Here is a 56,883-nt window from a genome sequence, read left to right as displayed (position 1 = left end):
GAAAAGAGTCAATGCGAAACCTGCTTTCGCGTTCGTAGGTGTTGAGGTATTTGAAGTACAGCTCTTCAGAGAGAATGGCATCGGTCATCGTGTATTCCCTGTCTGGCCCCGTGGAGGGTGATTTGCGGCAGAGTGTTGCGTTGCGAAAACTGCCAGGTTGTCGGAGCCATTACACCACGGGTCATACAGGTCACGAAGGGGGTTACTTACCAGCCAGCGCTTTCTCTTCCCTGGTAGCCAGGCGCATTTGCCCGAAACCTTCACGGATCAGCAACGGCTTTTCTTTCTTCCAGCCCTTAACGACGGACTCACCGAAACGACGCGGGGCGTTACCATTCCAGGTGGCTATGACGTGGTTATCATGGACTTCGACAATCACGACCGGGTGGACGACAACTGTTTTAAGTGTGGTGTTGCCCATATTTACCCGGCTAACCGACCAGACACTCATCCCGACTTCCAGCTGGCTTATTTTCATCTTCATTTCCTTCTAAACGAACGTAGTGCGCCACGGCGTAATGTCGTGACGCACATTACCATGCCCGGGGCTTATCAGAACATAAGCCAGGTGGCGTTACCGGCAGTATTTCTGGACTGGTAGGCTTTTGCCTGCGCGTGAAGCAGCTTCCACAGCTGACGAAGTGTAGCAGCATGATTTTCACCACCAGCATTAACCCGCAGTTCGCCGATCTCGCGGGTAACAGTGAAACAATTCCGGCTCTCATCCCAGCCTGAATGTTCACGCGCTTCCACCACCAGATCATTAGACGTATCAGGGCCGGTCTTTGCTGCATTCAGCACGAACTCCGTTTTAACAGTAATACGGCTGGCGTTATCCGGCGCATCCAGAAAGACGGTGAACCCCTCAGTTCGGCGGTCAGTTATACGACGGCTCCCCCAGGAGGTGATCCCCCTCTGGACACGCATCATTGAAAGAGCGTGGGACTCGGTTGCCTGCACTGTGCGATACAGGTCGGTCAGGGAAGAAAGGCTGAAGCTTTCAGGGGCAGTCTGGATAGCGTCGGTCATGGTAGATCCTCGGTTATATGGTGTGTTTTCTGGCTTCAGTAGCTGTCGTTTGCCACGTAATAGGACGTGCCTGGATAGAAGTAGCGGTAATCCGGCTGCATGTCATTGGTGATGACGGATGCTTCTTCCCAGACCCCGCTGGTGGACATAAACTCATCTGTCGTTTCATTCTCCAGCCGCATATAGCGTTCAGGAGCGCATTCCGCCCAGGCGCGTTTCACCGTATCCCAGTTAGCGTACTGGCTGATTTCAATATTCAGGGGCGCATTCTTCTCAGGCTGGTTACGGCGGGAACTCAGCACGAAATTCAGCTTCAGGACGATACGACTGTCGTTGTCAGGAGTATCCATCCAGATCTGGTATTCAGCCGTAGGCCGGGATGACTGGTTTTTGCGGCCCCACGAGGTGACACCGGTTTTAACCTGGACTATCGAGACTTTATGCGCATCAGTCTTGCCAACGCTGGTCATCAATTCAGACAGACTTTTAAACATGGTGCATCCCCAGTGATTATTGGTATGTTCGTTTTGTTTACTTATTAAATCACTGGTTACCCGGGTGACGAAGTCAGAGCCGGGTAAAAAAAGGACAAAATTTGCGGATTAGTGGCTGGTGGTGGTATTGGCCTGCGGGACAGGGCCATCGAACAATTTGTCAAAAAATTCCACGCCACGCTGGTACACATCGCGCAGCTCCATATCTTCACGCTCGGTCAGGCCCATCTTATTGAGCACGGCAAGGCCGGTACGAAGGCGAGGAATCAATACGGTTTCCAGATAGATCCTGCGGCCCGCAATAATTTCCGGGGATGCTTCATTGATGTAAAAATCAACGGTTTTCGTGATGCTGAAGTGCTTTACTTCGCTCATCGTCTGGTACTCCTCAGAATGATGTCATGATACTCGGTTTGATTCAGGGGAGGGGAGCAACCCGGGCAAACAAGCCCGGGCGCAGGCAGCAGTTATTCGAGACCCAGTGCAACGTGATCGCCATCATCAGAAAGGCGAATGAATAGCATCTGCGTACCGCCGCTCAAGCCGAACTGGAGATCCCAGCCTGGGACAGAAGATGTCTCGCATTCACGCACATCGATGACCTGGTCACGGTAGAGCAAGAAGCGTGTATCAGACTTGTCATCTTCAGCGACGTGGGCCATCTGATCAGCAAATTTGTCTTCGAGGTCGAACCAGCTTTCCAGCCAGACCTTATCAGAGACCAGGCTGATACCGCAGGCGGATTCCGCCGTGCCGGTCACAGCCTCAGCGACTGGTTCTACAGAAGTCATATTAAATACCGCATCAACTACCAGTGCCTGCTCTGAGGTCGCCGGGTAGATACCTTGCAGATAAACGCTATTGCCGTTCACTTCGAAGCCGTCTTCAAGACTGATGTCGTCATGATCAACGTCATAAACATCCGCGAGGTTGCGAAGACAGATCAGGTTGGCTTCATCTTCGTTCTCCGCTTCAATGCGCATCAGTGGCAGTTCGCCACCACTGGAGTCGGATTCATAGTAGTGAACGTAGAATACATTTTTCTCTTTGCTGGTGGTCATGGCGTTGCCCCGTGTTGTTCGTTTTGTTTACTTATAGTCTCACGGGGTATTCAGGTGACGAAGGAAATCGGGCATAAAAAAGCGGGGATTTAACCCCGCCAGTTTTGATATTTATAATTATGCCAACATGTAGTTCCAGCGCAGTTATTACTTAGGCCTTGGGCCTTTTCGTGTATTACTTTTTTCTGGCTCTTCCACCGACTCTTCTGCTGGTTTTTCCACCGACTCTTGTGTTGGCGTTGTAGTGGCTGCGGCTGCTGCTGCGGCAGTAGCGGTTGAATCGTCATAATCAGTGGTAGCAGTAACATCACCCGATTCAGTCATATGGAGAGTGACAGTGACAGGTTTGCCATCAACAGCAAAATTGAGACTAACTGAACCTTTCATCTTCAGTAAGAGTGCGGCCCGGGTATATCCATCGGAAAGTTTTAAACCAACAGAAGCTAAAGCATCAGCAATTTTGTTATGAATATCGTTGCTCATTTTCATTCCTTAATGTGTGTGTATTAGCGGAATATCAAATCATAAGACTTCAACTGAAAAAGGGTCAGAAGTGAAAAGTTATTTTCTATACGTATGATGGCACAGGAAGGTGGGGTGACGAAGAAGAATAAGCAAAAAAAAAGCGGGGTATTATCCCCGCAAAACTACACACAGCAATTCAATAAAACAACTTCCAGGGGGGCGATGCACACATCACAACTTCGGTCTGTCAGACGGGAACCGGCCTTGGGCGCTTGTATCCCATTTGACGAAAATTTGGTTTTAAAACCGGTAAATCGTTACTCTTTCTTCCTGCTACCCCGGTCTATCACCGGGGTAGCGGAGTCCGCCATTCTCGGCAGCGCCAGCTGATCAGATTACATAGACTCAGATTTAAAGTTACGCGTTCGCATATAACCTCCTTAGTGTGGGCCGGTTCACTGGATTGTGAATTGTCAGTAACGCTAAATTTGTAGACTTCAGGTCTACAGCCTGGCTTATATAGGCAGGCGCGGCAGTTTTTTAAGAGTTTGAACGTAACGAGAGCATTTACATAAATCCTCCTTTCTGTAGCTGACCAGATTTAACGTCTTTGTCTATTCAGTGAACCATACCCTATTCATGTGACGAAGGTTTCTGAGTGTAAAAATACGTAATAAGCAACGCTATTATCGCTAATTCTAAAAATAGGGCGAATTAAAATACCGGCAAAACGCGGACGTTTATACCGGTATTATTTCTGAGCTGCTGGTGCAATATCGCGAGGTAAGCTGTAGTCAGCGCGGCAGGTACTTAACGGCTAGGCTTGCTGGTGGTTAAGGCCTCATCCTGCGCCAGCAACGTGATCACATCCCCGGCAATCTCCGGGCGGATACCAGGCGATTTATGCGCGGCATGGGCCGCGACAGCCAGCGGTCTCCAGTTGAGTGATGCTGCAATACGTCTGATCTCTTCAATAACCCGGAATGTATCGCTCTCCAGCGCCAGACCCGCACGGGCGGTATCGAAAGATACGCGCTGCGCCGAAGTGAGCGGCGAGTGCTTCTTCAGTTCTGCGGTGATGATACGCTGCGCTTCAGCACCGATTGACGCGCCACCTTCGACGACCCCGGTTAAACCGACGAGCTTACCTCCATCACTGCGGCTATTATCGTCTTTAACCCTGGGTGGCGGGGCCAGGGCGGTCAGATCCACGTCCTGCTGTAAGAGCTCCAGCAGGTCAGCCAGCATATCGGGTTTAATCACACCTTTTAAACCCGCTGCGCGTTTCGCTAGGCTGACAGGAGAACGGCCCAGGCGGGCGGACATCGCAATAAGGCAATTAGCCAGAACAAAGAGGTCATCAACCCCAATCAGTGGCGCACACTCTTGCCTGAACGTCTGATCATCCCGGAATGCAGGAGCTGGTGGGGCCGGTTTAGGCGTTTTGGCCTTTGCCTGCGGCTTGTCATAACCACGTAGGGCTTTTTCTGCACTGTCTGAAACCTTACGGATGCTTTGCGTCAGATCATCACCACCTGCCAGGCCTGCGGTCAACTGAAGCATATAATCGAGCCTGCCGAGCATGTCAGGGGAAGCAAGCCCGGTCGCTATCTTCTGGCTGATGTCGTTAAGGTTGCTGAGTATACCACCGGCGATTTTAGACGGAGGAGTAACAACCGCCTGGACATTATGGCTGGTATGAATTTCCCGCGACACCAGGGTGAGGACTTTGCGCCAGTCAGGTTGTACACCAGCATCAAGCGTCTCAAGGTGGCTTATTGCATTTCTCAGGCTATCCCATCTGGATAGCTGTAGAGGGTCACCGTTCTGCTTTCCTGATTTCAGCCACTGAACGAGGTAGACGAAGTCAGATGTAGCTGAGGCCACCAGCCCGGCAATAACGCGCTCTCTTGCTTGAGGCGTTGTAGGGTTAGATCTTCGCACCGGCAGACGGTCATTTTTATGTGCCGTTGGTCTTTTCATTTCGAATATCTCAACTTGGTTCCATCAACGATAACTCCGCGCCCGGGAGCCAGACAGCATGAAACAATGTATTTACCATGTTTGATAAAAGCGCAACCGGCAGCGCCGTCAAAAAAATGCTATATGACAGCGCTGGTTAGAGCAGAAAGATTCAGGGAGGTTTTACATCTACTCTCGATCATCTGTGAGGAAGAGATGCAGTTGAGTCACAAAGGCATCGAGATAAGGGGTATTTCTGGCATTGTCTGCAAAGTTCATTTTGGCATTGGTGTCGTCGTATACATGCATCCAGCCGCTGTTTCTGGCAATACGACGTACATCAGTATTTGCCGGGTAGAGTTTCCCAATAGCTTCACGCAGACCTTCAATTTCTGAGATCAACTGCCGGGCATTCGCAGCAGGCTCAGGAGCCGATGGGACGAGAACCCGGAATTCAGCGGTTTCCGGCTGCATCTTAATCACTTCAATGACTTTGTCCCGGGCAACGGAATTCCATTCAGTAGTCATGCCGTTGTACTGGTTTCGGATGCGGAACTGGTAAACCGGCTGCTGTTCGTTAACAAGCAACCAGGCATCGGCAAGTGCAAGATAGAACGAGACAGGCCGGTTTATCATCTGGTGTTCCTGAAGGGCTTTTTTATAGCTATGGACATCTTCAGGAAGGACATCAGTGATACTGGAGGTGAATTTTAGCGGATCCAGTGGACAGACCGGGCCGATAACCCTAAGCACAGCAACAGGATTATTACCATCATCAGTAAACCAGAAGTCATTTTCTGGGCCGATATTGAGCCTTACATCTGCGGTCTGATTCTCTGCGAGAACGGCCTGCACCCGACGACCGTTCTGCCACCAGCGTGGTGTACCTTGCATACATACCTCGTACAGGAAATTAGCCCGAAGCCCACCTGCTGGTGGGCGGTCGGAACACAAGTCTACTGAAGGTACTGCTCTGCCTGAGCAATACGAGAAAGAGTACCGGCATTCGGTTCAATCATCTGGATACGTCGGCTGTCCTCCAGTAAACCGGCAATAAGGTGCTTGTCGGTATATGGGGCATCGTCATCCCCGAGCATACGGCGGATAGCAGATAAATCGCCGGATGGAACCGGGTATACCGACTCAATAAAGAGCTGGTCACCGTGAGGATTCTCCCACTCATATGGGGTTTGGGCGGAAGCAGCAAAACCCGAATCATTCAGACGTGCGAAATCTTCAAGCGCCTGGAGGCGGGCCGCAGATTCATCGGTAGCGTAGATTAGGATCATTCGCGCCGTCTCAGGCGATGAGCAGAACAGCAAAATGAGAAATGGCAGCATGTTATAGACTCCTTCAGTTTGCGACTTGTTGAGCTGGCGGTGTGGCTACGCTAGTGAGTTGCTTAAGGCGAATGTTCAGCTCATGAATTACATCATCGCGTTTGCGCCAGCTGGTGGATGGTAGAGCCAGGAGCGCTTCAGCTTCGGACACGGAGAGACCGGCCAGGTGAGCTTTCGATGAAATCTCTGCGTTATATAATTGCTTCAGCACAATCAATGAGTGCTGGGAGGATGCAGCCATCATCATGAAATGGCGAAGCACCGCACAATAGATTTGAGTAGACATATTAAGCCGCCTCGTTCAATGCGTGAGGTAATGATTAATGGCATGTTCAACATAGCCAACAGATTTACCCACCAGGTGTGCAAGCTGCTGCACATGATGATGGTGAACTTCACGGCACGGGCCAAATGAAGTGGTGTAGCGATACCAGAGGCTGCGGCCTACAGAAAAAAGTTCTTTCTCTGTCTGCGGGCGAACTGGATAACAAACAGGACGTGCAGATGTAGTGCGACGAACGTTATTTCGTACTTGATGAATTGCAGTATTCATAAATCACCCCGCGTATGTTTTTCGTTTTGTTTACTAACTTCAGTTAAACACACGCTGGGTGGCTGACGAATAGAAAATCCATAAATAAATGAGCTAAAGATTTAAGCTCTTTATGAAAGAATTATTCTGGGGTTGGAAACCAGATAATGTCCGAAATAGGCTTATTGCCCGTCAGTAAAGCGAGGCTGGAATGCAGTTCTTTAACGACCTGCTTATTATCCTGCGTTTGCTCAAGTGCGGTTATAGCCTTTAGCAGGGTATTTGCCACAGATGCTTTAGCATATGCCTGCGGTGAGCCGATTAGCACCTGACGCATTAGCTCCGCATTGTTAGAAGCCAAATAGCCTTGCTCCTCGGAAATTCTTTCTGCATCGGGTGCTGAAATAACCAATGCGGCAAGTTCGTGATCGTTTGCATAGTTGATAACATCAGATAGCATTTCGAGAGCTGTGGTATCTGTCATGATAAAGCCGTCAGCTACCCACTGAGGAGCAACATCGAAGCGAACTACCCAGGAATAAGGTTTAACGTTTGACATACAGAGACCTCATTAAAGAGAGATATAAGCGTCGGGATTTTCTTCAACAGAAAGAAACTCAATATCTTCGAGATGCATTCCTGCATTACGAATGCCTACCTCGGATAACCACGACAGTATTGTTTCATGATCCGGTTCACCAGAAAAATCAACAAAGGCTGGAAGAGCCCAGTCGGGTGTATAGCCAGCGCTATACATTACAGTGGCAGTAAAGCGCCCAATGTGGGGAATTTTGAAAAGGATGGATGCCTGCTCAGGGGTATTAATTACCATGCCGTGATGATAGACGACATCCCAGTTTACCCCATGCTCCCCTGTATTTCCTCGATAGAGATGGTGGCGGTCAACGGCCCAAAGGACACCTTCGCTATCCAACCAGCAGAAATAATTATTATCTGGGGATAACGTGATCCCAAGGTTCATTAACTCCGCCACCAGCAAGCAAGGGTTAATATCAGTTACAGTTTTAATAATCGTCAGCCCCATCTCGGTTCCGGTAGTAACTGTCAGTACCTTGGAGGCACTGATCCAGAATTGATAACCTGCTTCTTTAGCCTTCGCGATTAAATTAAACATTGTTGCTTCCCATTGAATGGCAGTTAGGTCAATAACAACATGAGGCTGGTGGGTGACAAACAGGGAATCTGACGATATTTCAAGAAAGAATTTAGCGATGAGAAATGCAGGGGGAACAATATGGTCTGTACTTGCCAGCGCTTCGCTCGGCCAACCCCTCGACAGCCCGAAAACAAGTTTCGGTCTGCCTCACGGTTATCTACTGACAAAGGCGGGGATTATTCGGGGTACTGTATGAACTACACAATTTCAATCGGAACAAAAGAAAGCAGCAACCCCTAAACAAATGATTGAGAGTAACCAGAAAAAGGCGAGTACTACTACAGCGCTTAAAGATAGTGGAACGGTTTTTGATAGCATAACGCCCATACCTACACCAAATGAACATAGTGCGATAGATCCTAATTTCAATTTGCTCTTATACGAAATTAACATTGGCTTCTCCTCAAAATAGGTGTGGTGCTTGCCAGCGCTTCGCTCGGCCAACCCCGAGACAACCCGAAAGCAAGTTTCGGTCTGTCCCGGGGTTCCGGGTAACGGCCAGACTTACCGCAGATCTTCTTTAGCGTTAATCATATGACATATGAATAAGAATTAATCACGATACAACTGGATAAAACTCTCCACACGGGTTCCATCACAATAGCTCGGCCAGGCGTTCATCACAGGTAGTTCTTCTGTTGTGAATCTTCCCAGTGCGAGAGCTACAGAATACCAGACCGGGAAAATCGTATTGGCTGATGTCATATTCCCATTGTTGATTAACTCATAGAGTCCGCGTCCATTAGCCCATGCACTTTCTGGTGTATCACCGGCAAGGTAGTTATCCACCCAGATGGATGGTGACAGAGCCTGACCTTTCGCCAGTCTCGCTAACAACTCGTACCACTTCAGATATTCCGTGGTTCGCAGTGAGAGAATCGGGATTCCGCCACGTCTTAACAGTGCTGCCGCAGAACGTGAGTCTACCGGTGCGGCAATTCTATCCAGGTGGTTACGGGCTTGCTTTATCCGTGCTGATATTCCCGCAGGGCTCACTCGGGAGATGTATTTCTCCACCGTCTCAGTAGCTTCAGCGATATCCGGGGCCAACGAACCATCAACATGGAGGGGACATAAAACAAGGCCGGTATCATCGTGAGTCACCCAGGCAGAATTGTCAGTCGGGTTCCTGACGATAGACAACGACTCACTTTGACCCAAGATCGTTAACCTGAATGACTTAAGCCTTTCGGCTATCCAGCTGCCTCCATCACCAAAAACCTCAATGCGCTCGTGACTCATACCGCATCACCTCTACAAGTGCTTTACATTCAGACCTAATCATAACGGCTTCCCCGTTCGGAACAAAATCAGGGCATAGCCAAACCATACTCAGGAAATTTACAGATATGTCGATCTACAAAACGCGCTCAAAACGCTCAGGCGCGTTTTAATCAATCCGATCGTGAAAATACCAGGGGGATAAGCTCAGAATCGTTCTGAGGCGATTCTGGCGTGGTTTTATCCCAATAACGGATCCTTTTGCGAATACAGATCGGTTTACAAGGGAATTTGGCTGGTATGAGACGGAGATGATCCACTTTGATAATCTGAGCGATAATTTGTTAATGGTTTCGTTTTGTTTACGCGTGTATCGGGAGGGAAGTTATTCCGAACGAGGGTATCGACTTCATATTGTCCGTTTCGATAGCCGATCACAATTTCTAAGCGGTACTCGCCGCGACAAAAACCCCCGGAGGAAAACCATGTTGGTTATTCACTTTTGGTTTTCCCCGGCGATTAAAACCAGGGCAACCTCCGGTTGCCCATAAAAACCCCCGGAGGAAATTCATCTTTCCTCCGACATCGTGCGGTTTGATTATTACCATGCTCAACCTCCCGATGTAAAAATAGAGAAAACCGACGCTATCGCTTCCGCTTTGTTTACCTTCCATATTCGCGCCCGCGAAATAGTCCGCTGCATTCCCACCCGATCATACCCGGGCGAAAACACTCGCGATCATATTGCGATCATCCTGATTCATTTCCGCCGCGATAAGTCCGCTATCGCCTGAAGGCTCACTAACAGATCGCCTGAAGGCTCACTAACAAAAATACCAGGTCATCGCCTGGTATTCATGTATATCCGTTATGTTTACTCCAGAGCGGTTTGTATTTCTAAAGCTGTTTTCTTAGGTGAGTTATTCGAAGTGAAAGTGCCTGCCGAATTGCACGGTTTTTTCGTAACTCATCACGCAACCAAATAAGCTGACCTTCATACAGTTCGATAAGCGCAAGTTCTCGCTGGCTTGCATCCTTAAATTTCGCTGGTGGATATGATTCGCCTTTGTTGAGAGGTAGGTATTTGGGAACGACACGATCAATGCCTCCACCAGCTTTGCGCAAAGGTGTCAATCTGGCCCAGCGGATCCTGATAGTTGTTCCTTGCCTGGTTACGTTAAAGCTGTACCGTGCCTTCTCGTCATCAGCAATAGCTTTGTCCCAGTATTCCTCCCGAAGACTATTGGCCTCGTTAAACAGAAGTTCTGCGGCTGAATCAACCGCATCACGAGCCTTTTCCAGATCATTGATGTACCCGACGAGTTGCATAAAACCACCTCGATGTTTTTTGATTAGGACTTAACCCCAAAAAAGAGAATCTCTATTATTACGCCAGAACTCTATGTTTCTGGAGAAAGAGAAAACTCCTTTTCAGGTTCGATTTTTAGTTTTCAGTTCCAAAACAGGAAAGATTGATTCTCCAGTTAAGTATCTTTCTGGGTGTTCTCATTTTTTGCATGTTTCTGGAGAATACAATGGCAATCTGGTGATTGAGCTATTAATATCTATCTGTACGGGTACTTTTATCAAGCCATTTTATTTTAATCAAGCAGTTTGCCAATCTCTATATGATATGGCAGAAAACTACGTTTCTGGGCATTTCTGATTTTTAATAGGTTTCTGGGGAATATAATGGAAACTTACTTCCCCTAATGTAGAGGCGATTAACGGGATGACGCCCACCGCTGCACAAACCTCTTAGTAAACGATTATGTAGAGTCGCTATATGATATGGCAGAAACTTATGTTTCTGGCTTTTCCACTTTTTGTTACCTTTCTGGAGAATACAATGGCAAACGCAGCTGAAACTTCCATCACCTCCCTCCGTCTTCAGGATCAATCCTAAATCACAGTAACTTCATAGTGATTTATGTCACATTTTGTAGGTATATATACTAGTTTGAGAGAGTTTTTTTGGGGGGGAAGTGAAGGGGAGATATGCATATTTAAGTGAAATTATAACTTGTGCTTAAGTAAAATTTTCACGAAGTGTACCCTTGAGTAATCGCCACAACATACCTTAATTCACCTCACCGAAGCATGTGTTTTTAGTATATATACTCCGCGAAATCCCCAGGCGGAAAGCCAATCTAAATGTGTTGCCCTCATACATTACCACCTAATTTCCTCAGTCTGATTTAGGTTAGGGGTTAAGGTTTTTAGGGCCGGATTTAGCCATATATGACGTCCAGTTTCATGCAGCATTTATGTACATATCTGACATTTTAAACGTCCGTATCTAGCCATTATTAATGTCAAAAATGGGGACGTTTTGCCGATAAAAAAAATGGTAATCGATGATCGTTTGAATACCATGTTACAACTTGTTAACGGTTAATTCCCGACGTTGACAGAGGGAGGCCACCTTTCTTTACGTTAGTGCGAACCCCTTTTTGGCGCTCAAATGTTATCGGAGTGGCAGTAATTCATTTTTAACTTGCAGGGTTAACGAATGAGCAATGACAAATTGGTTGTCTGCGGAATTGATATTGGATACAGCAATGTAAAAATTGCTGTAGGGGATTCAGCGGATGACAAACCCACAGTCAGTATTTATCCGGCCTACGCTACGAATGAGCCAGTAGATGATGTGCGGCTGGTAAAGCGTAGCTGCGAACATGAAGTGTTGGTGTACCCAGGAGGTAAAGAATGGCGGGCTTTTACCGAACGCCCCGATGCGCGTGAGCTGCATGACCGTTACCACATGACAGAAATGTACCTGGCACTATATCTGGCCTCACTGGATAAAATCACTGCTAAAGCAGGCAATGAAATCGACCTGGTAGTAACTGGTTTACCTGTCCGTCTTGCTAATGAAAGTGAACGCGCGAAACTGACTGCGAGGCTCACCGGTACGTTTACTATTGCGCCAGGAAAAACAGTGACTGTTAAAAAATGCCTCGTTCTTCAGCAGGGCGTTGGTGTCATCAATGACATCGTTAACAGACCGGGCCTTATCAGTCAGGAAGAATTAGAGAAGTCGACCATTCTCGTGGTTGACCCTGGCTTCTTCTCGATGGACTACATCGCCTTTAAGAGCGGAAGCAGGGTATCAGGCTCTTCAGGTTCATCATTAAAAGCAACCAGTGCAATTATCGAAAGCATTGTGAACCGCCTTAATGCCGATAACCCGGAAGAGCGAATTGATGATCTACCAGAAATTATTGAAATCGCTCTCCGTAACAATGAGCAGTCTTTCTTTAATGGGTTCCGCCACATTTCCCTACGTCCTCTGCTTGAAGAAGCTATTCCCTCCATCGCCAGTGATGTAGTCAAAGAGTTGCGAAAATCGACAAGGGTTCTCGGGCCAGTCCATATCATTGCAGCTGCCGGTGGTGGGACAAGGTTCTACGAACAGACCATACGAGAAGAATTCCCCCGAGCCAGGATCGTATCGAGCCCGTTGCCTGTTGCCAGTAATGCCATTGGTTTCTGGAACTATGGCGTTGACTTGATGCTTTACGGCGATGATTGAGCAAAGGGGGTTTCATGCAAGTTCGAGTGACGATTAATCCAATACTGTTTCCAGAGCTGATTAATTATCTGGAATCAAAACAGTCTGGCCAGCGCAGCAGTTCACTATTGGCGCTGGCAAACCGAGCATTGCTAGCAGGTGACAGTTTTATACCCGGTATCGTCCGTGAGACTTCAAAAAAACGTAAATCAGAACAGAAGAAATCAGTCCGTGGGCCGAATACAGAAAATGAGACTGGTCTGATGACTAGTCAGAGAGACGGCCACTTACCCAAAGTAAATGAGGACACTGAACCAAAATTTCGTCACGTGGTTAGCAACGATATAGTCAATACAGGCCCGCCATTTTGTGTGGGCAGTGATATTCAAGAGTTCGAAGTTAAAGATGACCAGTTATCGACGGCGAACCTTACCAGTAAGCCTGAGATTGCTGGAAAAATACCGGATCCCAATCCTGGAGATAAATCGGGCGTTGGGGAGACAGGCGACAATCAAGATAGCGGCGTTAATGAAAAGGTTACACCAAGGCGTGTTCGCATAAGTTGATGCCGTTGTAGGGTTTGTGGGGAGGGGAAATGCAGATAGCAACGAAGAGTTTGGTGCTCGCTTTACTATGTGCTGCTTACTGCACGAGTACGAACGCCAGGCTTGTAGATCTTCGTGGCACTTCTTGGGAAAAGCATTCCCAGAAAGAGTGTGGCCTCGATCCGTACCTTCTCTACGCGGTGGCACTCACCGAGAGTAAAAATAATGCAGGAACCAAGGGGTATGTTGTTCCCAGCCCCTGGGCATTGAACAACTATGTTTATGGGTCGTATTACCCGACAAGTTATGAAGATGCAAAGAGAGCGCTAGCCCGCTATCTCTCAGCCACTCCGGTAACAGATATTGGAATCGTTCAAATTAATTTTCGTTGGAACGGACAGTATGTTAACCATCCTGAAGAACTCCTGGATGTCGATACAAACATCCGAATCGGGGCAAAGACTTTGTGTGCAGCCATCAAAGCTAACCCTGGCGATATAGAACTGGCGATAGGTGGATACAACACTCAAAACCCTAAGTTGGAAGGCAAGGCTCGTGAATATGGTCAGCGCGTATTACGCGTATGGAAGAGGCTTATCGAAAATGATTAATCAAAATTTGTATTTTCTACAGACTGCCATCTCAATTATTACCCGTGCGCAATCGTTGTATAAAAGCCCTTTTGAGTTAGCAGAAGGAGACCGGGAATTTTTGATAGAGAAATCTAATCAGGCCAAGCTCGCTTTATCGATGGAGAAGTATGACTTGCCCATCTTTAATATCTGTCATGATCCCGAGCGCAAGATATCTACTGAGGTAGAAAAATTCGTTCGTCATGACTCATACATCCTACGGCTTGCCCTGCTGGTATTCAGTGTTCGTGTTTTCATTAATACGGGGACTGTTGCCCAAACGTTCTACTGGTTTGATAATGAAAAAACCGTACAGCTTGTCGAACGTATGGATGATGCACAAACAATCGATGCAATCATAACCGGCAAAATATATTTTAAACCTATTCGTCCATTTGCCGATTTAGTAGATTGTGACTTCAGTACAGTTATTGGAGCCCCCAACCCAACCTTAGAATTAACAGGTTACTTACAGTCGCGCTATTCTCATTGGAGTAATTGATTATGAAGGCTGCTCTTGTCCGGGATGAAGATAAATTTGCTTTAACACAGAAAATGGTAAAATTAGGATTTCGTAGAAAGATCATTGTGCATTCGCTTAATGCAAGTGACCGTGTTATTGATTTTTTGCGAAAAGAGTTCCATCTGAGTGATGTATCAATCGGACGACTTAAACATTCAGAGACGCTGCTCAATACGACACATAAAAAGGTTGAGGCAACCAATTTTATGAGCATCTATCTGCGTCGTTCGAAAGACCCAAACAACAGTGACAACATCGTTGATGTGGTGAGTGCGTTCGAAATCTACCGGGAACTAAACCTTAAATTCCGCCCGGAAGAAGCCTCGAAAATGATGATTGATGCCAACGAGGCCTGGACTCTTGCTCGTGATTTTCGAGCTGAAGAAATACGTATGGTAAGGTGTTACCGTTGCGATCTTTCATTTATTTCACCGCAGAGTTGTGACCGTCCACGGAAAAAACATATTTGTCCGTTCTGCTCTGATACAGAAGCTGAAAATGAAAGCTCGTAAGTGACTAAGTTAAATTTCATAAAAAAGCCCGTTTTAACGGGCTTTTTTATTGCCTGGATACTTCGTCACGTGAATGAGTCGGGTTAGTATTGAATAACAAACCTACTGGTGTCCCAAGGAAAATAAAATGAAGAAAATCTCTGGTCTTGCTTTGGTATCGCTGATGTTAGTTGGTTGCGCGGCTTCTCAACCACCAGCTATGCCGGTTGACAGCAATCCATCTGATGCTTTGAAATTTGCCCGAGCGATGGATTTACGTCAGATCACCGATGCTGGCGATCAATACCTTATCTATAACGGTTTCGCGTCCAATGGGCAGCTTGTCCCTCTCAAAACCCCGGTTAAGGCTGGTGAAAAAGGTGTAACCAACCTGGGAGGTAATGGAGTGGCCGATGTGGCTGCGGGCTTCGCGACACACACATCTTTCATCCCTGTGCTGTCTGTTTTAACGGCCCAACAGCCTACTGCTATTGTTGATGGCGTGGTGCGTGTCGCGTCATGGAACGGTAAATCTCAGGAAGATAATGAGCGTGAGGTCAATGCGATTTTCTGGAAAACACTAACCCGGATGGATGGATACAAAGTTGGTGGGATGTGTGAGGGGAAAGGCGGTGCTGTTGAAAATGCAGTTCGTCGGAAAGCGACGAACGGTGATTGGGTATCGTATGCTGATATAGCTCCAACGTTGCCGAAACCACCTATCAGCACCAGCGGTCAGGTGACATTCATTATCGGTAATGACTGCTTCAACCTCTATGCAACACGAGCCTCTAACGTAGGTCTGGTTAAAGAAATGAGTAAAGAACTGGGTGCTCAGCGGGCTCTGTTCTTACCAGGCTCTCCTGAACATGAACCAATGGTATTCAGTGACGGTAAGCAATACCTGTTCAGAAAGTAAAAAAAAAGCCCCGACATAAAGTCGGGGCTTCTTATCCTGCAAAGCTATTGAGTTTTCAAAACAGCCTCTGTGCTAGATTTCGCCGCATCAACATCGATACTGTCAACACCGCTCTGGAATCGCTCCAGGGAGTTCTGGCGAGATCCATCTATATTCAATACGTTTCCTTTACCGGTTATCTTATCCAGATTTATTTCCGACGCTTTAGGTAAAAGTTTCGCCTCGTAAAGTGAACCAATCCACTCTGACAAATCGAGTTTGTTAAAATCAATCCGTCCAAATTCTTCTAACGTCAGTGGTCGACAATCCGGGTTCTTTTTATCCCCCCAGCCGATACCTAACATTGGTCTCCCTTGTTCCTGAATGATGCGACCAATCTGAGAATCAAACGTGCAATAACTTGACCGTTTCTCGATACAGACACCCAGAAACTTTGTTTCACACCAGCTGGATATATGCACGGCCAATTTTGTTTCTTTCTTAACGGCAAGCTTAAATTCATCAGGAGTACAAGCCCAGATGATGTTGACCAGTATATTAGCAATCTGGTACGCCATGTAAGCATATCCAACCACGGATATTGCCGAAACAATAGTTGACGACAATTGAACAGATGTAGCCAGGCCAGACGATGTTACGGCTGCGCCACCGCCAGAGGCCGCACTTTCAAATATCAGATTCGTCGCAGCAGGGCCGAAGGTATCAAGAGTCCATTGAGCAACTTGTTTCGTCAGCGCTCCTATAGCCTGATTCATCAAACCGGACAAACCTGCTTCTGTAGCTTGCTGAGCCGCTTCAGTACCTGCCGACCCAACCAGACTGTTGAAAGCGGAAATAGCTGGTCGAGTTATTGTATCGATGGCATTAGTCATAAGTTCGGAACCCATGTCAAAAATACCTTTTCCCTGTTCGAACATACCGGCTTTTACAGAGACAGCATCAGCAATTTTTAGAGTGTAGTAGGACAACTGCAAATACTGAATCCAGCTGACATCTACGGGCTGATCACAACAATCCACCCATCCCCCCATCGCCGATTTACATTGTGCAGACTCACCTTTAAAAAGAGTGCAGGAACGGTTGGTTTCGTCAGTATCATCGCCACACTTCATTTCATTCAATGCGTAAGTTGCGGCCTGAAGAGTTGCAACTGCTTTGTTGAAATCGCCGCTTGGTTCAGCAGAAGGCTGTAGGCAAGACCCATTAAGGCATTGCACAGCGCCAGGACAAGTATAGGTATCGGTGGAGGAGGTATTGGGTACAACGACATCCGTTCCGCAATCCCATACCTCGGTTGCCTGCCAGCACCCATTTTTGTCACCCTCCGCACCTGTTATGCAAGTGGACTTAATGAATTTACATGCAGTGTTTGCATCGTACTGCTTGCAAGTATTGTTAACGCCACCGTCGGTTCCGCAGTTGGAAACTACCGTTGCAGACTTACAGAAAGGTGAGAGACCTCCGATCGGCGGCTTAGCAAGCTGGTTTTCGCAGATACGTGCGCCATTTATGGTTGCGCACCCATTTGCATCAGGAATGACTGTCTCGCGGCAGGTTACCGTGTAATTCTGGCAATACCCGGCGTTGATGGCCTTCAGCAACGTATCGAATTGTTCAGGTTTATCAACAGTCCAGGCGTTATCCGAGATAATTTTGTTTGGGTCAAAGTAAATATAAATGAGAGCATAACCTTCGCCGCTGCCAGTCACTGACACACGGTTTTTGAAATTAAGAACGCCATTTTGGGGGGTATTTCGGATTTGTGCTGTTACATCTACATTAATCGACTGATCCCAGCTTGTTTTTAATTCACAGGCTCCTGATGTCTCTGGCGGGAAGACGTTTAAACCTTTTGGCCCTGCCCAAACCAAACTACCCCTATCTGTACCACCGACATAAATCTGCATGTAATCATCCCATTTAGCCCTGATGATCTTGGCGCTGGTAACTGCCTGGGGATTGTAGACAGTGACGGCCATTGCCTGTTCAAATATTGTGCAGTTGCCGTCCCAGTAGTTATCACCGACAGTCCCGAGCCAGAGTTCGATGCAGTTAGTGCCGCAAGAACCGATGTTCGCCGCGCCACTATAATGCGAGAGCATACCGGCAACGTAAGGATGGTAGAGGGTGAATGTGCCGCTGACACTTGTGGTACGGGTACATTCGCGATAATCAGGGATATGGTTGACGGTGTCCTTATTCGTCATGGTCTTGGTCATAGAACAATCACCAAGATCTTGCATGTACTTATCCTGATTCTCCAGGAAGTCTTTATGGCCATCAAAGATGGAATCATCAGGTTTAATGTTTGCTGTAGTTTTCGTTGAGCCCACCAGCGTTCGGTAAGCTTCGCCGCGCAGTGAATTTTCGGTTTTCAGATTGGCGTTGGTTGTATTGCCCAGTTTTAGCGTGTTGCTGTCATCTCCGTAGGTTCCTTTCAGGCTATCCAGTGAAGTTGATGAACCTTGATTTGGATAAGCAGAGTTCAAATCAACGGCCTGGCCTTTTCCATACTGAACCGTACCATTTGACGTAGCTGAAACTTGCGGCAGTGTTTTATAGAAATTAGTGGCAGATGTAACGTTTTCCTGGGTCGTTGCTGAAAAGGCATACGGCACGTAGGATACAACACCAAGGTGACATAACATCGTTATTGTGCAGAGTGGTCTGTAAAACCATTTTTTGCGGAAAAGGTTTTTCATTCTATGATCACCTTTGTCGTGGTTACTGATTATGAAATCAGAGATCTCGGTAACTAAATTTCGTCAGCCAGCATTTCTATGCGAAGCTACTAAAATGAAGGATTAAGCAGGCAGCGTATTAAACAGACTGGTTTCAGACAATAAAGAAGGACGGCAAAACGAGGGTGTTTTCAGCGTCTTGAATATTACCGACTGGAGGTACTTATGGACATGTTTGGTATTACTGGCCTTATCCCATTATCGGGGCCAAGCGATTCAGATTATGGTGGTGGAAATGGTAAGAGGGGACGTGGAAAAAATGGCAGAACGTTCAAGAGCAAATGTGAGCGTATGTGGGAGTTTTATATTCTGCTCTATTCTTTACTGAGCCTTCCTGTCGTATACATGTTCGTGACCACATAAGAGCCCTGCAAGATTGCAGGGCTTTATTGCGAATCACTTACTCGATGAAATTATCATGTCGTCATTTCCACCACTATGACCTCCATTGTTCTCTTTATTACGTGGATGCACAGGTACATACTCCTGATGCGACTGGGTTGCACGTGCAGGTGGCGGATCACTGAACATTGTACCTCCGTTATTTGAATCACTATGACCACCAGCGCCTTGGGTATTAATGTTTGTTGTCTCAGACCCACCATAGTTTGAGTTCTGGTTTAAACCATTATGACCTTCAGCACCTTGGGCATTAACGGTCATTGTCTCAGCCTCGCCGTATCCCTGGTTGTGGGTTCCCATCGCGTAAGGGACGCCATCACCCACAGCAGAACCTCCATTTGATGCCTGATGCATCCCTCCAAGGTTGTTGGCCATGCCACCGGTGTTGTATTCGTGGGTTTGGCGATCGGTATTCAGTGCAGTAGTAGCCTGTTGAATAATGGAGCCATCATTGGCTGAACGGTCTAAACCGGCATTATCAATACGGGCTGCAATACCACGGGCAAGAGCAGTATTTCCGCCCATAACCGTTCCATTGTCATTTTCACCACCCGTCGCGAGTTGAATACGTGCCATCATGTCACTGCGGGCCTGGGAAAGTTGTTGCTCAGACGCTCCAGCTTTAGTCATGGCGTAGTAGTTCACAATAGAATCTCGCGCCGCTTCGCGGTTTGCATCTCCACCAAGCGGAATTTCCCCAGCGATGGTTCTGGCCTGATCATGTACCTGTTCATATACCGGGCTTTCTTTGAACGCATTACTGACATGAGAAACGAGTTTATTAAAATCGCCAGTAATACCGCCAAGATTATAGTGGTTGTTTTCGAAATCATTTGCGGCGGTGTTACCCGCTTTCGTCATGACTTCACCCTCATTTCCCTTGTGAATTTGCTCAACTGCACCGCTATTCTGTCCCCCGACAGTATTAACCTGGCCTTGCCCATAACCATCAGACGATGACGCATGTGCTTCACCAAGCGCTCCGTAAGATCGGCCTGTTACTGCATTAACGGAGTTGCCAACGTCCGCTGCACCAGCAACTGCGCGGCCACCAGCGCTTTCAGCTCCACCACTCACGCCACGGTATTGCTCAGATGCAGTTGTCGTCAGTACTGGGCTGGAATCAGCGTTAATGAACCCGGCTTTGGCAGCTACTGCACCGGCAACACCAAGTTCACTGGCTGCTTTGAATTGAGCAAAGGTATGCGCGTCTTCGTGAGTCATACCTAAAGAGGTCAGGCTCGCTGCATCACCGGCGATTTTGCTGGACAGTTCCGGGTGCGCCGCGAGGGTTTGAGTCAATGTTGCTTGTGCATCATGATTACGACCAATGGCTGTAGCAAGTTGCGCAGCATTCATTGTCTGGCCCATTGAGGTACTTGAAACGAAGGAGTTTGCTTCCTGGAAGTTCTTTTGTGCGGACTGCATTCTTTGATTTGCCTCAGCAAAAGAACGAGTCGATTGAGAACTCTCACCTTCTTGCGATAAGGACTGGTACATCGCACTTGCTGCGGTATTGACGATGCGTGACTGGGTCGCACTGTCTATTTTGTGCGACGAGGCGCTGTCTGTAGAACCGTACTTAGCACTGTTGTCATTACTCAGGCCACTGCTTTCTGCCTCTGAACGTGACATTCCACCTTTAACACCAACACCAGCACTTGAACTTCCCGCACCGCCACCGACACTCACATCACCTTTGGCGATAGAGACAAGCGCCTGCATATCAGAAATACCTTGTTCTTTAGCCACAGAACTGACAAGGGCACGATCTGAGCTGCTCAGGCTGGCAAATGCTGCATTGGAAGCGTCACTATAAACTTGCGAATGTCCACCAGAATTCATGTTACTGGCCACCTGGCTAATCATTGCTCCAGATTGGGCAGTCAAGGAACTGGATGCTGAATCTAGTTCTTGCTTAGCGCTGGACAGGTTGTGAGTAGCGACCTTTTTCATGTCAATGGCAGGGAGAGTGCCAGAAGACCCACCCATGATAGTTCCTTGTGTTGGGTTAAATTCAACATCGGAACCACGACTGTTTATCGCAGGAGCGTTGGTGACATCAGGTGCGAGAGTTTTAGTATCGGCAGCTGAAGGTGCTGCTGCTGAGCTTGCAAGAGAGTTAAAGGCAACAGAACTGCCCCAGACAATGAATCCACCCAGGGCCGGGATCATCGCGTATAAATTACCAGCAAGACCTATACTTTTTTGAGTCTCAAACAGGAGCTGATAAAGCTGAGCAAAGCTAAGTCCGCCAGAACCCGAACTGACAAGAATTTGGCTTGACGTATCACGGATACTGTTTAACACATACATGTTGACGACCGCTGCGAGGGGAAGCCAAGTCCATGTCCAGATGATAACGAGGAAGTACTTCATCACCAGTCGCAAACCCATAATACCCAGACCGAAAAGGAAGGCCATAAATGGTGCGAGTGCGTATATTATTCCCTGGAAAATCGGCATAAATGAACCCATCCAGCTCAAGAATGATGAACCAGAAGAAGACCATTGGAATGCCTGTTGAGTCATGGTTTGGGCGCGAGTTACAGCAGCAGTACCACGAAATGAGCTTTCGAGTCCGTACATTGGCAGTTCCCTGAAATGAGGGTACATGACCAACATCAATTGGAAATCACGAATATCAGTGCCACTTATGTTGAAGAAATTCAGTACTTCCTGGGCTTTTCCTGAACCTGAGCATGGCGCACCACCGCAAGTGCGCCCGGATGCGGTATAAGAGCTGGCAAAAGCTGAGTCCAGGCTAGAAGCGTTCTGGGTAGCGAGTCCTTTAAGTTTCGTGTACGCGTCAGAACAGGTATAAAGTGAGCCCCCATTTGAAGATTCTTCAGTACTGGTAGACCAGCCGCTACGTACATTGTCGTAAATAACAACCCGCTGGAAGGAATCGTTCGAGGCTAGCCCTGATACACCTTGATTAGAGCGATACATTGAAGCAAAGGTTTTAGACCCACGAATAATATCGTTGCCTACGCAGTTCTTCACATAGTTTGAAACGCTTGCGTCCAGATCACCGTAAGCACCAGTTTGACCCGTCCAGCGCATTGGCGTTTTCAATGTGTCGTATAAAGTGGCCAGAGTGAAAAGGGGATCCAGAGACCCATACTCAGTCATGCTTGGGACAGAAAATGCCTGCTCCATCTTCTCGGTAGTTGCATACCCAACAGTAGACAGTACAGATGCGGCAACGGCTAATCCCGCTGGTACATTATCAACAGCACGAAACTTACCCGTTGTAACATCTTCAATGTTGGTGCGCATCGATACACTGAAAAACAGGTAATACATCACGACGGCCACACACATATGAGAAAGGGATAATGATTTCCCGGCTGATATAGCAGCAGCAAGCACGACACAAATTACACCAATGAGTGCTGAAATCCTAAACAAGGATCCGTAAGTGCCATCATTCAATAACATGGCAACGGAATTGAATATATTATAAATAAATTCAATGTTGCCAACAGTATATACGTTCCATTCACTCATATTAAGTTACCTTGTTAGAGCGAGCCATCAAGAGAACCTTCAGATTCATAATGAACCTGCGGAAGCGTTGTCATATAGTTGCTGAATGATTCAGGTATACGGGCCTCGCCACCATAACGGGATATCATGGCGTTATAGGAGACATACAGATTTTGCCTTGCCTTTTCGATTAGCTCTCCAGCATCCTTATAATAAACTGACGCCGATTTATCATTTTCCTGCTGGAGCCGTGCGCCGGTCGCAGCAGCCGTAAGCATTTCGCTGAGGTAGTTATAAGCAGCTGAATAGGCTATGACAGGAGATAGTTCACGTATATAGGAATAAGATGCGGCTAAATCATGACGTGCAATTTGAGTCGCTTTACTGGTAGCACCAGCTACGTTGTAGTAGTTTGCTTGCCGTAATTTAGCATCCCCAGGGTTTGAACCAGTTCTGGCCGAGCTCAAATATCCGTTATCGATAAAGAAGAGTGTGATATTGGCAGCGAGACCTTTAATTATTTTGGTCTGTTTTTTGGGATTCTCACAAGTACTAGTCTGACCTGAACAAGACCAGAAATCGAAACTATCATCACCATTTATAAAAGAATCCAGGACATTTGAAGTTGCGAGTGGAGCAATCCTAACCACACTCTTTTTAGCTGACCCATCTTTATCTGTACCCAACTGGCTACCGACGATGATGGTGCCGGTCATAGACATAATAAGTTCTTTTTGCTCATCTTCGGAGCCGATGAATTGATTACTAAAGCTACCATTCTGGAGCAAACACCACACAATGTTACCGTAATCGTCACATGCCTTTCTTTTCCCTGCCTCTTGTTTTTGTACGTCGGGTGCTTTACCACCACCCATATTGCCCCACATGGCTTTAAATTGGTCTGAGAGGCCATCAGAGGACAGCTGAGAAGATACAGCAGCCTTTGCACTGTCACCAAATGCAGAGGCAGTGTCGACTAACAACCCCTTCGCTAACTGACACGAATTTGCGGTCAGATCGTTCATCTGCTGGATGATTGCCTGCATTTTCGAAATAGCATTATCCAGAACGGCATCCATAGCGTTCAGGGCCAACTGGAAAGCTAGACCGGCAGCATTAGAAGCAATATTACGTAGCATCTGGACGAACTGATCAGCGTTGATGAACGAGAATGACCCGCCGAAAAGGTCTATCCCTCCACATCCTCCCGACGCAGAAGGGAGACTAATACTAATAGGTGTCAATGTACGGAGCTTATTACGTAGAACAAATCCGCCACCGGTATATCCATCACGTGTAACGCTCTGATAATCACCGGGAGCTGTAACATTCGACATAGAGCCGAACATACTGTCTAGCTGAGTACTAATGCTGGTGGCCTCGCATTGAAAAGCTGTCAACCCGGAGAGGCAGATAGAAATTGCAAGAATGTTTCTACGGAATACATTCTTTATATTATAGTTGCGCGAAATCTTCATTTTTCCCCCGGGTTATTAGCATTTGGGTTAGGTGTCGAACCGTAGCCAGCTTTAGCTTGTATATATTTGATAAACTCATCAGGTTGTTGAGTTAGGTCTTTAGGCATGTCATTCAGAATGTTTGAGTCGATATAGCCGGTATCGTTATATGGCAAGGTGCTCTTATATTGCTGGTCAGAAATGATCCCTGCATCGTGGGCAATAAGGACTGTTCTTGAAATTAACTGGTCTGCACTGATAGGCCCAAATGAGACAATGCGTGTTGTAGATGGCGGGATTGCCAGAGCTATCGCAGGTGCGTTTGATATTTGGAGCTTTGATGCCTGGCCAGAATCAGGCCTCCAGTCCGGGTAAATATTCCCTGGAAGAGGTTTACCATCAAGTGAAATTGGGATGACCTTCATGTCTGTCATGAAACTAAACGTATTCATAACAGAAGCTTGCTTTACGCATATGGAGCAGTTTTCCCCACGGAAGAAGAAAAACAATCCTGCTTTTGTCGCTACGTCTTTTATGACCGTTCTCGAATTGTTTTCAGCTTCATTCGATTGATCCATTGCCCCAAATGTTGAGGTTGAGCGGCGGCTATTCTCATCTATGAGGGGGTCGGTAGAAGTAACCAACCTAGCCATATCAGTAAAGCGGCTGGCTTTATCCAGCATAATGCGTTGGGCCAGAAAATATGCCCTAACGTTTTCTTGGGTAGGATTGTCGATGGCCTGGTTGCGTAGTTTCTGAATGTTTTCATTAAACCAGGCTACGGTGAACGGAGCCGGGCCGGGCTTTTCAGTTGCGGCAGGTTCTGGAGTCGACTCCATAGGTGTTTGAGCAACCTGTTTAGGCGTTTCTTGAGGCGGTAAAGTCGGCGGAGGAGGTAACTTCACTGGCTTTTTCTTCACTGGCTCAGGTGGCGATTTACGCCAGAACCAACCTTCCTCTTTTCCATTCAGAAATGCCTGACCACCAGCGAGGTCGTCACTGGTGGTCTGAGGGGATTGAGACGTTGGGGTGTTACCCTCATCCGCAAGAACTGAGGTAGAAAAAGCAAATCCCACTAGCAGGGGAATAATGATTTTAGTTAAAAATTGATATTTCATCGGAATTACCCTCGGAAATTATTCTTGCGATAGACTCCGTCCAGAAAAAGCTATTTTTTCCACTAAAGACCCTTGCACTTTCAAGTTGGCGAGTTAATGCATAATGCCTATATCTGACCTGTCCTATACGTTTGGCTACACTATCCGACTTAACACCAATTTCGGAGCAAGCCTCATCGAGAGTCATGCGTGTTCCATATTTACGCAACAGCTCATCAGTAACTATGTTCTTAGGGTCGTCGTTAACTAATACCGCAGGGATTTTGTGTGCTGGCATAAGCATTGCCCTGTTATGAGAACATTTAAGTGTCTTCATAAAACTCCCTTATCAGAAATACGGACGGCATTACGATTAGTTTGCCATATGGGTTAAAATAACAAGTTCAAAAATGGCAACGTTTTGACTGTAAAAATCAAAAGTAATTTTCATGTGCATCCGTTTTGTTTACATGATTTGAAATCAGCAAATACAAAAAAACCCAGTCCGAAGACTGGGTTTTTCTGTGTTAGCTAATTAAAAGAATTAGATGCTTTAAAGACCAAAGTTATCTTTAAAATGGCCTTGGTTCTTCCAGGATGAATTCTCCATCACACAGCATTCAAATACTGTATTCAGGCCGTCATCTGGAAATTTAAGGGCATCGTTGCCTATACGAATGATGTTACCGATGAGTTCACGGGCTAACTGAGAATTACGCAAGAAACGCGTAAAGAACTCATTGCTGATATGTTTGCCCAGGTTATAAGCAAATTCAAGCAACGTTGCATCGTTAGCAGTCAGCACCGCACCAGATTCAGATGCGTAATAAAAAACATTCTCTTGGCAACCGAGGTTTTTCATTGCGCGGAGAAACAACATTTCTCCTTCCATATCCATAAGGCGAAAAATTATATCAATATCAGATTCATCGTTTACGACAGCACCGACAGCATCATAAAGTACGGCAGCGGGAGCTTGTTCAAACTCATCACGTTCGTAATTCATCAACATACGGTTTTGTGCGTTATTAAAGCTATCAATATGATCTGATTTAGCAGTAGTTGAAGTATACATGAGTGACTCCTTAGAAATTTTCTACCAGACAGTTTGTTCTTTCATGAAGTCAGCCTCATTCGCTATAAAGCGTTTTGCTTCATTCATCGCCGCATCGAAATGTTTATTACCCAACTTACGTCCTAGATCAGTTATCTGTTCAACAAGAAGAGCACATTCAGGGTGAGTAAATCGTCCACCACCTTGGCAGTAAGTTAAACGAGTAACCAGCATTAATGCCTTCGACTCATTTTGTGTTACATGAAAGATGGTTTTCTGAGTTCCTATCCCTCGTTCGTTCAGAATATTAATGGTATCCATATCGGCGAGTAGTAACCTTAAGTCCTGCAAATCTCTATCGATTGAATGAGGTCGCAATGACATATCGCCAGACACAAAACCATAGATATCCTCGGTTTCAGAATGAAACATATATACCTCGATAAATTAAATGAATTAGAAGATACCCGGCTTACACCGCAATAGAGCATTAAATATCTGCTCACGAGCCTCAGAAGGATTTACTTGTTTTGCAATTCCTTCAATCCACTCATCAACCGGCAATCGGGTAAAATGATGGTCTGTATTGCGAATCCTGATTGCAATGACAGCCCAGTGAGCGAGAGCATACTGAATATAATGCTTATCGCCTTGTGCAACTTCACCGCGTATTCTGGCGGTGCGGTTGTTATACTCTATCAACGCGCAGCCACTCATACAGACTCCAGTTATTAATCTATATAGTTAAAAGACAATTCCATCATCAATCGCCGTCAGGCTTTCGATCTTTGAAATGTCGATGAAGTTAAATCGTCGTACATTGTTTGCAGTAATAATCCGACCGTCATTAAGCTGAATGATCTCACTTTCTTTATCAGAACGTGATGGCCATGAAGCGATAACAGAGTCTTCAGTAATTACATAATGCCGACTATTTGATATAAACAAAATGCATGGGATATCCATTAAATGAGACTCCAGACATTCAGTCTTTAAAGATTAAAATTCTGTAGTACCAATCCATACATCATTAATATATGCATCGGCCCCAAACTCAACACCACAAGGCTGTACTTTATCCAGGGTTTCGAACGTCCATCCTTCTTCAGGAGGCCATTGGAAAAGCAATGGCGCTCCATCCAAATATTTTATGGCGAGAACCCCATGACGAAGAGGTGCGAGGATATCTGTTTCACCGGGTCTCACTTTAACCCAATAATGAATCATGATGTCACCTTTATTGATTTACCCGAGGAATGAATTGGGTTTGGGTGGTTATATCAGACATGAGTTCATAAATCTTGTATGGCCACCAATTTGAATCCATATCACGGAAGAAATGAACCTCAGTGATATCGGGACACATCGGATGCCATAGGTTAAAAACCATAAGTTCAGATGCCTCAACCTCAATGAACTGATTGATTGAGGTTTTCCTGAACTCATTCGTGGAAATAAACCCTATTAGATCCTCCAATTGATTAAGCAATAAACCCGCTTGTAGCAGTTCAGAGGAACTATCGAAGTCATGTTTTAAAATATTCATGTTAGTCTCCAGCGTGGCACGAAAAAAACGCTGACCGAAGTCAGCGTTTGTATTATTACAGAGGTTTATTCTTAAGCGGCTTCGCAGCCTCTTTAGGATAAGTGTGATAAAACGCTTTTCTGTATTTTTCGTATCCAATACGTTGGGATGCAACATGTTCCATATTAGTGGGAGCAGTAAAGTGATGACACGCAATCAGTCTTGCTTGTTTTGCCAATTCACTTGACCACTCGTGCAGGATTTCCATCCGGGTTTCGAATGGATCAAGACCCGCTATTTTGCAGCAACTCGTAAATGAACATAAGTCTTCCTGATTTTCTTCCGAACAAATCCAGAGGATTTCATCCACACGCTGCTCACCAGTACTACGGTATGCAGTCATGATATATATACTATCCCGAATTATTTCGTAAGCCATCTTTGATGAAAAACGAAGTTCATAATTATGTTCTGAATCGGCTGATATCAGATCATATTCACTTTCAGTGGCATCGAAAATACTCATGAATGAGAGTTGATTTTCGTGAACCACTTTAGATTTTGCGGTTGCAGACATAATGATCACCTTTAAAATAAATTAAATTAATTTAGAAAGCTAAAACGGAAATTAAAATACAGATTAAGACATGAGAGCTTTACGGGTTACTTCAAAGAGTTTGCTACGTAAGGCAGAAACAGAACCGACAGAAACACCGGTATCACCAAAAAGACTTTTCATCATGCGGTCACTGGCATCACCGAAACCGATGCCAATAACGATGATGTCATCATCTTTAGCGCTTTGTATCATCGCTCGCGCAGAAGCCATATCATCAGGCTGGCCATCAGTTGCTATAACCAATACATGGCGATCCGCTTTAGCTGACGTCAGGTCTGCAAGTGCAGGCCATAACGATTCGCAAAGAGGAGTACAGCCTTGCGTACCAATACCAAACTGATGAGTTCCTATAGCTGTCCGTAAAGTTTGCTCCCGTCCTTTTAACAGACCTACGCTATTATGTGCGGCGTGTGGGAAATGGTATGCCGAGGTAGTTACCCCCTGAATACCATCGAGCGCATACAACATTGATACAACAGCGGCTTCAGCCTCTTTAACCGACCGGCTCATTGACCCGCTAGAGTCCAGCAGGATAGTAAAAGCAGAACTGACATCTACTGCCTTGGACTTATGTTTAAAAAGACGCGTATTGCCCAGCATGGCACTGGTAACCAGTCGAGAATCAAGCTTACGACCAGTTTCACGATGTGTTCTTCTCACCGCTCTTACACCCTGTAACAACCCATGAAGTGATTGGCGTAACCCGGTAGCCATCTGCACCCCTAAACTTACGGATGCATTACCGGTATCGTGCCGCTTCGCAGGTGCTACTGAATATGGAGTAGGTGAAACGATACGTTGATGCGGGGGTACTTTGTCTTTGATTAACTGATTGAGCTTATCTGAAGTGTTCTGTCCAGTACGGCCAAGGTCATTCGATGTGGTTCCTTCGAAAGGGTCTTTACCGCCCTGGGACATGTTAACGACAGAAGCTTCACCCGAAGCATTTGAGCCCGGTTGGGAAGCTCCGGCTTTGTTGTCACCAGAGTCGGAAGCAGGAGTATTACGATTAGCTGACGTTGACGATGAGTTATCGTTTTCATCATCGCTATCGTTTTGCCCATGTTCTTTATCTGGTGCGCCACCGGTATTACCATCAGGATCTGAAGAAGGCCCATTCTGACCGGCTGACGATGACGGCGAGCCGCCATTACCGCCTGAACTTACAGTCTGGCCATCCCCATTTTTGTCAGAACTGTCGGATGACTGGCCCGGCTCTGACGAACTGTCATCGCCTTTGCTGTCACCATAATCAGCGCCCTGATTATCATCCTGCGGAGGTTCTTCTTGCTCATTAGTTTCGTTAAATGCATCTACTGCGAGGTCATATAACCGACATGCAACTTCAAACACCTTTTTAATCGAGGTTGCTTGTACTGCTTCAGCCATAACCGTCATAGCTTTGTCGTACAGCTCCAGCCCGAAGATGCGTTCAAAGTCTTCACGCACTTGCTTTGTTGGGATAGTTAAACCGTTGAAGCGGTTCAAACCACAAGTAAGCAGGGTATCCAGAAATACCGATGAAGCTTTATCACAGGATTCCGCTTCTTCACTGAACAAAAAATGATTCAGTGAATTGAGATACTTCAATGTACCTGGATAGCGACAACTCATCGCACGTTCAATGCGCAAATCTTCGCAAAGATTGACCAGGTGTCTAAGTACCTCAACGTTGTATTTATCCGACTCCATATGCTCTTGAATGAATATCTTAAGATCACCAAAATCAGTGAAACGGATATGTGCTGCTTCATGTACGGCATACCCTAATAACGGATTTGCCAACATTTCAGCGTCCTTGAAGAATGGAAGGTTAATAAGAAAACCAGCACCAGTCTCCGTAGCATATGCTTCATTGCCGCCAACAGAAACATTAAGACCAATCTGAGAGCTTAATGCACGTGCGACAATAGGAAGGGAATTATAAATACCCATATATACCTCACAATAAATTTAAATAGATTAATTAGAAAAAAGGCCCGGAGTGGGCCTTTTATTTTTAAAACACCATTATTGTTTCGTCATCATCGAGTGAAGACGAAATTACAATTTCAGGCTCTTTTCCATCAATGACTTTTTCAGAATCCAAACCCGAAATAAGAGCTGAGTCTGGCAGAGAGCGGGGTACAATCGAATCACCGCCCAAAAATGAATCATCATCGACTATAACCGCACTAAACGCCGGTATTACAGCGTCATTAACAATTCCATGCTCCTGGGTATCGGACAAGTCGTTAACGTCAGTATCAGCCGACGTATTAACCGGTTCGATTGCCAAAGACGTATCAGCTGAACCATTGATTTCTACCAGAACAGATGGGGCTTCAGCGAGTGAATCAACGCTTTGCAATCCGATCGGATCTTCTACTACCACAGCAGATGCAAACGCATCTGTATGCGGAGGAGGAAGCGTTTCTACCTGAACCTGAGTTGCCGAAATGGCCGCTAAAGTCATGGCATCATCATCTCCAATAAGGTTCATTGAAAGTGATGGGTCAATCGCATCGTTACCATCTGTAGTACTGGCTGATGACAGCAGTTCTACAAACTGTTTTGCATGAATTGGGTCGCGTAGGTTATTGAGGAGAGAGAGAATGTCGTTATAAGGTTTGCCCGTCACTTTGCCGGTTAGCGGAATGTCTTTCATTACCTGATTAACATAGTCGCTAAGAGACTGGACGCTTGGTGCGATGAAAGCTAGGGAAGCGAGTTTATCGCCGCAGCGGCGTAAAGGATTTAGTGTGTGCTGAGAAAACGCATCGGGGTTCCTGTTTTTAAGGAAACCTTCAACAACATCAGCCACATCCTCATAAACTTCATCCGCTAAACTTTTAACTTGCCCAGTTAAACCATCCTGAATGACACTGTTACCATAAGGTGTGATATGAATCGCAGTAAAGCCAAATTGTATCTGGCTATCCATATAAGACAAATCGATCGCAGCATCACGCAAAAGTATAGAGCGATACTTTTCTTCAAAAGAATTAATCCAGCTATTAAAATCAGCTTTCATAAATTCCTTTTTGTAATCGTAAAACTCGCCCTTAAGTACATTCAGTTTACCAATTAAATCATTAACCTTGTCGGCTGGAATTGCATAGCCTCCCATAAATTTAATACCCGCTTCAAGACATAAAGCGTGAGCTGAATTCTTCTTGCGGGTAAATGGATTGATGAGTTGTGGGTCAATGATTTTCTTGCTACCTAATGAAACAAGTACATCAGGTGGCAAATCAGCACTGTTACCAAGATCTTCTCTTTTCAGCTTACGACGACCACTAATACTGGTGATATCAGAAAGAGAAACGAGAATAAGTTGTTCCAGAACCTGAGTGGCATTGGATTTGATAGTCATGACATACCTCATTAATTTAAAATTGATTTAAAAAGAATTAAAAAACCCCAAGCGGGGTTTTATTTAAGTGCTTCAGAACCGAATACAGCTTCAACGATGAGATGCAAAGATTTTTTATCATCTGCTGATGCACGATTACCAATCTGATAATCGAAAGCTGTTAATAATGCACGTGGCATCTTTGCAGCTTTCATCATTGAGTAGCGGTCAAGCCAGGCCACCAGCGAACGAGTTGAACACGTTACTGATAAACGAGTGTCGGGAAGAACACCGTCCGGGAGTTTTGCACTGTTAGTATTGACACTAGTGTCAATTTCACCGGTGATATTCTTGCCTACAAAAAGACCGCGAATCATATTCGCAACGTCAACAAATTTCTCCGCGACTTTGGTGTCGGGGATATATTTGGTAATCAATTTAGTCTCGGTTTCTTTTGGCATATAGTCAGCAGTGATAAACATATAGCGGTCAAGGTTGGCCACATTTAATGTTTTCACACCGCCATAAACGCCAGTAAAATCGCCCTGACCAATTGAGTTAGCCGTTGCAACAAATCTGAAGTTCGGGTGCTGTTTAATTACCTCGTTGGTTTCAGGAATAACTAAATTCCCTCCTTCGAGGATGGCGTTAAAGGCATTGGCACAGGATGGGTCTAATTGATCGTACTCATCGAGTAGGAAAATCAGTCCATACTTGTACGCCAGCGTCAGTGGGCCATGAACAAAAACAGTCTTGGTATCACCGGTCAGTTCATTACACTGAAGCCGGAGACCGCCAATGAGATTGTTAATATCCAGGTCTTGTGAAGCTGTAGTTTTCATGACAGGCCAGTTAAGTCTTGCTGCTACTTGTTCGACAACACTGGTTTTGCCACAACCTGTTGGGCCAGAGATCCACAGAGACTGATTTTGTGGATAGTTAATCCACATCAGTACAGATGAACGCAAATACGCTTCAAAAACATAGTCGTCATTCTGTTTAGGCACGAATGCACTAAATGGATTGGCTGAGTCAAATCCCTGGAACGGTTTAACTTTATCCATCTGATGATCTGGAACAACAATACCAAATACAGAAGGGTGGACAGGTGTAGAGCGCGCCATGATTTCAACAGACAGGTTTGCGAAATTAGTAGTCATGATATACCTCATTAAATTAGATAGATTTAAAAATTAAAAATTAATTAAGAAGAATGATGTTATGCAGCAATATCAGCACGTACTAAATCGACATGCTTATAATTGCGGCTAACACTGCCACTGTTATCAACACTGGTAACCTTTGGTGCATACGTTACATAAGAAACGATGCCTCTGGCTCTCAATGCAGAGACCAGAACAGGCATAAAATAGGTTTTGGCATAAACAAGTACACCATCAGCCTTATATTTATTACAGAGTGATGTAGCGATTTCAGCAAATTCTTTAGCTTTATCGGTCATAACATCTTCTGAAGGACAGGTATTAAAGGTCAACAGTTCACGTAATGCGTGTGATACTTGCTGATCGACATCAATAACGCCCATTTCCCGTTGTTCTGGGGATGCAAGATATGCAGTCATATTTACAAGAAACATGATCAGACTCCTCATTTAAAAAGATTAGTGAATTAGATGAATTAGGCCTTGCATGAAGGCTGAAGTTAGGTACTAGTTTCAGTTTGGGAGTGACTGAGGCACTTGTTGTTGTCTACGTGACAACAAAACACCTTTTTCGACGGACAAAAAAGCCTGCCGCTTATGAGAGCCGCAGGCTATCGAATTTGTTTAGGCGAAAGAAATCCTTGTGAATACCAGGAGGTATTCAGGAGTGGCTTGAGCGCCGAATTTAGAAGGTGTTTAAAGGCAGTTGCCTGAAGTTAAGCGGACTAAGCCGCTATTTAAAGATAATAAAGGATGTGTAATTGGTCAAGCAAAAAAAAAGCCCAGTTTTAAACTGGGCTCAATAATTAAAAAACAACGTATTGTTGGGCTGAGTCTGTCTCTTCTGCACCAGGAGATACCAGTACGGAAGTGTCATCCAAAGGAATGTAGACAGTATCAGTCAGAGTTGATTTATATTCATAGGTACTTAACGAATTTCGTACCGATGACTGACCGTAACATTCTGGATGATGTTTGGGGTCAATAGATAATTTATCGCAGATTCGTTTGTAGCTCGGTTTTTCCGGTACGCGAGACTGAAGAAAACGAAAGCCAAAGCCATCGATTCTAACCAGCTCGTTATAGGAAAAGCCAATAGAAGCACCTAGACCCTGGATCAATAAATTGACCGCGTTCTGGTATTCTTCGAACTGCTTTTTCTTTAAAGCCAACTCTTTCTCCATCTGCTGCAATGTTCCAACTTGTCTGGCTATGTCTACCACACGAGCTTCGAGGTCGTCTGGAAGCTTAAAGCCTTGTGTCTGAGACATGATTTCAGGGTCAGAGATAAGCAAAATATCTTTTTCCTTATCAAACGGTAGAGCTGTTTTTGTCTGAACCTTATTCCAGAAGTATTCGCAGGCAACCTGGACTCGATAAAACGCTTTCTTCGAAGGCATAATTTTAAAGACCTTGGTCTGGTCAGTGGCCGACCAAAACACAAGATACGCCTGGGGTGCGCCTGTTGTCAGCAGCTGGTGCTGAACTTGCCAGTAGTAATAACGGAATTCTGGCGATTTGGTTTCAAGCTGAAGAATAGAAAGATGTTTGCTCTCGCAAAGATTCTTTATCTCAAGGATTGAACCATCGTCGAACTGCCCATCCAGCGAAGCAATCATGTAAGGATACTTTTTGTTCCTTACACAGAAAGGCAGGGCGATTTGTCCAATCTCTTTTTCGCAGTAACTTCTGGCAAGTGCTTCAAGCTTTTTACCAGCATCAACCTGTTTAATGACAGAAAGGTCTTCTGCCTTAATCAGGCCAGCGTATTGCAAATAGAGTTCGTAGGGCGTTTTAGTTGCACCAGCCTCCTCTAACAGAATAGGGGAGCATGTTGCTGTCACACCAGTTTTACGCCATTCGAGCCATTCCTTTGAGCCCTGCACAACATCAACGACTTCATAAATGTCAGACATAATGATCACCTTAAGATAAATTTAGAAAGTTAAACCGGCAGTTTCCTGCCGGATAAGTTAAGCGGCCAGAAGATCTTCAATAAGACCTTCTACCATTTCTTTTAGAGGGGGAAATGTCACATTGTTGAGAGCGGCATTGAGCCTCACAAAATCAGATGTATTAACAGCCTCAAGATATAACTTGTGTATTTCCATTGATTCGGCTTGGACTTCACCGACCCATTTGGCCGCGTCGGTTTTAAACTCACCCTTACCCATTTTTTCGATGAAGTTAAGTACTTGAGTAAAATCGAAGCTACCTACTGCGTTAGTTAAATGATTTTTGAGAAGTGACCGACGGGATTTTTCTAAAGATAAGCGAGCGAATGCCAGCTCACTTTCATTCAGATCGAAACTGCTTTTTGCATCGTTTAAAATAGTTTCGTATCCAAGCGTCTTTTCTGCCCGGCTTACTAACTTTTTAATTCTGCGTTCAGCCCATTTTCTGACCCCGGGATGCTCAGACATTTCTTCATTGGACTGCCCATTGGTTTCTCCGGGTGGAGGGAGAATATCATCAGCCGAACCATTTACGTCAGCTGGAGGTGTATTTCCCTCAGCCGTATCGTAAACATCGGTTGGTGTATTGCTCTTGATGTCCTGCTGCTCGGTTGAATCAGGTTCTTCAGGGAGCTTATTAAACTCACCTTCAATAACTTTATCATCAGACTTTGCAGTTCGGATTGTAGTATCCGTATTACCAGCCGTCCTGGCTTCTTGTCTAACCTCCATTTCAGCTTCAGCAGCTGCGACGGGTATTGTTGCTGTACGGAAACCTTCACCACCAGCAGTGTTCAGATATTCAATCATTGAACTCAGGCGAGTACGGTTACCAGGAATTAAGTGTATGGTCTGCTTAATAGCTGACTTGAGCACCATCTTCCAAGGGAACTGAGTCCACGGTGAATACTGCCGTTTCTCCACTTTTGCCCAAGATTCGGATTTCGCCCGAGATTGAGCTAAATCCTGAAGGTCAATGAAAAATACCAGATGACGTCCATCCTTCATTAAATAGTCGACATAAGCCCCCCTGAACATGCCTCGATCTCCTAAAGCACCCTGATCGGTGTTTGTGAGAACGAGTCCCCCTTTATAAGCAAAGGGGTCAAATTCGTGGTCTGGGCTGGAACGACGACCATTGGTTTTAAATGAGTCCTTTTCAAAAACTAATTCAGCCACAATGTCTTCGCATAAACCTTCATCGGTGGCCATCCTGCTGAGCCCAATATAGGACACGTCAAGAATGACACGACCATCGCGTGGAACCAGGTAAGCCTGCTTCTGCGCCGGGTCAAGAGTAAGGCCGCTACTTGCAAGCTGAAGGAATGCTGTTTCGAAGGACTTTGGATTATTAACTGCTATGTCAGCCAAGTAGTTATTATTGTTGACAATATGTTTTGCAAAAACGCATTCACGTTCGAATGAGATGTGAGGTGAACTGGAACCTGCGGATGCAAACATCTTTTCGAGCGACAACATATGTCGAGCAATGCTGTCTATCTTAACGACAATATCGGTGTTCCCTTTATTGTTGTTTGAGAATGAACCAGAACTACGTGATTTATTTGAGTACATATATACCTCATTAAATTAAATAAATTATAAGATTAAAAAAGAAGAAGGTTGCTGAGGAATCAGCAACCAGTCATATCAACCGCGAACTGATGAATATGCGTTAGTTAAAGTTACTTGCCCGGAGGAGCTTAATTTTTCATTAAGTTTCATACGAGCTACAATAACGGCTGCTGTCGAATTATCGGCTGGCAGATTTGTCCAGGCTTGCATGTTGACAGGGTGCTTAGAGGTTGCGGCTTGCGGACGTGATGTCTGCACGGCTCTATTCTTAGCATCCAGCTTCGGCGAAGCTTCTGGTATCTTCTCTACTGAATTTTTATTGTTGTCTGGTGATACAGACTCTTTTCCAGGGTGCAGCTGCTTTTGCTCGGCATATACTGTTCTCCATTTTTCAGAAGCAGTTCTTACCTCTTCATCAGACATTTTCTGCCACTTCATATCGTCCTTAAGTTTTTGCGCTACTTGAGGGGATAGCGAAGTGACGGTTGATGTAGATGGTGGCTTTACAGTTTCATTTGCACGGGTATCTATTGATTGACCAGTCTGAATGATTCGAGCCATGAAAACATGAAACTCAGTCCTCATTTGGTCAATACCATGTTTTGTATAACGGAATGATCGAGCTAATGCTTCGATATACAGTTCGGTATTCATTTGAATATTATCGCGTAGAAAATCCGCGACTTTACCAAATGCTTTTATCGAATAGAACTCGGTCTGAGACTTGCCGCTAATGGACATGTCACAGCGCAAACGGAAATAAATATATGAATCTGCATTGTTAGATGCAGGCACATATTTAGGTTCTATCGCAACAATACCCTTTGCTCTGGATTGCATAGTTTATACCTCATAAATTTTTAAATTAAAAAAGTTAAAATGATTTAGTGCTATAGGCACAAAAATTAGAAAGATTTGTGAAGCATCCAGTTAGAGTGCTGGACTCACTGTATCCTCAACAAGAGGAAAAACACCTTTTTCGACGGCGCAGAAAACACGATGCATGATGCACCGTGTGTCGAATTCTATGGGCGTAGGGAAGCCGTGCGAATGAACTTATTCATTCAGGGATGGCGCGTTGCCGAAATAAAGAGTGTTAAAAGAAGTTAAGCGGGATGCCCGCGATATAAGATTATGATACGACGTTTGGTTGGTCAATCCAGAAAAGAAAAAAACCCAGCTTTCGCTGGGTTTTTATAGGGAGGTTTAGCATAACAAGCGTTCCAGACGCTTCCATGTTTGGATTGCCATGTCGGTTGAAGCATCTGATATCTCTTTATAGAGATCAGTATTTCGCCGTTCATAGTAACCTGGAAAGGTGAGCCTATGCAGGCAATCATCTAACTTTGAAAGATCTCCAAAGTCGTGAGCGCCTACATTGATTTTTGCTCTGATTGCCAGTATATCTCCCTCTATTTTCATGAGCTCAATGAGCTCATGCATTTCGAAGAAAATATTAGACTGATAACGACCAGCATGTTCTTCGCATTCGATGCTATCGCATACGTCACATACTTCAGCGTTACAGGAATGATAACCGCAGTGATTACACGTATAAGAGAATCTCTGGTTTATTGCCCCTGCAACACAGTCTTCATAAATCCGATGTCGGCAGTCTTTCCCACAATTTTCACACTCTGCAATCATTGTGTAATCATCCAGTTCCATACCACCCGGCTCAATGCTACTACCATAGACAATTGTCATAATATACCTCATATATTTAAAAGATTAAAAAGTTAAGGCTTATAGCCTGAATTAAGAATATTTTAGCTTTCGGCGAGTACTTGCATAACCCAAATGCCGCGACGTTTTTCGTTAAGGAGAGTACGATACCCTGTAACCTTACCGCTTTCGTCAAACACTTGTGCTTTGTCGGTTCTTACTTCAGACTCTTTCCAGACTGAAACAATATCACCAACTTGTGCTCCACAAGTCTCAACAGCATTTTTGAGCCCAACAGCCCAAATTTCATGGTCTTTCCCACCACTACGTATTGTGACTAAATACGATTTATCGTTATTAGGATCGTGTTTCCAGTTTTCGAGACCGTGGTAAACAAGCTTTCCTTCAAAACGATGGTTTGCATATTTGGCTTTGTCATTATTTGACCCAGCCCGAGAAACACCTTCAACCATGTTTCCATTAGTTGCTTCATTAGATTTTTTCCCAGACTTGGTAAAGAATGAATTATAAATAACGAGTAAAGCAACAACTACACATACAGTCGCGGTAACAAAACCGAGACCAGTGAACAGTAAACCGCGTTCCGTTATAAAAATTGCCAGCCAGATTGGGCCAAGGAATCTGATATATTCGGCACGGTAATACACAGCACCAAAAAATACGATACCTGCCATTAATGAGATTGGGTCAGACATAGATCACCTATAAATTTAGAATGCGAAAATTTAGCTACCTAAAAGGTAAACTAAACGGATGTACACAAAACTGCACATCTGTTGATTCGCTGGAGTTAAAAGGATTAACAATTTTTTTTGTTTGGGATTGAGAACCAAAATACCCGTTTGGGTAAGCAAAGAGACATGTCAGGTTTAACCTAAACACATCAGAGATGCTCGGGCCTGTAGAAGGCGTAGTTAACCCGGGAGGAGGTCATCCGGTGGGCGCTGGTTGAGCGCGAAATTAACTAGGAAGTTGTGCTGATGTCCGTCAGCTCGGTTCTTATTCATTTAAGCATATTGGTTTAATTTTTCAAGTCGGTTTTTCATGGTCATATTGCAGCCATTTTTCAATGACAACTATCCTGAGTTTTGGCCTAATCAATTGGCATACAAATTAACTCCGAGGTTCTGTTATGGCTAAAGCACCGGTACAAACCGTAAAACAAGCTAAAAAGAGTGGGGCTCAGGATAACCGAACCCCTAACTCTCGTGTCGAATATTCCAATCCTGAAGCTGTCGTGAAATTTACTCTTCACACCCAGGAAGGTATTCGGGTACAGTCCCGTAATTTTAACATTATCTCCCAGGCTCTCTTCAATCTGACCAATAACAGCCGAGCCCTTGAACGGCTTGGCACTAAATACAGTGGTGCGATTGAACGTACACTGAAGGCGGTTAACGAAGTAATCGACATGCCTGAGAAAGAACTGGAAAATAACATTGCTATTCTGAACCGTGCGGTAAAAGAAGAAGAAGAACGCAGCAGCCTCAATGAAGTCGGGTATACCCATCCAAAAGAACATGAGGTTCGCATCAGAACGCCGCAAGCGCTGCGGGTTATCCGCATTATTCAGAACTTTGATAAATTGCACCAGATCATCGATACCCTCTGGTTAAATAACTGTTTTAATCAGGATGAGGTCGAGGAGTTTAAGTCTCGTCTTCATAATCTCATTCGTGATCTGGCAGCATCACTCAAACGTCACGCGCAGGCATCTGCTGATGAGCTTAATCAGGCCAATGGCCGGGCCGCTGAAAAAGAATTGGCTGGAAGCACTGAGACAGAACCTACCCAGGTAGACCAGGAAACAAAGGTGTTGCAGGATGCCAGTAATGAAGCGAATGATGATCAGAATGAGGCCATTAAACGGCAGGCTTAATTCAACGAAAAACAGAAATTAAAAACCCTGCATTGCAGGGTTTTTTTATTACATTGTGCGGCAACAATCTACCCACTGGAAAATCATGTAGGTGCTGTCCTGGCCTTTACCGGTTGGATAACGGAAAGGCCCACCTTGCCATTGGTATGGGGACTCACCGACCTCATGACTGTTTTTTGTCTCCGGGGTAGGGTAGAACATATTCAATTTGTACTGTTGCTTTGGCAACGTTGGGTAAATCTTGGAGCGACAAACAGTATCGTTTCCCATCGAACGGTAGGCCAGTCCACGACGATGTTCTGCGGCCAGCATACGGATCCCGACCAGGCTGGTTGTTCTGGGGGCATCCATACTCCGTACCGATCCAGTTAAAGGATACTGCCCACCCCAGGAACCGGCACACCACCAAAGTGAGTCTATTGGCTGTTTACCTGCAAATTGTGCCGCTGCTTCACCGGCGCAAGCCTGCATTGCTATCACGTTAGCCACAGCTGCTGATTCCGGGTTCTGGAAGAATGCCAGCATCGTATTATTCCAGGTCGGGTCAATCTCCGTGAAATTAATGATATCAAAATCGCTGTATGGGTCGGCATTACATTGACCGGGTAGATACATATCCAACATTCTTAATAACGGCATAGCATACATATGTGCGTTGTAGAAACTTATTGAGAAACGCTCCCGCTGTTCCTCGGCTGCTCCATCGGTCTGCGGGCCAAACTGCAAATCATTACCAAGGTCGAGTGTTACCCCTCCTAGGGATGACATGCACCCGGGTGTTCTCGTTAACTCGATGAGCTTTCTCGGTTCCCACATCGCGGTCAATACACCCGGGTGATAGACGTTCAATCCATCCTTACAGGCACATACTGTCCCTGATGCTGCATTGTCAGGTGCAGTACCTGTCATCGACAGATTAATACCGGCAAGCTTTATCGGGAAAATACAGTTCCAGCAAACATCCGTAATGAGTTTCGCTGATAAGACTTGGTTATCATGACAGACCTTGTTCTGTACGGGTGATGAAACGTCAGCCGCAAAAACCGGCATAGTAAAAGCCAGACATGCGAGCACCAGGGTCTTGGGTGATTTCAGAACTGAGAGAATTTTTTTCATTTCAGCTCCTCAAAATCTTTGCGTGAATATTCATCATTAATGAATCGCTTACTGTCGGCTGTCACAACGCTGGGCACGTTTATCAAACCATAATGTTCGGCCATGCCTGGCTGAATCATGTATAGCCTTGCGAAGTCACCGTATTCTTTCTTGGTGTCACGGAAGGTCTGCCAGCCATCACCATACACGTTTGTCGTGACCAGTATTGGCGTGAGGGAGGCTGGTGTATGTTCAAACTGATACCTGGCGAACTGGCGTTGCCATTCTTCACGTGCATCGAAAAAGATTAGCTTGATGGTAAATGGCATCACAGTTAGCGGGTTAAATCGCCCCCGTTTTGCAACGATATCGCCGTTAGGTGAAGTAATGTTTTGAGGGATAATGACCGTCGGATCGATGGTTCTGGTAGCTCGCTTTGTCGCTTCCGGGAATTCCTGGAAAACCTGGCGGGGCCAGTAGTTATCAATGGCCTTTTTCTTCATGCCATCAAAATCGAGTTTAGCGACACTCTCCTGTAGTTCATCAATAAGGTTCTTCTCTACGACCCCAACAGCGGGCCCGGCCACACCAAGGTCGCCGGTCTTGTCTTTCAGGTACGCGATGTCATAGATGCCTGTCACCCTGGCCACCAGCTCACCATCTTTTTCATGGATAATGGTCGGTACAGAACTAACGTTGTAGTTTTTGAATACAGTTGGATCGAGGTTTACGGCCAGAGAAGACTTGGAGTCGAAGGAAAGTTTCTGCCAGTGGGTAAGTTCATCAAGCAGGTTCTTTTTATCTTTTGCCCCCTGGACAACCAGAGCGATATCCGTGCGTCCATCGTATAACTTGAGAATGTCGGTGATTTCAGCATCGCTGAGAGACGCGGAGACGAGAATATAAATAAAATCACCGGCTGGCTTATTTTGTTTCTCGTTAGTCATATCAGACTTTGCTAACGCTCCTCTTACCGCATCATCGACTAGTTCATCTGTATTTTTATACTCGGGCATTTCACCCATCATTTTTCGATTATCTTTAACCGTGTCAGTAGCGCGGTCGGCAGTGGCATTTTGATTATCACGAGCCGCTTTTATGAGACTGTCAATATCTTTCATTTCAGTTGCAGATAATTGACGCTTAGCTTTTTGAATGTCAGTGACTGAGTAGTTATTAGCCGGTCTTGTCGGAATATTATCTAAGTTGGATACCGGTCTTGACGGCAGATCACTTAAATAGATACCAGTGTTTTCGGCCCAGACTGGAGTGAAAACAACAGCGGTTACAAATGCCAATATCGAAAGTCGAAAAGGTGTTTTTTTTACCATAATGGATACGCTCGGCCTATAATTTGTGACTCGTCTAATGATCCCCAGTACCTGGAATCAAAACTGTATCTGGTGCGCCCCATCATCCACAGGCGACCATTCGGTACGACACCACTACGCGTTAGCTCCTGTTCGGTATGGCCAGATTCTGCTGCTAATGCCAGTCCCTCACCGACCATAGAGCCGTTAATTGCAGTCTCTTCGGGATCAACGGAGACTGTGTCTCCCGCAATGCCATCAACAATTTTCAGCCCTTTGCCATATGGTTGCATTAGCTCAGAATGAAAGGCGTAAATTTTCCCTTTGACGATTGATTTGTCCATTTTATCGACGAGATATATTCGGTACGGAGGAAGACATTGGTTATTTTGTGGATCGATACCAATCTCATACCGGTTAAGCACGTATAGCGTCAGCGGTGCGGTTAAGAAAATAACAACGATGCTGAAAACAATATGTTGCCTCCAGCTTCGCTTTTTACGAAATATTAAGCTCCATACTGATTTGGGTGTATTCATTCGCCCACCGCTATTGCTGAGTGTTGATGGTCTGGGGGATCTTGAGCCCCGTAGGGTAGCTATAAAGGGCTGAGGCATTGAGCACAAGATACCCCGCCTCTGACAGTTTCTCAGCGCGGGCTAATACCAGCCTTGACTGGGCTTCACCTAACGGTTGACCTTTATCGTCCATAAAGTTGATGACTGCAACATAGTCATAGGGCGAGGCTGGTGGGAATAACCGCCCAAAAAGGGCGGCTCCGATGAAACCAAAAAGCAGCGCAATTGCAGCGGTTTTAATCATGCGGCTAACCCCCGCTCAACCAGAATTTCGTTGATAGCCTCTTCGGTATTGATCCCCCGGGACTTTCTGTCTTTGATCGCGGCAACGTCTTTCGGGTCAGTCGAATAGAGAAGTAAGCTGAATGGGTCAACCACAAGTCTGCAAATACCCTGGCCCGCTTTAGAAATGACAAAGATTTCTGAGTAGACACCTTTCGTGGAACGAACGGTTTTAAGGAACCGGTAACCAGCCTCGTCCAGCGCCAGACGTTTATTTGCTTCAGCTTCGTTCACTGCGGATTCACTTTGCCCCAGCAAGAGCATAAAGGCTGAGTTATCTGCGATCGATTTCCCGATACTATCTTTGTAAATATCGTTGATAGACTGGGTGATGGTAATTGCAGCTCCGTTATATTTACGGAACCGGCGATAACCTTTCTCGATGAACGCCCCGATATTTCCTGATAACAATGCCCAGGCCTCATCGATAATGACCAGCTTCATCTGGCTACGGTCGCCCATGAACATGTCCTGCTGGATTTGATAAATCAGCTGAAGGAGGACAACCTGTTTAAGGTGTTCTGAACTTTCCAGTCGGGAAAGTTCAAGTACAGTGAACGGATTTTTGAAGTCGATATTGTTCTTACCAACAAAGTACTTCCCGTACTGGCCCGCACTCGTGAACGGATAGAGCTGATGGCCAATACGTTTAATGTCTTTATCTTCATCTTTCAGCAGTGAATCAGCAACCATATCAACGGTGGTCAGCTTCTTGTGTACACGGACAAGATCAGCTACATGTTGTTTAAGTCGAGACTCTTCGAATGAATTCAGACCTTCTTTAGGAGCTGCCATCACCGATAACAATCCGATGATCAGATCTTCTTCACCGCCACTGGAGTCATCATCTTCAGACTCACCGAAATAGTCTTCGATCAGTTCGAAGAAGTTAAGACATGGCCTGGTTTTGGGATTGAAGTCGAGATAATCGCCCTGGTAGGTCTCACAGATATTTTTGTACGAGTCACCTACATCAATACACCAGACTTTAGCCCCGAGGCTTCTGTAGGCGGTGATAATGTAGTTTGTCAGGAATGACTTACCCGACCCCGACTCAGCTGCGATACAGGCGTTATAGTTAGTATCAGAATCAAACAAGTCCAGTGATTGGATCTGGCCAGAGCGCGATGTCAGCATTAAGGCGGGTTTGTCTGTACCTTGCCAATCTGCATAGAGAGGTGAAAGTACCATCGCTTCACTGAGTGCCATTGTTCGATATCGGCCAATGGACTTTTCTGCTGATGCTTCGTTAAACATTGGCAGAGCTGACAGGAAAATTGGCGCAACATAGTAGGTATCTGGGATCATCTTAAACTGATAGGTGTTCAGATAACTTGCAGCTTCCTGAGCAGCGCGTAACACGCCATCTTTTGAGTTAGAGAAGATTGATACCGTAAATTTGGCTTTGCAAATTGGGTCGTTGTTATCAACTTTTTCGCTAAGAAGATCGAAGCCCTCACGCAAGTTTATGAGTGATGGAACCCACTTAATTAATGGGCCACTGGTTTGCTGAACAACCCAGTTACGTTTCGAGGTGAATTTAGTTTTTTCACTTTGCTGATCAAAGAAAATCAGGCTCATTGAGATGATGCAGGATGATTTAATTCCAGTAACACCACTCATCATATCGCCGAGAAAGTATTGCGCTTGCCCGGGAAAGAATCTTTTCGGGAATTTTCGCGCACTCAATGTTTTCACAAACGTTGTCGGTGTAGGTGCTTCTCCACGAAGCTCGGAATCTGTCGGATCACCAAAACCGCAATAGTCTTTCTTAATGAAAAACATGCGATCGTGGTCGACTAACTGTTCTGAAATGTACTTGTCTTCTTGTGGCTGTACCGGCGTCCGGTCTCTCCAGGAGGCGCTTTCACCCTGGTTGCAAATGGAGCTCAGAACATCGATGTAACTTTCACGCGTCAATGCACCGGGACACAAACCAGTGATGCTCAGCGTCGTTTCGAACACATTCCGCAGCTCGTTAACGTGATTGAATTCTTCTTCACGCATTTCATAGTTATATTTGATCGGAATTTTTACTGTAATGAGAAGCACACAATTTCGGACGCGAGTCCCGGTTCGCTTCATCGGCGTTTCGGTGCTTTTCAAAAGGAATTTAGAGCGGTTATAAATTGCGTTACGCAGGATTGCGTCCCGGCAATCCATACGCAATACGTCCATCCGGTTAATTTTCTGTACGATGTTTGGGCTTGCAACCAGGTCAAACTGAACGATAGTTTTGGCGGGGAAGTTGGAAGACAGCAACGTTTGAAGGTTAGTCATCTCCTTGCCGGTTGTCCCGCTTAAGGGACGACAAACAAATCCGAAACCAACATATTTGTTGTCGCACATAAACAAATGATTGGATTCGTCATATGCACGTACAGGACACAAGTCAGAAAAACGCTTCAGGTTTTTGAGTCGCTGAAAAATTAAAGATTCACTCATAATGCCTCCAGGATTCCCAAGAAAGTGTTACTTGTTCTCGATAAAGTTTTTGAGGCCTTGTTTTGGTGAGCCGAGTACGTAGGAGCCGTCATCACGCACAATGAAAGGGATCATGCTGACACCTAGTATCTGAGCCGTAACTTCACGTCGAGCCAGAGCCTGCATATCGCAGTTCTTTACCTGGTCGAATTTCTGAGTGGAATTTCCGCTGATAATTGCGCGGTCTGCGCGGTAGCGGTCGGATGCACAATACAATTCAATATTTCGCTGCTGGCTTGCCGGGCCCAGAGCTCCGAGCGACAGAACGCTAACGGTGAATTCTTTCGGGTCGAGGTCAGCAAGTGCTGAAAGTGGGGCTGCACAGGCTTCACAACCAGGTGCGGTAAATATCATGACCTTTTTAGGCCCATCGCCCCATACGGCTGGGCGCAAGTCCGCGATATTTAGGTTCAGCTCTTTCATCGGAATGATGCTGGCGTTCTTGGTTATTTCGCTCATGGTGGTCAGAGGCTTTTTAGCCCATGTGTCATAGAGCGTTCCCTGTATAACGAAGCGGCCATTAGAAGACAGCAAATTAACTTTCCCATCAATCTCTAGTGCGATGATGCCGTTAGTAGGGACGACAAAACGTTTTACTTCCTGCGAATTCTGAGGAATGTTCTTGAACGCTTTTTCATTGAAAATCGTATCGATATTCCCGGTGTTTGTTTTTACTGTATCGGCGAATACAGAAGCTGATGCAGAAAGTGCCACCAAAAGTGCCGCAGTCGCGACATGTTTGATAAAGTTCATAGTAACCGCTCCAAATGAGAGAGGTTTCATTTTCACATATTGATTTATTTTGCCGCAGGGAAAAGGGCTGCAAACTGTCCCCAAAAAAAGGAAGTGATGAAATGTTAATATCGGTTTTAATTACTCAATTAGTCCAAATAAAAAGCCACAAAAAAGTGGCTTTTTATTTATGCTTTATTATTACTGGAAGCCAACCGCAAATCCTGCACCAGCTCCAACACCACCGGCTGTATCAGCCGACATGCTAAAGCGGACGTTTACTTTTTCATTGATAGCGTAATTCGCTCCTCCCGAAATTGCCCCCTGGTCTCGGTACGCGCCCATCGCCATGCCAAAACCCGACACGTTATTGAGGAAGGGAATTGAAGCGATAGCAATTGCGCTTGCTGAGCCTGCTTTTGCTCTTTTATCATTACGGTCAACCGTCTTTTTAAGGTCAGAGAACTTCTGGTTTGTGTAGCTATTAGCTGAAGCCAAGGTCTGTCGGTCACCATCAATCCGTGACTGGCGCTCAGTATCGACAAGGAAATCAGTCCTTGAGTTGATGACAGATTCACGGGCATCCGTATGACTGTTTGCACTTACAAGAGTTTGAGCATCGCCAGCAACTCGGGATGCGCTTTCAGTTGCAATTAGACTGTCGGTACGAGCGTTGATCGACACTTCACGCTCGTCGGTATAAGTATTAGTATCCGTGGCAGTCTGGCTATTGTCGTTACTGCTACCAGACCCTGTACCACTTCCTGTCCCGCTGCCGTCCGTACCGTTATTGTTATTTCCGCCTGTAGTAGGTGGCGTTGTGTTAGAGCCAGAGCCAATGGATGAAAGGTACGAACTGATGGCACTATCAGTGTACGCCTGAAGTGAACTAACGGAATTCATGAGCTGACCATAGTTCACCGCATCATACCGGCTGGAACCATCAGCAACATTAGTCAGTGTTCTTTGTACCGTAGCTGAACCAAACGATACGGTATCAGCACTATTGGAGAATGAACCGTTCCCAATGGAAATACCTCCATTTGAAGCAGAAGCATAATTACCAATAACAATTGCGTTATCATCGGATACAGTATTGTAGTTGCCAAGCACGATCGATTCGTCGGAATCAATGGTATTAATTGTGCCGATTGTGATGTTGCCAAATTTAAAAACAGCAGAGGGGTCATTAATCGGTGCAGCTGTAATATTGTTTAAGGAACCGATAGTCAAAGCGTAGGAACCACCACTCACCGTATTGAATGTACCCATTATAGAACCAGCGTAATTAGTAGCAGTGTTTCTGGAACCAAGAATTGCTCCCATACCTACCATATCCAGTTCGTTATAAGAGCCTATTACTTGCAATGCACTTCCTGAAACGTTATTGCTATAACCCATAACGGCAAGGTTTTGTCCTAGAACTTTATTGTCACTCCCAACCAGATTCAAATCAAAAAGACCAGTGCCAGTATTATTATTCCCGTAAACATTGAAACTATTGGCGTAGTCATTCCAGAATTGGCTTGGGTCGTAACTAAATGATAAGTCATTATTGCTTCCGGTAATAATATAGTTTGTTAACGAAGTAATTGTGTTGTTATTCCCTGAAACACTTGAGTTGCCGAGTGGTGATTTACAGTTTGATGGGGTTGCACAGGGTGTTAGCCCTGAAATGTTATTGCCATCACCATTTACAGTAACTTCGTCAATTTGGGTGCTATCGATTGAGTTATCTGCCACGGCTACAGCACAATGAAGTGCCAGAACAATAGCAATATATAATGACTTTTGTTTCATGTGCTTACCTTTTCAGTGATGGGTATTAAAAAGACGACCAAGGAATACAGCACATGAAAAAAGTAGTACCGGTATACCGGTACTACTGGACAATTATTTAATGTAACTCCCTTTCTGAGGAGGTTGTGATGTCTCACCCTGGGATTGTGCTGGAGCAGCGGCAACCGGTGCAGACATTGGTCTGATAACAGCAGTTGATGTGGCACTATTTCTTGCACCGACTTCCCAACGACGCGGCTCAATCTCGGTATAGACGTAGCCAGGGACGTTAAGGTCTCCATCTGCGGTCTCATAGGGGTCAACCAGCACCCGCATGACGATAGATTGCGTTCGGATGGGTTGAGGATCAGCAGCAGTAGCAGGCACAGGGACGTATCGACCACCATCGGCAGTATTCCGTCCACCGTTCCCGGCTGTAGTGCGCAGCCGCTTAACCTCCACAGGCTTTCCCGAAAGTTGGTTTTCAGATGCGGTGTCAATCTGCTCCTGGTAATCATCTCCATCGGTCAGGGCATACACATCTCGGACATTCATACATGTGACCGAATTGGGCATTCCCTTGCATCCATATTCATCGTTCTGGCCCAGTAGTGAGCAACCCGACATCGCAAAACCGGCACTAACTAAAAACAATGCCGATACAATTTTCTTCGTCATCATTTCTTGCCCCCAACGGTTTGAGTTTTTGAAGTAACACGTGTGAATTTCAGCATGACCCCTTTTTGCACAATAAAATCAACACTACGGCCTGGATCAATTTCAATTACAGGGAAAAGGTCACCGGCCATTTGCATATAGAAATCGGCAAGACGATTCAATGCGCCACCTACGCCAGAAACTGCTGCGCCCTGGAGTGCGTCAGAGCTCATAACCTGCTGGTAAGGAGTAGCGTCACTACTATCTCCATCGCGTTTAATACTGATTGTCGGAATACTCTGTACGTTAAAGAGCTGAGATGCAGCCTGTAGGAAGCCAGCGGTCAGGGCTCGTGCCAGGTATTGCCCTTGTTTGGTAACCAGTCGACCACGAACACCTGATTTACCATCTTCACCAACAGCGTAGGCTACGAGTGGGGCTTCAAAAACTGCACCGTCATCCCGAATGCACGTTATGACTTCCGATCTGAAATAAGCTCTTTCGGAGGACAAATCACCGAACCCAGCTGCAAGCATTCCGCATTCACGTATATCTGCACGGAAACGGTTTGGGAGAATTGCATCCTTTTTCACCCTGGCCAGCGCCGGATAAGGGTCTTTTCGTGCATCACGAGATGTTGGTGCATCCATCCCCGCAATCAAAACAGTACTTATGATCGACGTTGCAGGAAGGTAGGTCTGGTTCTCGGGGTTATCATCTTCGTCAGCAACGGGTGCGGCTTCAATATCTTCCTGTACAGTGATGATTTCAGGAGTTGCCTGGCTTGGTACTGCTTTGCCATCCTTCCCTTTCTGCTGACGCTGGTTTGCTGCGGGTTCCGGTACGACAGGGGGGGCCGCATCTTCGTATACGCGCTGTAATGTTTTCCCGTTATTGAAACTTCCTGAGTTTCTTGGCGCAACTGAAGGGGCAGATATCTCTTCAGGTTTATACAGAGTAGGGACGTTACGTTGGCCGTTTCCAGCCAGTGGTGTCGCTCCGCGAGACTGTTGTGAGTAAGGCACAGGGTTAGAGACGGTATCAACGCGTTTCTTAATAGCTGCAACCTCAGCGCCTGATTTTTTCTGGTTGTTCTCCAGATTGCTAAGACGCTGAGCTGTCTGATCAGCACCATATTTCTCGGTTAACGTTTTAATCAGTTGACCTTGCTCTTTAATGGTCTTGTCGAGTGCGCGAATTCGCGCCGCAATAGCATTCTGGCTAACTCCATTGGTATCACCATCGGTAAGGACGCTGGCAATCACTTTTTCTTGTGGCGCTCGATTTCGGGGGCCAGCTGAGTCGGGTATAACCAAGAGCAAAAAAAGAACGGCGAAAGTAAATACGCCAGCCCATAAAACCCATTTTTTATGCTTTGCTGAAATTGAGGCCCATTTCTCTTTTAAGGGGATAAGCATGATTTTACTCCGCGAGTTTAGGGCGCATGGAATCGTTAGCTTGTTCGTTTGGCTGGATGTTGCGGATAACGAAGTAAGCTTCAGTTCGCTGGCCAGGCTGGAGAGTGTTGCGACTCCATAGTGCTCTTGCTGCAAGCTGAGGATGGGTGCAGAGTGATTCATCAACCATTACTGTTGATGAACCAGTGTTTTGTGCAACGCCGATGATGACACTGAATTGACTACCCTGAAGATACTGGCCATTTGCAAAGGAGTAGCGAATCTGATCCTGGTCAGTACCCGTGCGGAAATTACAGTTCGGGATACCAACTCCTGAAGAGAGATTTCCCAGAGAGTATCCGGGTGGAATGTCCCCAAGCGCGATGGTTCGCATTATGTTGCGAATCGTCTCGATGTAATTATCTTTCTGTTCCCATCGCCTGGCTTTGACTTCGCTTCCACCATAGTTGTTATATGCCGCAGGCATAACACCAGAAGTACTCGTGTTGTTCAGCTTTCGTGAAAGCATGAGAGTGGCTTGCACCGGTGCAATTTTCTGAGGTACTAACGACACGGAGATCGCTACACTTTCGTCACCTTTCTCACTGATATAGAGACTTGCCGGGTTACTGTCTGAGGTGGAAACGTAGAGAGCGTTATCTTTTACATTTACAGTTACACCCTCCTGTTTAACTTTCTGCACTACAGGGTGTTCAAACGGTGTAACAAGCCGGTTGATCTGGTTAATCGAAATCGGTACGAGGGTGTTCACGCCAGGCGCAACGATATATTCCAGCCGAGAAGGAATGACTTCTTTTGTGAGTGGAACGGGACTGGCAATTGCAGCAGGTACTGGTTGAATATTACGGCCATCAATAGCTGGTTCACTCCCGCCATTGATAGAGTTACTTGCTGGTGGTGTATAGTTGTCAGGATATGGGCGTGTTTCTGTGCTGAGCATTGCCTGAGTTGAGGATGCTGGTCGAGAGGCGAGTTTTGCAGTGACTTTGGGTTGCGACTGCGCATCAGGCTGCTCAAATACCATGCCTTGATCAACAGACATTTCGCCCGCCGTTACGCTATGGGTCGCTAATGTGGACGACGCGGTAAGCAACAGGATAATTATGCGTTTACTATTCAACATTTAGCCCCCCGATAAGTGGCAACACTACGTTCATTTTTAAATTGGCTATTACCAATCAGAAAATTCATTTCGGCACATCCGTTTTGTTTACTGATTGCTGATTTATTAATCTCTCGCTTAAAGATTTATATCTCGGTTAAATCAACTAACGAAATTCTGTCAGGAAGTTCGAGCTGCCGAAGATTTCTGCCTTTGACCTTTGTGTTTATCTTCTTCACTTGGCAGCAACGGTTTGCCACTCTTTATCTCAATGAACGTAATAATGGGCCGGTAGCCTTTTACGTTAACAGTAATCTCGTAATAGACTGGCGTGGTCGATGGTTTGCCGGTGATACCTTCGAGAGTTTGGTTACCGGTGACATAAAAAGTACCAACTGCTAACGGGTCGGTGATAACCCCGACCGGATTAAAAGAAAGCGAGATTCGGTCGCGCTTAATTTGGTCAATCTGGTCGTCCATTGCTTTCATAACTTTTGTGTAAATTGAAGCGTCAAGAAACGGGCCGATAGAATTCTTGAGTAGATCTAAAGTGGCTGGGTTAGCATTTCCAAAACTGTCGGCTATATATAACGCCCATGCCTTCATATAAGAGCTGCTGGCGGCTTTTTCATCCAGCCAGGCTGTTTCTGTAAGGTTTGGCGGAATAATAGTGATGGGTTGTGTTTTGGCTAACAGAGCATAACCAAGTACAAGGTTTGCCAGAATCATTGAGGCAGAGATTAACTTGAAACTTTTGTTTTCTAACTGAAGTCCAACTAACCCTTTTTTGAAATTATGGATATTCATACAATAAACTCCCGGTCGAAGGATTCAGGTACAAAAGTGCCACCACCGAATGTGACTCCGAATTTCCAGTAACAGAGGTGCATAAAATATTTCTCAGAAGCTCGCGCCAGAAAACCGCCATAAACACGTGAAACTACAACACCCAGAATTATCATCGGTAATAATCGTCCAGTGATAATCCCAACCGCGAGAGCAACGAAAAATGGCATGGCTTCATCAATCGACCAAAAAAATAACTTTGGTGGTTCGTCAATCGAGTGAGAAATATAAACAGGTTCCATGATGACCTCTCATATGAATTTTTTCAGATTTATTGACGACAAAATGCGCCTATTTCTGACCAGAGCCTGCAAGCTGAGCCATCATTTGCATAAGGCCTGCTCCATCTACTGCGCCCTGAACAATGGCTGACTTATCACCGTAGACAACAATGTTTGTAGGGGTCTTTTGGATACCAAGCTGACCTGCTTCACGAACGTCGTCGGCTATCTTGCTGGACGGCCTGGCCGCATTGATACATTCAAGTAAGCGGTTCGGGTCTAAACCAGTTTCGCGGGCGATTTGGTCTAGCGGTGCGCTAAGACCGTGCCCGTCAGATTGGCTGTAGCGGAATAACGCTTTAGATAACTGGAAGAAAGATGGATTTCCTCCCTGCTCAACAGCACACTCCGCTGCTAAAGCTTCAGTACGGGAAGCCTGCCCGTGAACAGGAACATGTTTGAAAACCATCGCAATATTCCCTTGTGATGAATCCACGAGATCCATAACGATTGGGAAATGTTGTTTGCAGTACTGACATTCAAAATCGGAATACTCAATGATATAGAACTGAGCATCCGGGTTCCCATAAATACGTTCGTTGTCCGTAGAAGGCGCATAGGCGGTATCGGGTTTGTTTCCAGTCCGGTAACCGACATTGGATTGTTTCTGCGATTCAGGTTTTAGGCCCGCTGCATTAATGTATTTTGCAAATGCGTCCAGTAGTTCGCTTTTGTTGTTTACTACGGGCTTGTGAGTCTCAGCAACGATCGCTAGGTCATTAAGAAGTTGGGACTGTCTATCGATTTGGTAAGTAAAAAATGCAGCCGTGCTTACCATAACCATGAGCGGAATTCCAAATATAAGAGAGTTCAAAATGTTCTTTTTCATTTGTAGCCTCTTGATTGCTGCAATTGTTCCGGCGTATAGATTTCGTTTGGCTTTTGGACTTTGACCTGAGACGCCTCAGCAGCTTTTTGCTTTTTAAGATAGGGCAGTATGATTTCAGCCATGTCTTTGTTCAGGACATCCCGTGACTGAGGGTAAGTTGATGCCGTGATCTTCTGATTGAGGATACGGATTTTTTCTGGGACATCAGAAATTAGCAAATAGCTAATCATCCCTACGGTAAACGTCAGGCAGAGCAGGGCAGAAAGAATAAATGGTTTCGAATTAGTCATGCATCACCTCGCACAGCTAATTTAACAAACATGAAATATTGAGGAAAAAGAAAAGCACCGCAAATTGAGGTGCTTTTCTTAAGGTTAAATACGTTTTGGTAGGTTTGAAATAAGTAGAGATGAACCAATAGGAATCATTACTATCATTATGAGTGCCCCGATCATTGGAGGCACAGGTAACGGTATAAAAAGCGACAGGAGAACGCTATATACACCCCAGCCAATCAATACCATGCTACGACGGTTAAGAAACGGACTGGCATATCCAAAGTTATATCTTTTTGCCATCCACCGCATTACCCCTGCAAACAGAGACGGGATGATGACCACGGCCATGTACGGTAACCAATACATATCAAGTGTTAAACGATACATAATCATGTAGAGCCAATAATTCAGGTTCTCGGCAATGTTCTGGAAAAGCCCAACAAAGTATTTCAGTGGCCCGCCGTGGTTGGCCATGTCGCTGGGAGGAAGCTGGTAAAAATCCTTTAACGCCTTATCAATCCCCGTATTTACAAATGCTTCAGTATAATTGTCGCGAGCCTTTTGCAATACCATGACGAAATCTTTTTCGCCTATCATTTTATGACCCCATGCGATTTCTTTCAGAGCATTAGACTTAAAATACTCAACCGGAAAGAAGACAGAGATAAAAAGGAGAATCGTCGAACTCCAGATGATCAGTGTCTTTATCGTCTTAGGCCACTTTTCCTCATTCAACTTATCAGACATTCGATATCCCCAATCTTCGCCTTCCTCCCAGCCTGGATAATCAGTTCGTTGGTTAGCTTTCTCGGGAGATTTATCCGTGAAGTAATTTCACAGAAATTCAACGTGTGTTGAAGTTCCCGGCAAACGAACAAGCCAAGCTCAATGATATAGATCGCAAGCCGCTCCCAGTCATTCAGCTCCTGCTCGTTGTCCTGATGATAAGCTTTGATAGCGGAGCTCACTGCTGCACCAACGCGTTCATCAGGAGTAAGGGTTTTCAGTAGAGCTAACATTTGCCCAGTGATGCCATCAACACATGGCCAGATCATGGTCAAACCGTCATATGAGGCTTGATCATCTTTACGCTTTAATAGAGTTTTGGTTTTAATCATATTTACCCCTCGGCGCTGATACGTGATTTTTCACCACGAACCTTTTGTTGACGTTCGTAGATTGAAAGGTACTTTTTAGCGATAGTTCGGACATCGCTTAACTCGGACTCATTCCTCGGCATTAATATGACGGGGACTTTACCTTTTACTATTTTATTAGCCTGATTTATGGCCATGCATTCGAGGTTGGGTAACCAACCTAGCAGTTGAGATTGAAATAACTCGCCTTCTTCCTCCATCAATCGTTCCCCGACACTGCCGGTGATTTGTTCAGGATCTGCACCTGCGCTGGAGCCATGACCACGCATAATATATTTGAACTTTGTCGGTGGTACTCGTTTCATGACTGCTTCCTGGGCATCAGGATCTGGTGTGCGTAGCGCCGTAAAGTGGTTCGTATTGGTTATAACCTGCTTCATTTTGGCTTCTGAACCGAGACGGGCTTCGAAGTCGGAAGTCGATTGCGACGAAATAAATAAGCGGAACCCAGCACCACGGGTTTTATTCAACATTTTAATAACTTGGTCATTAATAACTTCAGCTGCTTCATCGATTAACACCATTACAGAAGCCAAGTCCTGACCACCAGGTTTTAAAAAATTGTACACAGTCGAGCTAACAGATGTTATATCAGACAGGAAAATAGAACCGACCGCAGATCCAGTCTCAGCATCTGCAAGGGAATTTAACCCCAAATACAACATTCCCCCGGTAGTGATGATATCCTGAATATTCGAAATTGGACGAGTATCATTCAGTTCATCTTCATCAGCACTGTCAGGGGATAACAACTCTGACATAAACCCTTGAGTTAGTTGACTAAGAATTGGCATCACGTTCAGAATCATTTTCTGGAAGTGTTCGCGCTGATGACCGAACATATCAATACCGGCTTCAATTGAAGTATCGCCTTTCCCTTTATTACCTTTAATGTCATTTCGGTAAATGTCTGCACATATTTCTGCTATTTCTTTTGGGCCTTTAATTTTAGACGAGTAACGGTCAATTTTCGCCTGTAAAATAATGTCGAAATCGGACTCTCCTAAAGTCTTGTGGCCGAATTTAGTGATGGCCATAATCAATAGAGATGCTAATGAAGAGATGTCAGCACTCAGTTGTGATTTAATATTGCGTAAAGTCGGTTTGATTTCACAGATTTTCATCAGCTCAACAACCGTAGTTAATGACATAATACCAAATGAAACAAACGGATTGCTCGTACTATCAGCACGTTGAATAACCGATGTAATTCTGTTAGCTACCTCGCCAGCCTGAGTGTAGTTAGTAATTGGAGATATTCGAGCTGATTTTTCAGGATGCGCCAATGAAACGTAATTATATTTCGTTGAGCGATCCACCAATTCCAGACAGAACTTCATCCATTCAGCCAGTTCTTCATCATTTTTGGGGTCAATGAGGATTAGTGGTTGTTTTTTTAGTGCGGCTTGAAGAATAAGTAGTTTAAAATATGTTGTTTTGCCTGAGCCGGTTGTGCCAGTTATAAGCGTATGCAACGATAAAAGTTCTTCAGAAATTCCGATCCATTCGTTTTTTTTACCTAGCGCATGAATCCAGCCGAGGCCCATAAAATTTTTGGATGGTTTGGCTACAAATTTCTTTATGTCACGCTTTATCAACTCAGATGCCAGTTGACCCTCATTCTGGCCCCACTCAAAGCCTCTGCAAATAAGATAGCTGTCAGGCTCACGAATCATCTGTTCGATAAATGATTTCATGTCCATTACGAGTGGTTTTGGTTTTCGCTTCAGGCGGCGTTTGTGCGTATAAATATCCCATGCTGCCGGGAGACTACGAATACCATAAGCAGCCTGGACTGCAACTGAGAGGTAACAGGGTAGAGATGGCATGTTAAACAGTGTATTAACCCCGATAGTTGCGGCTATACCTGCTGTCCAACCAAGAGTCTCAAGGCCTTCAAAATTTGTGCGCCAACGTAAGTTATATTTCCACTCACTCATCTTTATCCACCATTTGATTATGCATTCGTTCACTATTAGGAAGAATGTAGTCAACACCGGTCTTTGAATAGAAATCAAAGTGCATCAGCATAATCTTCTGCAATTGAGTAATATCAATGCCGAGTTCATCCGCAATACGTCGCTTTAAGGCAACGCTTACGGCAATGACAGGCTCTCCAGAATAGGTTCGCTTCAGCATACCTTTTGAAATCATTTCATTGCATAAATCTGT

The 56,883-nt window shown here is 45.4% G+C and carries 62 protein-coding genes (2 of these 62 only partly in view); 8 read left to right on the top strand and 54 right to left on the bottom strand.

The window, feature by feature from the left end; all coding sequences use genetic code 11:
• From HV318_RS23580 to mobI, 16 genes are all read right to left on the bottom strand, one after another.
• On the bottom strand, nucleotides 1-88 hold the 5' portion of the coding sequence (locus HV318_RS23580; protein ID WP_007372272.1) for a hypothetical protein. Its footprint begins 185 nt before the window's first position; 88 of the gene's 273 nt are visible here — the first part of the coding sequence; it begins with the start codon at nucleotides 86-88; its stop codon lies beyond the left edge, outside the window.
• Between the two features lie 114 nt (nucleotides 89-202).
• Nucleotides 203-478, bottom strand: coding sequence for a hypothetical protein (locus tag HV318_RS23575; protein ID WP_007372271.1), 276 nt, complete (start codon nucleotides 476-478; stop codon nucleotides 203-205).
• Between the two features lie 74 nt (nucleotides 479-552).
• Nucleotides 553-1,029: a hypothetical protein gene (locus HV318_RS23570; protein ID WP_007372270.1), complete on the bottom strand. Its 477-nt coding sequence runs from the start codon at nucleotides 1,027-1,029 to the stop codon at nucleotides 553-555.
• A 35-nt stretch (nucleotides 1,030-1,064) separates the two neighbouring features.
• Nucleotides 1,065-1,523: a hypothetical protein gene (locus tag HV318_RS23565; RefSeq protein WP_007372269.1), complete on the bottom strand. Its 459-nt coding sequence runs from the start codon at nucleotides 1,521-1,523 to the stop codon at nucleotides 1,065-1,067.
• Nucleotides 1,524-1,631: 108 nt separating this feature from the next.
• On the bottom strand, nucleotides 1,632-1,898 hold the full coding sequence (locus HV318_RS23560; RefSeq protein WP_007372268.1) for a hypothetical protein: 267 nt from the start codon (nucleotides 1,896-1,898) through the stop codon (nucleotides 1,632-1,634).
• Between the two features lie 92 nt (nucleotides 1,899-1,990).
• Nucleotides 1,991-2,584, bottom strand: coding sequence for a hypothetical protein (locus HV318_RS23555; RefSeq protein WP_007372267.1), 594 nt, complete (start codon nucleotides 2,582-2,584; stop codon nucleotides 1,991-1,993).
• Nucleotides 2,585-2,731: 147 nt separating this feature from the next.
• Nucleotides 2,732-3,067, bottom strand: a complete 336-nt coding sequence (locus HV318_RS23550) for a hypothetical protein (protein WP_007372266.1) — start codon at nucleotides 3,065-3,067, stop codon at nucleotides 2,732-2,734.
• Nucleotides 3,068-3,859: 792 nt separating this feature from the next.
• Nucleotides 3,860-5,032 (bottom strand): hypothetical protein, encoded by a 1,173-nt coding sequence (locus HV318_RS23545; protein ID WP_048213837.1) that lies wholly within the window; start codon nucleotides 5,030-5,032, stop codon nucleotides 3,860-3,862.
• Nucleotides 5,033-5,200: 168 nt separating this feature from the next.
• Nucleotides 5,201-5,905 carry a hypothetical protein gene (locus HV318_RS23540; RefSeq protein WP_007372263.1) on the bottom strand — a complete coding sequence of 235 codons (705 nt, stop codon included), beginning with the start codon at nucleotides 5,903-5,905 and terminating at the stop codon, nucleotides 5,201-5,203.
• A 62-nt stretch (nucleotides 5,906-5,967) separates the two neighbouring features.
• Nucleotides 5,968-6,351 carry a hypothetical protein gene (locus tag HV318_RS23535; RefSeq protein WP_007372262.1) on the bottom strand — a complete coding sequence of 128 codons (384 nt, stop codon included), beginning with the start codon at nucleotides 6,349-6,351 and terminating at the stop codon, nucleotides 5,968-5,970.
• A 13-nt stretch (nucleotides 6,352-6,364) separates the two neighbouring features.
• Complete coding sequence (locus HV318_RS23530; RefSeq protein WP_016241565.1) at nucleotides 6,365-6,637, bottom strand: hypothetical protein; 273 nt, start codon at nucleotides 6,635-6,637, stop codon at nucleotides 6,365-6,367.
• 15 nt (nucleotides 6,638-6,652) lie between these two features.
• Nucleotides 6,653-6,904: a hypothetical protein gene (locus HV318_RS23525; RefSeq protein ID WP_007372261.1), complete on the bottom strand. Its 252-nt coding sequence runs from the start codon at nucleotides 6,902-6,904 to the stop codon at nucleotides 6,653-6,655.
• A gap of 121 nt (nucleotides 6,905-7,025) precedes the next feature.
• The gene (locus HV318_RS23520) at nucleotides 7,026-7,442 is read right to left on the bottom strand and encodes a hypothetical protein (RefSeq protein ID WP_016241566.1); all 417 of its coding nucleotides are present in this window, start codon (nucleotides 7,440-7,442) and stop codon (nucleotides 7,026-7,028) included.
• Between the two features lie 12 nt (nucleotides 7,443-7,454).
• The gene (locus HV318_RS23515) at nucleotides 7,455-8,018 is read right to left on the bottom strand and encodes a hypothetical protein (RefSeq protein ID WP_007372259.1); all 564 of its coding nucleotides are present in this window, start codon (nucleotides 8,016-8,018) and stop codon (nucleotides 7,455-7,457) included.
• Nucleotides 8,019-8,612: 594 nt separating this feature from the next.
• Entirely contained in the window at nucleotides 8,613-9,302 is a 690-nt protein-coding gene (locus HV318_RS23510; RefSeq protein WP_009652897.1) for a hypothetical protein, read from the bottom strand.
• 876 nt (nucleotides 9,303-10,178) lie between these two features.
• Nucleotides 10,179-10,610, bottom strand: a complete 432-nt coding sequence (mobI, locus tag HV318_RS23505; RefSeq protein ID WP_016241569.1) for a conjugative transfer protein MobI(A/C) — start codon at nucleotides 10,608-10,610, stop codon at nucleotides 10,179-10,181.
• Nucleotides 10,611-10,683: 73 nt separating this feature from the next.
• On the opposite strand from mobI, the gene HV318_RS23500 reads away from it, so the two are divergent.
• The 7 genes from HV318_RS23500 (at nucleotide 10,684) to HV318_RS23470 (ending at nucleotide 15,905) form a co-directional block, all read left to right on the top strand.
• Complete coding sequence (locus HV318_RS23500) at nucleotides 10,684-10,947, top strand: hypothetical protein (RefSeq protein ID WP_128297794.1); 264 nt, start codon at nucleotides 10,684-10,686, stop codon at nucleotides 10,945-10,947.
• An 846-nt stretch (nucleotides 10,948-11,793) separates the two neighbouring features.
• The gene (locus HV318_RS23495; RefSeq protein WP_007372253.1) at nucleotides 11,794-12,816 is read left to right on the top strand and encodes a ParM/StbA family protein; all 1,023 of its coding nucleotides are present in this window, start codon (nucleotides 11,794-11,796) and stop codon (nucleotides 12,814-12,816) included.
• Nucleotides 12,817-12,830: 14 nt separating this feature from the next.
• The gene (locus tag HV318_RS23490; RefSeq protein ID WP_016241570.1) at nucleotides 12,831-13,361 is read left to right on the top strand and encodes a hypothetical protein; all 531 of its coding nucleotides are present in this window, start codon (nucleotides 12,831-12,833) and stop codon (nucleotides 13,359-13,361) included.
• A gap of 29 nt (nucleotides 13,362-13,390) precedes the next feature.
• Nucleotides 13,391-13,951, top strand: coding sequence for a transglycosylase SLT domain-containing protein (locus HV318_RS23485; protein ID WP_016241571.1), 561 nt, complete (start codon nucleotides 13,391-13,393; stop codon nucleotides 13,949-13,951).
• Nucleotides 13,944-14,474, top strand: a complete 531-nt coding sequence (locus HV318_RS23480; protein ID WP_016241572.1) for a hypothetical protein — start codon at nucleotides 13,944-13,946, stop codon at nucleotides 14,472-14,474. Before HV318_RS23485 ends, HV318_RS23480 begins: the two co-directional genes overlap by 8 nt.
• A gap of 2 nt (nucleotides 14,475-14,476) precedes the next feature.
• Nucleotides 14,477-15,007, top strand: coding sequence for a FlhC family transcriptional regulator (locus HV318_RS23475; protein WP_007372252.1), 531 nt, complete (start codon nucleotides 14,477-14,479; stop codon nucleotides 15,005-15,007).
• Between the two features lie 127 nt (nucleotides 15,008-15,134).
• Nucleotides 15,135-15,905 (top strand): putative periplasmic lipoprotein, encoded by a 771-nt coding sequence (locus HV318_RS23470; RefSeq protein ID WP_007372251.1) that lies wholly within the window; start codon nucleotides 15,135-15,137, stop codon nucleotides 15,903-15,905.
• Nucleotides 15,906-15,949: 44 nt separating this feature from the next.
• Here the strand turns inward: HV318_RS23470 and traN are convergent, their stop codons facing one another.
• The 20 genes from traN to HV318_RS23370 form a co-directional block, all read right to left on the bottom strand.
• Nucleotides 15,950-18,607, bottom strand: a complete 2,658-nt coding sequence (traN, locus tag HV318_RS23465; RefSeq protein ID WP_007372250.1) for a conjugal transfer mating pair stabilization protein TraN — start codon at nucleotides 18,605-18,607, stop codon at nucleotides 15,950-15,952.
• Nucleotides 18,608-19,042: 435 nt separating this feature from the next.
• Nucleotides 19,043-22,561 (bottom strand): conjugal transfer protein TraG N-terminal domain-containing protein, encoded by a 3,519-nt coding sequence (locus HV318_RS23460; RefSeq protein WP_007372249.1) that lies wholly within the window; start codon nucleotides 22,559-22,561, stop codon nucleotides 19,043-19,045.
• A gap of 14 nt (nucleotides 22,562-22,575) precedes the next feature.
• Entirely contained in the window at nucleotides 22,576-24,018 is a 1,443-nt protein-coding gene (locus HV318_RS23455; RefSeq protein WP_009653894.1) for a conjugal transfer protein TraH, read from the bottom strand.
• Entirely contained in the window at nucleotides 24,015-25,115 is a 1,101-nt protein-coding gene (gene traF, locus HV318_RS23450) for a conjugal transfer protein TraF (RefSeq protein WP_007372246.1), read from the bottom strand. The genes HV318_RS23455 and traF overlap by 4 nt, the downstream gene beginning before the upstream one ends.
• Entirely contained in the window at nucleotides 25,093-25,431 is a 339-nt protein-coding gene (locus HV318_RS23445) for a hypothetical protein (protein WP_024196083.1), read from the bottom strand. Before HV318_RS23445 ends, traF begins: the two co-directional genes overlap by 23 nt.
• Before the next feature lie 216 nt (nucleotides 25,432-25,647).
• On the bottom strand, nucleotides 25,648-26,169 hold the full coding sequence (locus HV318_RS23440) for a hypothetical protein (RefSeq protein ID WP_007372245.1): 522 nt from the start codon (nucleotides 26,167-26,169) through the stop codon (nucleotides 25,648-25,650).
• Between the two features lie 21 nt (nucleotides 26,170-26,190).
• Nucleotides 26,191-26,580 (bottom strand): hypothetical protein, encoded by a 390-nt coding sequence (locus tag HV318_RS23435; RefSeq protein ID WP_016241575.1) that lies wholly within the window; start codon nucleotides 26,578-26,580, stop codon nucleotides 26,191-26,193.
• Nucleotides 26,581-26,604: 24 nt separating this feature from the next.
• Nucleotides 26,605-26,865 (bottom strand): hypothetical protein, encoded by a 261-nt coding sequence (locus HV318_RS23430; RefSeq protein ID WP_016241576.1) that lies wholly within the window; start codon nucleotides 26,863-26,865, stop codon nucleotides 26,605-26,607.
• Between the two features lie 282 nt (nucleotides 26,866-27,147).
• Nucleotides 27,148-27,375, bottom strand: a complete 228-nt coding sequence (locus tag HV318_RS23425) for a hypothetical protein (RefSeq protein WP_016241577.1) — start codon at nucleotides 27,373-27,375, stop codon at nucleotides 27,148-27,150.
• A gap of 10 nt (nucleotides 27,376-27,385) precedes the next feature.
• On the bottom strand, nucleotides 27,386-27,694 hold the full coding sequence (locus HV318_RS23420) for a hypothetical protein (protein WP_016241578.1): 309 nt from the start codon (nucleotides 27,692-27,694) through the stop codon (nucleotides 27,386-27,388).
• Between the two features lie 55 nt (nucleotides 27,695-27,749).
• Nucleotides 27,750-28,250, bottom strand: coding sequence for a hypothetical protein (locus HV318_RS23415; protein ID WP_016241579.1), 501 nt, complete (start codon nucleotides 28,248-28,250; stop codon nucleotides 27,750-27,752).
• 63 nt (nucleotides 28,251-28,313) lie between these two features.
• Nucleotides 28,314-30,227 (bottom strand): VWA domain-containing protein, encoded by a 1,914-nt coding sequence (locus HV318_RS23410; RefSeq protein ID WP_007372243.1) that lies wholly within the window; start codon nucleotides 30,225-30,227, stop codon nucleotides 28,314-28,316.
• A 64-nt stretch (nucleotides 30,228-30,291) separates the two neighbouring features.
• A complete protein-coding gene (locus HV318_RS23405) occupies nucleotides 30,292-31,647 on the bottom strand; it encodes a DUF3150 domain-containing protein (protein WP_016241580.1) in 1,356 nt (451 codons plus the stop codon).
• A 59-nt stretch (nucleotides 31,648-31,706) separates the two neighbouring features.
• Nucleotides 31,707-32,786 carry an AAA family ATPase gene (locus HV318_RS23400; protein WP_007372241.1) on the bottom strand — a complete coding sequence of 360 codons (1,080 nt, stop codon included), beginning with the start codon at nucleotides 32,784-32,786 and terminating at the stop codon, nucleotides 31,707-31,709.
• Between the two features lie 59 nt (nucleotides 32,787-32,845).
• Nucleotides 32,846-33,223 carry a hypothetical protein gene (locus HV318_RS23395; protein WP_007372240.1) on the bottom strand — a complete coding sequence of 126 codons (378 nt, stop codon included), beginning with the start codon at nucleotides 33,221-33,223 and terminating at the stop codon, nucleotides 32,846-32,848.
• A 371-nt stretch (nucleotides 33,224-33,594) separates the two neighbouring features.
• The gene (locus tag HV318_RS23390) at nucleotides 33,595-34,704 is read right to left on the bottom strand and encodes a lambda-exonuclease family protein (RefSeq protein WP_007372239.1); all 1,110 of its coding nucleotides are present in this window, start codon (nucleotides 34,702-34,704) and stop codon (nucleotides 33,595-33,597) included.
• Nucleotides 34,705-34,761: 57 nt separating this feature from the next.
• A complete protein-coding gene (locus tag HV318_RS23385) occupies nucleotides 34,762-36,318 on the bottom strand; it encodes a recombinase RecT (RefSeq protein WP_007372238.1) in 1,557 nt (518 codons plus the stop codon).
• A 75-nt stretch (nucleotides 36,319-36,393) separates the two neighbouring features.
• The gene (locus HV318_RS23380) at nucleotides 36,394-37,158 is read right to left on the bottom strand and encodes a single stranded DNA-binding domain-containing protein (protein ID WP_016241581.1); all 765 of its coding nucleotides are present in this window, start codon (nucleotides 37,156-37,158) and stop codon (nucleotides 36,394-36,396) included.
• Between the two features lie 366 nt (nucleotides 37,159-37,524).
• The gene (locus tag HV318_RS23375; protein WP_016241582.1) at nucleotides 37,525-38,025 is read right to left on the bottom strand and encodes a hypothetical protein; all 501 of its coding nucleotides are present in this window, start codon (nucleotides 38,023-38,025) and stop codon (nucleotides 37,525-37,527) included.
• A gap of 62 nt (nucleotides 38,026-38,087) precedes the next feature.
• On the bottom strand, nucleotides 38,088-38,699 hold the full coding sequence (locus tag HV318_RS23370; RefSeq protein ID WP_009653893.1) for a hypothetical protein: 612 nt from the start codon (nucleotides 38,697-38,699) through the stop codon (nucleotides 38,088-38,090).
• A gap of 437 nt (nucleotides 38,700-39,136) precedes the next feature.
• On the opposite strand from HV318_RS23370, the gene HV318_RS23365 reads away from it, so the two are divergent.
• Nucleotides 39,137-39,883, top strand: coding sequence for an AcaB family transcriptional regulator (locus tag HV318_RS23365; protein WP_009653890.1), 747 nt, complete (start codon nucleotides 39,137-39,139; stop codon nucleotides 39,881-39,883).
• 48 nt (nucleotides 39,884-39,931) lie between these two features.
• On the opposite strand, the gene HV318_RS23360 is transcribed toward HV318_RS23365, so the two are convergent.
• The 18 genes from HV318_RS23360 to mobH all read right to left on the bottom strand — a co-directional run.
• Nucleotides 39,932-40,999 carry a TraU family protein gene (locus HV318_RS23360; protein WP_007372234.1) on the bottom strand — a complete coding sequence of 356 codons (1,068 nt, stop codon included), beginning with the start codon at nucleotides 40,997-40,999 and terminating at the stop codon, nucleotides 39,932-39,934.
• Nucleotides 40,996-42,309 (bottom strand): TrbC family F-type conjugative pilus assembly protein, encoded by a 1,314-nt coding sequence (locus tag HV318_RS23355; RefSeq protein ID WP_016241583.1) that lies wholly within the window; start codon nucleotides 42,307-42,309, stop codon nucleotides 40,996-40,998. The genes HV318_RS23360 and HV318_RS23355 overlap by 4 nt, the downstream gene beginning before the upstream one ends.
• Nucleotides 42,303-42,827, bottom strand: coding sequence for a signal peptidase I (gene lepB, locus HV318_RS23350; protein WP_007372232.1), 525 nt, complete (start codon nucleotides 42,825-42,827; stop codon nucleotides 42,303-42,305). The genes HV318_RS23355 and lepB overlap by 7 nt, the downstream gene beginning before the upstream one ends.
• A 10-nt stretch (nucleotides 42,828-42,837) precedes the next feature.
• The gene (locus HV318_RS23345) at nucleotides 42,838-43,110 is read right to left on the bottom strand and encodes a hypothetical protein (protein WP_007372231.1); all 273 of its coding nucleotides are present in this window, start codon (nucleotides 43,108-43,110) and stop codon (nucleotides 42,838-42,840) included.
• A complete protein-coding gene (traC, locus tag HV318_RS23340) occupies nucleotides 43,107-45,593 on the bottom strand; it encodes a type IV secretion system protein TraC (RefSeq protein WP_007372230.1) in 2,487 nt (828 codons plus the stop codon). The genes HV318_RS23345 and traC overlap by 4 nt, the downstream gene beginning before the upstream one ends.
• Nucleotides 45,594-45,620: 27 nt before the next feature.
• Nucleotides 45,621-46,385 (bottom strand): DsbC family protein, encoded by a 765-nt coding sequence (locus HV318_RS23335; RefSeq protein ID WP_007372229.1) that lies wholly within the window; start codon nucleotides 46,383-46,385, stop codon nucleotides 45,621-45,623.
• 180 nt (nucleotides 46,386-46,565) lie between these two features.
• Nucleotides 46,566-48,164, bottom strand: a complete 1,599-nt coding sequence (locus HV318_RS23330; protein ID WP_007372228.1) for a YadA-like family protein — start codon at nucleotides 48,162-48,164, stop codon at nucleotides 46,566-46,568.
• A 93-nt stretch (nucleotides 48,165-48,257) separates the two neighbouring features.
• The gene (traV, locus tag HV318_RS23325) at nucleotides 48,258-48,824 is read right to left on the bottom strand and encodes a type IV conjugative transfer system lipoprotein TraV (RefSeq protein WP_016241587.1); all 567 of its coding nucleotides are present in this window, start codon (nucleotides 48,822-48,824) and stop codon (nucleotides 48,258-48,260) included.
• On the bottom strand, nucleotides 48,821-50,218 hold the full coding sequence (locus HV318_RS23320; protein ID WP_007372227.1) for a TraB/VirB10 family protein: 1,398 nt from the start codon (nucleotides 50,216-50,218) through the stop codon (nucleotides 48,821-48,823). The genes traV and HV318_RS23320 overlap by 4 nt, the downstream gene beginning before the upstream one ends.
• Before the next feature lie 4 nt (nucleotides 50,219-50,222).
• Nucleotides 50,223-51,260, bottom strand: a complete 1,038-nt coding sequence (locus tag HV318_RS23315) for a type-F conjugative transfer system secretin TraK (RefSeq protein ID WP_007372226.1) — start codon at nucleotides 51,258-51,260, stop codon at nucleotides 50,223-50,225.
• Between the two features lie 240 nt (nucleotides 51,261-51,500).
• Nucleotides 51,501-52,127, bottom strand: coding sequence for a TraE/TraK family type IV conjugative transfer system protein (locus tag HV318_RS23310; RefSeq protein WP_007372225.1), 627 nt, complete (start codon nucleotides 52,125-52,127; stop codon nucleotides 51,501-51,503).
• Nucleotides 52,124-52,408, bottom strand: coding sequence for a type IV conjugative transfer system protein TraL (gene traL, locus HV318_RS23305; RefSeq protein ID WP_007372224.1), 285 nt, complete (start codon nucleotides 52,406-52,408; stop codon nucleotides 52,124-52,126). Before traL ends, HV318_RS23310 begins: the two co-directional genes overlap by 4 nt.
• Nucleotides 52,409-52,457: 49 nt before the next feature.
• Nucleotides 52,458-53,276, bottom strand: coding sequence for a DsbA family protein (locus HV318_RS23300; protein WP_007372223.1), 819 nt, complete (start codon nucleotides 53,274-53,276; stop codon nucleotides 52,458-52,460).
• The gene (locus tag HV318_RS23295; protein ID WP_007372222.1) at nucleotides 53,273-53,566 is read right to left on the bottom strand and encodes a hypothetical protein; all 294 of its coding nucleotides are present in this window, start codon (nucleotides 53,564-53,566) and stop codon (nucleotides 53,273-53,275) included. Before HV318_RS23295 ends, HV318_RS23300 begins: the two co-directional genes overlap by 4 nt.
• Nucleotides 53,567-53,650: 84 nt before the next feature.
• A complete protein-coding gene (locus tag HV318_RS23290; RefSeq protein ID WP_007372221.1) occupies nucleotides 53,651-54,301 on the bottom strand; it encodes an IncC plasmid conjugative DNA transfer DtrJ family protein in 651 nt (216 codons plus the stop codon).
• Nucleotides 54,286-54,672: a hypothetical protein gene (locus HV318_RS23285; protein ID WP_009654243.1), complete on the bottom strand. Its 387-nt coding sequence runs from the start codon at nucleotides 54,670-54,672 to the stop codon at nucleotides 54,286-54,288. The genes HV318_RS23290 and HV318_RS23285 overlap by 16 nt, the downstream gene beginning before the upstream one ends.
• Nucleotides 54,673-54,674: 2 nt before the next feature.
• On the bottom strand, nucleotides 54,675-56,651 hold the full coding sequence (gene traD, locus HV318_RS23280) for a conjugative transfer system coupling protein TraD (RefSeq protein ID WP_048242093.1): 1,977 nt from the start codon (nucleotides 56,649-56,651) through the stop codon (nucleotides 54,675-54,677).
• Nucleotides 56,644-56,883, bottom strand: partial view of a MobH family relaxase gene (gene mobH, locus HV318_RS23275; RefSeq protein WP_007372219.1) — the 3' portion only. The gene runs 2,463 nt beyond the window's last position; the window shows 240 of its 2,703 coding nt (coding positions 2,464-2,703); its start codon lies off the right edge, out of view — the gene reads right to left on this strand; it ends in the stop codon at nucleotides 56,644-56,646. Before mobH ends, traD begins: the two co-directional genes overlap by 8 nt.

The sequence above is a fragment of the Enterobacter sp. RHBSTW-00901 genome, assembly GCF_014103115.1.
Taxonomy (GTDB): domain Bacteria; phylum Pseudomonadota; class Gammaproteobacteria; order Enterobacterales; family Enterobacteriaceae; genus Enterobacter; species Enterobacter cloacae_P.
This window is presented reverse-complemented; position numbering and strand designations above follow the sequence as displayed.

Excerpts from the sequence above, each read along its gene's own strand:
- HV318_RS23545 (WP_048213837.1), bottom strand. The coding sequence starts at position 5,032 with ATGAAAAGACCAACGGCACATAAAAATGACCGTCTGCCGGTGCGAAGA.
- HV318_RS23395 (WP_007372240.1), bottom strand. The coding sequence starts at position 33,223 with ATGTTTCTTGTAAATATGACTGCATATCTTGCATCCCCAGAACAACGG.
- HV318_RS23515 (WP_007372259.1), bottom strand. The coding sequence starts at position 8,018 with ATGTTTAATTTAATCGCGAAGGCTAAAGAAGCAGGTTATCAATTCTGG.
- HV318_RS23315 (WP_007372226.1), bottom strand. The coding sequence starts at position 51,260 with ATGTCTGTTGATCAAGGCATGGTATTTGAGCAGCCTGATGCGCAGTCG.
- HV318_RS23490 (WP_016241570.1), top strand. The coding sequence starts at position 12,831 with ATGCAAGTTCGAGTGACGATTAATCCAATACTGTTTCCAGAGCTGATT.
- HV318_RS23420 (WP_016241578.1), bottom strand. The coding sequence starts at position 27,694 with ATGAATATTTTAAAACATGACTTCGATAGTTCCTCTGAACTGCTACAA.
- HV318_RS23445 (WP_024196083.1), bottom strand. The coding sequence starts at position 25,431 with ATGAAGACACTTAAATGTTCTCATAACAGGGCAATGCTTATGCCAGCA.
- HV318_RS23540 (WP_007372263.1), bottom strand. The coding sequence starts at position 5,905 with ATGCAAGGTACACCACGCTGGTGGCAGAACGGTCGTCGGGTGCAGGCC.
- HV318_RS23500 (WP_128297794.1), top strand. The coding sequence starts at position 10,684 with ATGTTTCTGGAGAAAGAGAAAACTCCTTTTCAGGTTCGATTTTTAGTT.
- mobI (WP_016241569.1), bottom strand. The coding sequence starts at position 10,610 with ATGCAACTCGTCGGGTACATCAATGATCTGGAAAAGGCTCGTGATGCG.
- HV318_RS23380 (WP_016241581.1), bottom strand. The coding sequence starts at position 37,158 with ATGCAATCCAGAGCAAAGGGTATTGTTGCGATAGAACCTAAATATGTG.
- HV318_RS23330 (WP_007372228.1), bottom strand. The coding sequence starts at position 48,164 with ATGAAACAAAAGTCATTATATATTGCTATTGTTCTGGCACTTCATTGT.
- HV318_RS23560 (WP_007372268.1), bottom strand. The coding sequence starts at position 1,898 with ATGAGCGAAGTAAAGCACTTCAGCATCACGAAAACCGTTGATTTTTAC.
- HV318_RS23385 (WP_007372238.1), bottom strand. The coding sequence starts at position 36,318 with ATGTACTCAAATAAATCACGTAGTTCTGGTTCATTCTCAAACAACAAT.
- traV (WP_016241587.1), bottom strand. The coding sequence starts at position 48,824 with ATGATGACGAAGAAAATTGTATCGGCATTGTTTTTAGTTAGTGCCGGT.
- traN (WP_007372250.1), bottom strand. The coding sequence starts at position 18,607 with ATGAAAAACCTTTTCCGCAAAAAATGGTTTTACAGACCACTCTGCACA.
- HV318_RS23430 (WP_016241576.1), bottom strand. The coding sequence starts at position 26,865 with ATGAGTGGCTGCGCGTTGATAGAGTATAACAACCGCACCGCCAGAATA.
- traF (WP_007372246.1), bottom strand. The coding sequence starts at position 25,115 with ATGAAATATCAATTTTTAACTAAAATCATTATTCCCCTGCTAGTGGGA.
- HV318_RS23285 (WP_009654243.1), bottom strand. The coding sequence starts at position 54,672 with ATGATTAAAACCAAAACTCTATTAAAGCGTAAAGATGATCAAGCCTCA.
- HV318_RS23480 (WP_016241572.1), top strand. The coding sequence starts at position 13,944 with ATGATTAATCAAAATTTGTATTTTCTACAGACTGCCATCTCAATTATT.
- HV318_RS23495 (WP_007372253.1), top strand. The coding sequence starts at position 11,794 with ATGAGCAATGACAAATTGGTTGTCTGCGGAATTGATATTGGATACAGC.
- HV318_RS23520 (WP_016241566.1), bottom strand. The coding sequence starts at position 7,442 with ATGTCAAACGTTAAACCTTATTCCTGGGTAGTTCGCTTCGATGTTGCT.
- HV318_RS23290 (WP_007372221.1), bottom strand. The coding sequence starts at position 54,301 with ATGTCTGATAAGTTGAATGAGGAAAAGTGGCCTAAGACGATAAAGACA.
- traC (WP_007372230.1), bottom strand. The coding sequence starts at position 45,593 with ATGAGTGAATCTTTAATTTTTCAGCGACTCAAAAACCTGAAGCGTTTT.
- HV318_RS23405 (WP_016241580.1), bottom strand. The coding sequence starts at position 31,647 with ATGACTATCAAATCCAATGCCACTCAGGTTCTGGAACAACTTATTCTC.
- HV318_RS23525 (WP_007372261.1), bottom strand. The coding sequence starts at position 6,904 with ATGAATACTGCAATTCATCAAGTACGAAATAACGTTCGTCGCACTACA.
- HV318_RS23355 (WP_016241583.1), bottom strand. The coding sequence starts at position 42,309 with ATGGTAAAAAAAACACCTTTTCGACTTTCGATATTGGCATTTGTAACC.
- HV318_RS23300 (WP_007372223.1), bottom strand. The coding sequence starts at position 53,276 with ATGAAAAAGAACATTTTGAACTCTCTTATATTTGGAATTCCGCTCATG.
- HV318_RS23530 (WP_016241565.1), bottom strand. The coding sequence starts at position 6,637 with ATGTCTACTCAAATCTATTGTGCGGTGCTTCGCCATTTCATGATGATG.
- HV318_RS23320 (WP_007372227.1), bottom strand. The coding sequence starts at position 50,218 with ATGCTTATCCCCTTAAAAGAGAAATGGGCCTCAATTTCAGCAAAGCAT.
- HV318_RS23555 (WP_007372267.1), bottom strand. The coding sequence starts at position 2,584 with ATGACCACCAGCAAAGAGAAAAATGTATTCTACGTTCACTACTATGAA.
- traL (WP_007372224.1), bottom strand. The coding sequence starts at position 52,408 with ATGGAACCTGTTTATATTTCTCACTCGATTGACGAACCACCAAAGTTA.
- HV318_RS23485 (WP_016241571.1), top strand. The coding sequence starts at position 13,391 with ATGCAGATAGCAACGAAGAGTTTGGTGCTCGCTTTACTATGTGCTGCT.
- HV318_RS23575 (WP_007372271.1), bottom strand. The coding sequence starts at position 478 with ATGAAAATAAGCCAGCTGGAAGTCGGGATGAGTGTCTGGTCGGTTAGC.
- HV318_RS23440 (WP_007372245.1), bottom strand. The coding sequence starts at position 26,169 with ATGTATACTTCAACTACTGCTAAATCAGATCATATTGATAGCTTTAAT.
- HV318_RS23550 (WP_007372266.1), bottom strand. The coding sequence starts at position 3,067 with ATGAGCAACGATATTCATAACAAAATTGCTGATGCTTTAGCTTCTGTT.
- HV318_RS23460 (WP_007372249.1), bottom strand. The coding sequence starts at position 22,561 with ATGAGTGAATGGAACGTATATACTGTTGGCAACATTGAATTTATTTAT.
- HV318_RS23435 (WP_016241575.1), bottom strand. The coding sequence starts at position 26,580 with ATGTTTCATTCTGAAACCGAGGATATCTATGGTTTTGTGTCTGGCGAT.
- HV318_RS23475 (WP_007372252.1), top strand. The coding sequence starts at position 14,477 with ATGAAGGCTGCTCTTGTCCGGGATGAAGATAAATTTGCTTTAACACAG.
- HV318_RS23415 (WP_016241579.1), bottom strand. The coding sequence starts at position 28,250 with ATGTCTGCAACCGCAAAATCTAAAGTGGTTCACGAAAATCAACTCTCA.
- HV318_RS23570 (WP_007372270.1), bottom strand. The coding sequence starts at position 1,029 with ATGACCGACGCTATCCAGACTGCCCCTGAAAGCTTCAGCCTTTCTTCC.
- HV318_RS23335 (WP_007372229.1), bottom strand. The coding sequence starts at position 46,385 with ATGAACTTTATCAAACATGTCGCGACTGCGGCACTTTTGGTGGCACTT.
- lepB (WP_007372232.1), bottom strand. The coding sequence starts at position 42,827 with ATGAATACACCCAAATCAGTATGGAGCTTAATATTTCGTAAAAAGCGA.
- HV318_RS23345 (WP_007372231.1), bottom strand. The coding sequence starts at position 43,110 with ATGATTAAAACCGCTGCAATTGCGCTGCTTTTTGGTTTCATCGGAGCC.
- HV318_RS23370 (WP_009653893.1), bottom strand. The coding sequence starts at position 38,699 with ATGTCTGACCCAATCTCATTAATGGCAGGTATCGTATTTTTTGGTGCT.
- HV318_RS23400 (WP_007372241.1), bottom strand. The coding sequence starts at position 32,786 with ATGACTACTAATTTCGCAAACCTGTCTGTTGAAATCATGGCGCGCTCT.
- HV318_RS23565 (WP_007372269.1), bottom strand. The coding sequence starts at position 1,523 with ATGTTTAAAAGTCTGTCTGAATTGATGACCAGCGTTGGCAAGACTGAT.
- HV318_RS23425 (WP_016241577.1), bottom strand. The coding sequence starts at position 27,375 with ATGATTCATTATTGGGTTAAAGTGAGACCCGGTGAAACAGATATCCTC.
- HV318_RS23365 (WP_009653890.1), top strand. The coding sequence starts at position 39,137 with ATGGCTAAAGCACCGGTACAAACCGTAAAACAAGCTAAAAAGAGTGGG.
- HV318_RS23360 (WP_007372234.1), bottom strand. The coding sequence starts at position 40,999 with ATGAAAAAAATTCTCTCAGTTCTGAAATCACCCAAGACCCTGGTGCTC.
- HV318_RS23295 (WP_007372222.1), bottom strand. The coding sequence starts at position 53,566 with ATGACTAATTCGAAACCATTTATTCTTTCTGCCCTGCTCTGCCTGACG.
- HV318_RS23470 (WP_007372251.1), top strand. The coding sequence starts at position 15,135 with ATGAAGAAAATCTCTGGTCTTGCTTTGGTATCGCTGATGTTAGTTGGT.
- HV318_RS23410 (WP_007372243.1), bottom strand. The coding sequence starts at position 30,227 with ATGGGTATTTATAATTCCCTTCCTATTGTCGCACGTGCATTAAGCTCT.
- traD (WP_048242093.1), bottom strand. The coding sequence starts at position 56,651 with ATGAGTGAGTGGAAATATAACTTACGTTGGCGCACAAATTTTGAAGGC.
- HV318_RS23390 (WP_007372239.1), bottom strand. The coding sequence starts at position 34,704 with ATGTCTGACATTTATGAAGTCGTTGATGTTGTGCAGGGCTCAAAGGAA.
- HV318_RS23455 (WP_009653894.1), bottom strand. The coding sequence starts at position 24,018 with ATGAAGATTTCGCGCAACTATAATATAAAGAATGTATTCCGTAGAAAC.
- HV318_RS23510 (WP_009652897.1), bottom strand. The coding sequence starts at position 9,302 with ATGAGTCACGAGCGCATTGAGGTTTTTGGTGATGGAGGCAGCTGGATA.
- HV318_RS23310 (WP_007372225.1), bottom strand. The coding sequence starts at position 52,127 with ATGAATATCCATAATTTCAAAAAAGGGTTAGTTGGACTTCAGTTAGAA.
- HV318_RS23535 (WP_007372262.1), bottom strand. The coding sequence starts at position 6,351 with ATGCTGCCATTTCTCATTTTGCTGTTCTGCTCATCGCCTGAGACGGCG.
- HV318_RS23375 (WP_016241582.1), bottom strand. The coding sequence starts at position 38,025 with ATGACAATTGTCTATGGTAGTAGCATTGAGCCGGGTGGTATGGAACTG.